The sequence below is a fragment of the Cronobacter condimenti 1330 genome (genome assembly GCF_001277255.1).
GTDB classification, from domain to species: Bacteria; Pseudomonadota; Gammaproteobacteria; order Enterobacterales; family Enterobacteriaceae; genus Cronobacter; species Cronobacter condimenti.
In genome coordinates this window covers 2,931,776-2,988,889 of sequence record NZ_CP012264.1, presented here as the reverse complement: position 1 = coordinate 2,988,889, position 57,114 = coordinate 2,931,776, and the positions used below count along the sequence as shown (strand labels likewise).

Below are 57,114 nucleotides of genomic sequence, written 5' to 3'. Positions count from 1 at the left end.
GAAAAGCAGGATGTGCAGGAGACCTTTACTGACGCACCTTTTGCCGTGCCGACAGATGTCGTCACGCGTACGAACTTTAACCGTCCGCTATTTATCACTAATGCGGCGACCGCCCGTGCCGCTGGCGTCAGTGGCGCAGGTATCAAGGTTGGCGTGGCGGATACGGGGATCCTCGCAACGGCCCCGGGGCTTGCTGGCACAGTGAAAGGCGTCCTGAATTATGTCGACCCTGCCACTAACAATCTCAGCGTCGGCGATGTCCGTGGTCATGGTACGTCGGTCTCGCAGACGCTGGCTGGTCGCCCGACAGGTATTTTTAGTGGCGGAACCGCACCCGGCGTGTCGCTTATCAGCGCGCGCATCATTACCGATGTCGCCAATACCCGCCAGAGCCTGAACTTCAGCAAGATCAATTACGATTTGGCGCGCGCGGGCGCGAAAATTATTAACAACTCCTGGGGCATTGCGGACTGGAACCCGGCCAGTACCGCGACGACCAACTATTACGTCAATGCCTGGAAACCGTTTGTTTCTACGTATAACGGCCTGATCGTCTTTGCGAGCGGTAACGATGGCGCCGCCAACCCGATTGGGATTGCGAAACTGCCGTCACTTGCTCCTGCGGCCGGGCTTGATAAAGGCTGGCTGGTCGCAACGGCGACAGACTCTTTTAACCCGGGTTATATCGCAAGTTACGCCAACCGCTGCGGGGTGATGAAAAACAACTGTCTGGCCGCGCCGGGCAGCGTTTATGTGCCTTATACCGACAGTACCGGCAGACAAGGGTTGCGCATGGTTAGCGGCACCTCATTCGCTGCACCTCAGGTTTCTGGTGCGGCGGCGCTGGTCTGGCAGAAATATCCGTACTTTACCAACGATCTGGTACGTCAGACGCTGCTTGGCACCGCGACCGACATCGGCGCGCCCGGCGTGGATCCGGTATTCGGCTACGGCATGTTAAATGCCGCGAAAGCTATTAACGGCCCGGCGAAATTTAACTGGGGCACCGTAAGCGTCGCGTTTAATGGCTATACCTCCACCTGGAGCAACGCCATCAGCGGCAGCGGCGGGTTGATTAAAAGCGGCACCGGCAAACTGGTGTTGACCCAGGATGCGAGCTATACCGGCACCACGCAGGTGCTGGGCGGCAGTCTCTCATCCGCTAAAAGTCTGGCCTCCGCCGTGACGGTTGGCCGTGCCGGGACGCTTGATGTGCGCACCGTGAAGGGCAACGTCGATAACAGCGGGTATGTGTTAGTGCGCGACGGAAAAACACGTTTTGTACGTAACTATACGCAGCGTACCACCGGCAGCCTGGCGTTTATGCTCGGCTCAACGCTGGATGTCGCCGGACGTGCGACACTTGCGGGCAGGCTTCATCTGCTTGGCGTACCCGCAGGCTATGTAACGCAATCGCGCCAGCCGGTCGTCAACGCGGGCGCAGTCTCGGGTAAATTCAGCCGCTTTACGCAGTCGGCAGGCGTCTTCCTGACCGGCTCGCTGGGCTATAACACGAAGCAGGTGTGGCTTAACATTAAACGTCTGCAGGTGACGCAAACCAAAGTCGCCACGGCTTCCGCAGCGTCGCTCTCAGGGGCTGCGCGCCTTGAGCAGGCGTTCACACAGCTTGATAAACAAGTAGCGAGTGGCGTGGCGGTTCGCGCCAGTTCGTTTGCCGAGGCGGCGGGCGAACTGCAGCGTACCTCCAGCAATCAGTCTGCGCGCGCGGCGCTGGAAAGCCTCTCCGGACAATTGCCAGCCGCCACGGCGGCGCTTACCTGGCAGGCGATTAACGTCAACCAGCGCAGCAGCGCATCGCGCATCGCGGCACTGCTGGACGCGCCGCAAAGCCGTAGCTGGAGCGATACGCTCTCCTGGAACGGCAGCCTGGGGCGTGGCGGTTTCGCGCCGGTAAGTTATTCGATGAAAGGCTGGGTGACCGGGCAGGATCGGTTTATTGACGAACATACGTTTATCGGCACGTCGGTCTCTCGCACTGAAACCTTCAGCGCGCTGAGCAGTGGCGGCGAGCGTAATACCGGCAGTCTGAGCGAAGCGGCGTTGTACGGCGGTAAAGTGTTTGGCAGCTACTACCTGACTGGCCGTCTGGCATCCGGTTACTACGACGGCCGCCAGCACCGTATGCTGTGGCTTGGCAGCAGCGCCGAGCGCGTCAGCAGCCGTCAGAGCGGCAGCTGGATGTCGCTTGGCAGCGAAACGGGGTATCGCTTTAACGTTGACGGTCTGCAGGTGACGCCGTTTATCGATACGCAGTACATCACGCTGAAGCAGGACGCGTTCACAGAGAAGAGCGGTTCAGGTTTCGGTCTGCGTGCGGATAACCAGACCACAACGCGCTGGCAGGCAGGCGCAGGGTTACGTGCAGGGTATGACATTGATCTTAAAACGCACGGACGCCTTAACCTGAGCTTCCAGACGCATCTGCAACACGCGCTGAGTCAGGACGAAGGGCATTATCAGGCGAGCTTCACCGGCGTCAATCAGCCGATAGCGCTGCACGGCGTTACGGCACCGGCGAAAACGCTGACCAGCGCAGTGTCGCTGGGCTGGCAGGCGACGCCTGCGCTTAATCTGAACCTGACAGGCGAACAGGAGACCAGCGATGGTCGCTACAGCAACCGCAGCGTGCTGGCGGGCGTGTCGTTAAGTTTCTGATGCGTGAATGCAGAAAAAAGAAAAGGCGTCGAAAGACGCCTTTTTGCTGTCAGATAACCAGCCAGAGCAGAAGGATCACCAGTACCAGCAGGAACATCGCAAGACCGGGTTTCGCGGAAATCGTCTTCACTGGCTGAGTGAAAAAGGCGATAAGCGGGCTGTAGATGGGCTGAATATGGCGCACTTCGAGCGTTTCAGGCGAGCGTTCAGCGCGGCGTATAAAGACCTGATTAAGTAAATCCTGCACCTGCGGGGTGGTCAGCACCGTTTGCGGCGTGGCCTGGAAACGCTGTTGGGCGTAGTCGCTTATCTCCTGCCATTCGCGCGCTTCCAGCGGCTGGCGCAGCGCAGCCTGAATGCTGTGCAGCGTTGGCGCTGGCTGATCGGCGAGGGTCTGGCGCGCGGCAAGCCAGGTAGACAGCGCGGCAAAATGCTTCGCCGGGATAAGCTCGCCGGTCTTAACGCCGGACAGCTCCAGCATCGACTGCCAGATAAGCTTCGGCGATTCGCCGGTCGCGGCCGCAAGTTTCGTCACCTGTTGGTTGAGCGTGTTGTGCTCAGCAGGCAGCAGCGGACGATCGGTCGCCGGACGCTGTTGCGGCTGAGGAATACTCAACTGCGCGTTTTGCAGCAGCGTCAGCACGCTTTTGAGCTGTTCGCCGGAGAGCTGGTTGAGCGCGGTATGGCCGAACTGCTGGCGAATGTAATCGCTCACCGCCTGGCGGTTGTTGCCAACGCTCAGAAGCTCAGTCAACTGCGACAACACCTGGCGCTGCGTATATGTCTGCTGCGCCTGCCCAAGCCGCTGGTTGAGATTCTGCTCAGCCGCCGGGAAGTGGCGCGAGAGCAGCGGCGCATCGCTCTTTAACCCCAAATCGTGCTTCATGCCGGCCCAGACTTCGGCGCTTTGCTGCTGGGTCAGCGCCACCAGCCGGGTAATAAGCCGTTCCAGCACGGTGCGCTGCTGGGTAGAAAGCGGCTGCTCGCCCACAGAGTTGGGCGAGGTGGGAGGCTCGCCCGCCGGGCGGGGCGTGGCGCCATGAATGGGTTGCATCATCAATAATCCTTAACCTGACCGGACGGTGCCGCGAAACTAACCACGCTGTTAAGTATGCCTGGCGGCGAGATTATGGCACACTTAACGGCTATCTCCCGCACATAAACAGGTAGAGAAACGTGAAAATCCTCGTTGATGAAAATATGCCTTACGCACGCGAGCTGTTCAGCCGTCTTGGCGAGGTAAAAGCCGTGCCTGGACGCCCCATCCCGGTGGCTGAACTGGATGATGCCGACGCGCTGATGGTGCGCTCGGTCACTGCGGTCAACCGCGCTCTGCTGGAAGGCAAAAACGTCAGGTTTGTCGGCACCGCTACGGCGGGCACCGATCACGTTGATGAAGACTATTTACGCGACGCTGGCGTCGCATTTTCCGCCGCGCCCGGCTGTAACGCCATTGCGGTTGTGGAGTATGTGTTTTCCGCGCTGCTGATGCTTGCCGAGCGCGACGGTTTCGCCCTTACCGACCGCACCGTTGGGATCGTCGGCGTGGGTAATGTGGGCCGCCGTTTGCAGGCGCGCCTTGAAGCCCTTGGCGTGCGTACGTTGCTGTGCGATCCGCCGCGTGCCGATCGGGGCGATAGCGGTGATTTCCGCCCGCTTGATGAGCTGGTGCGCGACGCCGACATCCTTACGTTCCACACGCCGCTTTTTAAAGATGGCCCCTATAAAACGCTGCATCTTGCCGACGAGGCCTTGCTCGCACGCCTGAAGCCTGGCGCGATTCTGATTAACGCCTGTCGCGGCCCGGTGGTGGACAACGCCGCGCTGCTGGCGCGCCTTGAAGCAGGGCAGGCGCTTAGTGTAGTGCTGGATGTCTGGGAACCGGAACCTGCGCTTAATGTTGCGCTGTTAAACCGCGTTGATATTGGCACCGCGCATATCGCAGGTTATACGCTGGAAGGCAAAGCTCGCGGCACCACACAGGTGTTTGAGGCCTACAGCCAGTTTCTTGGCCAACAGCAGCAGGTCGCGCTCTCAACGCTTCTGCCGTCACCAGAGTTTGGCCGTGTGACGCTGCATGGGCCGCTCTCTCAGGCGGCGCTAAAAAGGCTGGTACATCTGGTGTATGATGTGCGCCGCGATGACGCCCCGCTCAGACGCGTAGCGGGTGTACCGGGTGAGTTCGACAAGCTGCGCAAGCATTACCAGGAGCGCCGTGAATGGTCGTCCCTCTATGTACAGTGCGATGACGCTGCGGCCGCGGAACTGCTGCAAAAGCTGGGTTTTAACGCGACCCATCATCCAGTTAGTTAATCACTCATTCCCTTATTCCCCGCACAATCGGCGGGGAATACATTTTTATTTTCTGGAGTAAAACCACCATGTCTGAAGGCTGGAATATCGCCATACTGGGCGCGACGGGCGCCGTGGGAGAAGCCCTGCTTGAGCAACTCGCCGAGCGTCAGTTCCCGGTGGGTGAACTTTATGCGCTGGCGCGTAGCGAAAGCGCGGGCGAGACACTGCGTTTCGCCGGAAAAAGCGTACAGGTACAGGACGCCGACGCGTTTGACTGGACGCAGGCGCAACTCGCCTTTTTCGTCGCAGGCCAGGAGGCCAGCGCGCGCTATGTCGACGACGCCACCAACGCCGGTTGCCTGGTCATCGATTCCAGCGGCCTGTTTGCGCTGGAGCCGGACGTGCCGCTGGTCGTGCCGGACGTTAACCCCTATGTGCTCGCTGATTACCGAAACCGCAATGTGGTGGCGGTGGCCGACAGCCTCACCAGCCAGCTGCTGACAGCGCTGCGCCCGTTGATGGAAGCTGGCGGACTGTCGCGTATTCAGGTGACCAATTTATTATCCGTCTCAGCCCAGGGCAAAACCGCCGTGGACGCGCTGGCAGGCCAGAGCGCGAAACTCCTCAACGGCGTGCCCGTCGATGAGGACGATCATTTCGGTCGTCAGCTCGCCTTCAACATGCTGCCGCTGCTGCCGGATCGCGAAGGGAGCGTACGTCAGGACCGCCGTCTGGTGGATGAGGCGCGTAAAATTCTCCAGGACGACGGTCTGATGATTTCTGTCAGCAGCGTGCAGGCACCGGTTTTCTACGGCCATGCCCAGATGGTGAATTTCGAGGCGCTGCGCCCGCTTGCGGCGGAAGAAGCCCGCGACGCGCTGGAGCGTGACCAGGATATCGCGCTTTCTGAAGAGAACGACTACCCGACGCAGGTAGGCGATGCCTCCGGCAGCGTGCATCTTTCTGTCGGCTGCGTGCGTAACGATTACGGTATGCCGGAGCAGATCCAGTTCTGGTCGGTTGCCGACAACGTGCGCTTCGGCGGCGCGCTGATGGCGGTGAAAACGGCAGAGAAACTGCTGCAGGAGTACGTGTACTGATGTCCGACGGTCTGGAAAAGCCGGTTGTGAAGATAGCGCTCGGCATTGAGTATGACGGCAGTAAATATTACGGCTGGCAGCGTCAGCAGGAAGTGCGCAGCATCCAGGAGAAGCTTGAAAAGGCGCTCTCGCAGGTGGCGAATGCGCCGATTAATGTCTTCTGCGCCGGGCGTACCGACGCGGGCGTGCACGCCACAGGCCAGGTGGTGCATTTCGAAACCACCGCAATGCGCAAAGACGCCGCCTGGACGCTGGGTGTAAATGCGAATTTACCTGGTGACATCGCGGTGCGCTGGGTCAAAGATGTGCCCGCGGAGTTTCACGCCCGGTTCAGCGCCACGGCTCGCCGTTACCGCTACGTTATCTTTAATCACCGTTTGCGACCGGCGGTGCTCTCGCAGGGGGTGACGCACTATCATCAGCCGCTGGACGCACAGCGTATGCACCGGGCGGCGCAGTGCCTTATCGGCGAAAACGACTTTACCTCGTTTCGTGCCGTGCAGTGCCAGTCCCGCACGCCCTGGCGCAACCTGATGCATATCAACGTTGAGCGCTTCGGGGCTTACATTGTGGTGGATATCAAGGCAAACGCGTTTGTTCACCATATGGTGCGCAATATCGTTGGCAGCCTGATGGAAATTGGCTGCGGTAACCAGCCGGAGAGTTGGATGGCAGACCTGCTGGCGGCAAAGGACAGAACGCTTGCGGCAGCGACGGCGAAAGCGGAAGGGCTGTATCTGGTGTCGGTGGATTATCCGGCGCATTTCAACCTTCCAACCCCGCCCATGGGCCCACTTTTTTTAGCTGACTGAACGCAGTCGGGGAAGATGAACCAGTATGGACATTATTCGCTTTCTGATTGATTTTATTTTACATATCGACGTGCACCTGGCGGAGCTGGTGGCACAGTACGGCATCTGGGTTTACGCCATTCTGTTCCTTATCCTGTTTTGCGAAACGGGCCTTGTCGTCACGCCGTTCCTGCCGGGCGATTCGCTACTGTTTGTGGCAGGCGCGCTTTCCGCACTGCCGTCTAACGATCTCAACGTGCATCTGATGGTCACGCTGATGGTGATTGCCGCTATTCTTGGTGATGCGGTGAATTACACGATAGGCCGTTTGTTTGGCGCTAAACTTTTCAGCAATCCGGATTCCAAAATCTTCCGGCAGAGCTATCTTGATAAAACGCATGCGTTTTATGAACGCCACGGCGGCAAAACCATTATTCTCGCCCGCTTCGTGCCGATCGTGCGCACCTTCGCGCCGTTCGTCGCCGGGATGGGACATATGTCCTACCGCCATTTTGCCCTGTTTAATGTGATTGGCGCGCTGCTGTGGGTCCTGCTGTTTACCTACGCGGGGTACTTCTTCGGTGCGATGCCATTTATTCAGGACAATCTGAAGCTGTTTATCGTGATGATTATTATCGTCTCCGTTGTACCGGGCGTTTATGAAGTGGTGCGTCACAAACGCGCCGCGGCGCGCCAGGCAAAATAAGCCCTCTGGCGGTTCGACCACTTTTTTATCCAAAGTCGCGGGCCGTTATGGTTTAATGAGCACCATTTATGGTCTGTGGAAGGCAAAAATGGCATTATGCGCCCCCACAGAAAAACTGGCATCGACCAGGTTCAGGCAGAAAGGTTATCAATGAGCTGGATTGAACGAATTCTCAATAAAAGCAATATTACTCCCACTCGCAGGGCAAACATCCCGGAAGGGGTGTGGACCAAGTGCGACAGCTGCGGACAGGTTCTCTACCGCGCCGAACTGGAGCGTAACCTTGAGGTTTGCCCGAAGTGCGATCACCACATGCGCATGGCGGCACGCGACCGTCTGCACAGCCTGTTAGATGAAGGGTCGCTGGTGGAACTGGGCAGTGAGCTTGAGCCGAAAGATGTGCTGAAGTTCAAAGATTCCAAAAAATACAAGGACCGTCTGGCGAGCGCCCAGAAGGAAACCGGCGAGAAAGACGCGCTGATCGTGATGAAAGGCACCCTGCACGGGATGCCGATTGTCGCGGCGGCGTTCGAGTTCGCCTTTATGGGCGGCTCGATGGGGTCCGTCGTCGGTGCGCGTTTCGTGCGCGCGGTAGAGCAGGCGCTGGAAGATAACTGCCCGCTTATCTGCTTCTCCGCCTCAGGTGGCGCGCGTATGCAGGAAGCGCTGATGTCGCTGATGCAGATGGCGAAAACCTCTGCGGCGCTGGCCAAAATGCAGGAGCGCGGTCTTCCTTATATCTCCGTACTGACTGACCCGACCATGGGCGGCGTCTCCGCAAGCTTCGCGATGCTGGGCGATCTCAATATCGCTGAGCCGAAAGCCCTCATCGGCTTTGCCGGCCCGCGCGTCATCGAACAAACCGTACGTGAAAAACTGCCGGCTGGTTTCCAGCGCAGTGAATTCCTGATTGAAAAAGGCGCTATCGATATGATCGTGCGTCGTCCGGAGTTGCGTCTGAAGCTTGCAAGCGTACTGGCGAAGCTGATGAACCTCCCGGCCCCGAGCCCGGACGCGCCGCGCGAAGCGGTCGTCGTGCCGCCGGTGCCAGAACAGGATAACGAGGCCTGATAGTCATGAAGGGCAGGGCCAACAGGCGCTGCCCTTCTTGTTTATGAACCGTAACCAGGATACGGGCATCATGGAAAAGCAACATCTTCCCCAAGCCACGTCGCCTCTGGCCACGTGGCTTTCTTATCTGGAAAACCTGCACGGTAAAACCATCGATATGGGCCTTGAGCGCGTCTCGCGCGTGGCGGCGACGCTTGGCGTCAGCAAACCTGCGCCGTTCGTGTTTACCGTCGCAGGCACCAATGGCAAAGGCACAACCTGCCGGACGCTGGAAGCCGTACTGATGGCTGCAGGCTATCGCGTGGGGGTCTACAGCTCGCCGCATCTGGTACGCTACACCGAGCGAGTACGCATTCAGGGTGAAGAACGTGCCGAAAGCCAACACACCGCTGCGTTTGCAGAAATCGAAGCCGCACGCGGCGACACGTCGCTGACTTATTTCGAATACGGCACGCTCAGCGCGTTGTGGCTGTTTAAACAGGCGCAACTGGATGTTGTTATCCTCGAAGTGGGGCTTGGCGGGCGTCTCGACGCGACAAACCTGGTCGATTGTGATGTCGCCGTGGTCACCAGTATTGCGCTCGACCACACCGACTGGCTGGGGCCGGACCGTGAAAGCATCGGGCGTGAGAAAGCCGGGATTTTCCGTCACGGAAAACCCGCTGTCGTCGGCGAAACTGACATGCCGCAGACCATTGCACAGGTCGCGCAGGAGAAGGGCGCACAACTGCTGCGCGTCAACGACGCCTGGCACTATGACGCAGGCCCTGATGGCTGGCGTTTTCGCGACGGCGGTGGCGAGCTTGATAACCTTCCGCTGCCACAGGTGCCGCAGCCGAATGCCGCTACCGCGCTTGCCGCGCTGCGTGCAAGCGGGCTTGCCATTAGCGAGCAGGCGATCCGTGAAGGTATCGCGCGCGCCACGCTACCGGGGCGTTTTCAGGTAGTGAGCGAGTCGCCCCGCGTGATTCTGGACGTCGCTCATAATCCGCACGCGGCAGGCTATCTGACGCAGCGGCTCAAGCAGGCTCCTTCAACCGGGCGGGTGCTCGCCGTGATCGGCATGTTGCACGATAAAGATATCGCCGGGACGCTCGCCTGTCTGGAGAGGGTCGTGGATAGCTGGTATTGTGCCCCTCTGGACGGGCCGCGCGGTGCCAGCGCAGACGAGCTTGCACAGCATCTGCCGACCTGTGCAGTTTTTGAAAGCGTAGCGCAGGCCTGGCATGCGGCGCTGGCTGACGCACAGCCCGCCGATACGGTGCTGGTGTGCGGGTCGTTTCATACCGTAGCAAAGGTAATGGAAGAGATGGACGCGGGGAGACGAGGTGGCGAGTAAGTTTCAGAACCGATTAGTTGGTACCATTGTGCTGGTGGCGCTGGGGGTTATCGTGCTGCCAGGGCTGCTGGACGGCCAGAAAAAACATTATCAGGACGAATTTGCGGCTATTCCGCTGGTGCCGAAACCTGGCGATCGTGATGAGCCGGATATGCTGCCTGCCGCAACGCAGGCGCTGCCGTCCCAGCCGCCGGAAGGCGCGGCGGAAGAGGTGAGGGCGGGGAACGCGGTGACGTCTTCGATAGACACCACGCGGCTGCCTGCCGATACTGGCGCGGAACTTGATGAAGTGCCGGTGACGCCGACGAAGCCGAAAGCGACAGAGCCTGCAAAACCGCGCACGACCGATAAGCCGCAGAGCAAACCGCAGCGCGATAAAACCGACGAACAGCTGGCGATGGTCAGCGAAGCGCCCGCTCCTGCGCCGGCGAAAACGACACCGCCGGAAAAACCGCAAACGCCGCCTGCGGGCAAAGCGTATGTGGTTCAGCTTGGCGCGCTGAAAAATGCCGATAAGGTTAATGAAATTGTCGGTAAACTGCGCTCGGCGGGCTATCGGGCGTATACGTCGCCGTCCACGCCAGTACAGGGAAAAATCACCCGTATTCTGGTCGGGCCGGAGGCGTCGAAGGATAAGCTCAAATCGTCGCTTGGCGAGCTGAACAGCTTGTCAGGGCTTAACGGCGTGATAATGAATTACAGCGTGAATTAAGCGGTCCGGCGCCTGATAATCAGGCGTGCTGAGAAACCGCATCGCGCCACAGACGGCCCGCAACAGGTGTACTTATAATGCCTGCGGGCATAACGGACGGATGGCGTTGAAGATTTTTTCAACGCCATTTTTTATTAACGCGTGGAAAGGAAATCCCTACGCAAACGTTTTCTTTTTCTGTTAGAATGCGCCCCGAACCGGATGTCAGGGCGTTTTATCGTGGGACATATTCATGGTCTGGATAGATTACGCCATCATTGCAGTAGTGGGTTTTTCGTGCCTGGTCAGCCTTATCCGCGGGTTCGTGAGAGAGGCGCTGTCACTGGTCACCTGGGGCTGCGCTTTCTTTGTGGCCAGTCATTACTACACTTACCTGGCAGTCTGGTTCACCGGCTTTGAAGATGAACTGGTACGTAATGGGATTGCTATCGCGGTGCTGTTTATCGCGACGCTTATCGTCGGTGCGATAGTCAACTATGTGATTGGCGCGCTGGTGGAGAAAACCGGCCTGTCGGGTACAGACAGGGTGTTGGGGATCTGTTTCGGCGCCTTGCGAGGCGTGCTGATTGTCGCCGCCATTCTGTTCTTTCTTGATACCTTCACGGGCCTGTCCAAAAGCGAGGACTGGCAAAAGTCGCAGCTTATCCCGCAGTTCAGTTTCATCATCAGATGGTTCTTTGACTATCTGCAAAGCTCGTCAAGTTTCCTGCCCCGGTAATCGTGCCGGGGGCGGTCTTTGAATTGAGGAAAAGACAACATGTGCGGTATTGTCGGGATCGCCGGTGTTATGCCGGTCAACCAGTCGATTTATGACGCGTTAACGGTGCTTCAGCACCGCGGGCAGGATGCCGCAGGCATCATCACCATCGATGCGAATAATTGCTTCCGTCTGCGTAAAGCAAACGGCCTAGTGAACGATGTGTTCGAAGCCCGCCACATGCAGCGTCTGCAGGGCAATATGGGCATCGGGCACGTACGCTATCCGACGGCAGGCAGCTCCAGCGCCTCCGAAGCCCAGCCGTTCTACGTGAACTCGCCCTACGGCATTACCCTTGCTCATAACGGCAACCTGACAAACGCCCATGAACTGCGCAAAATGCTCTTCGAAGAGAAGCGCCGTCATATCAATACCACCTCAGATTCTGAAATCCTGCTCAATATTTTCGCAAGCGAGCTCGATAATTTCCGTCACTACCCGCTGGAAGCAGACAACATTTTCGCCGCTATCGCTGCCATGAACCGCCTGATCCGCGGCGCATATGCCTGCGTGGCGATGATTATCGGCCACGGCATGGTGGCGTTTCGCGATCCTAACGGTATTCGCCCGCTGGTGCTTGGCAAGCGCGACGCCGGGAATGGCCGCGCCGAATATATGGTTGCCTCCGAAAGCGTGGCGCTCGATACGCTGGGCTTTGAATTCCTGCGTGACGTGGCGCCAGGCGAAGCTGTCTATATCAGCGAAAAAGGCCAGTTGTTCACGCGCCAGTGCGCCGATAACCCGGTCAGCAACCCGTGCCTGTTCGAATATGTCTACTTTGCGCGCCCGGACTCTTTCATCGACAAAATTTCTGTCTACAGCGCCCGCGTTGAGATGGGGAAAAAACTCGGCGAGAAGATTGCGCGCGAGTGGGAAGATTTAGATATCGACGTGGTGATCCCAATCCCGGAAACCTCCTGCGATATCGCGCTGGAAATCGCCCGCATTCTGAACAAACCCTATCGTCAGGGCTTTGTGAAAAACCGCTACGTTGGCCGTACTTTTATCATGCCGGGCCAGCATCTGCGTCGTAAGTCGGTGCGCCGCAAGCTCAACGCTAACCGCGCCGAGTTCCGCGATAAAAACGTACTGCTGGTGGATGATTCTATCGTGCGCGGCACGACGTCTGAGCAGATTATCGAAATGGCCCGCGAAGCAGGCGCGAAGAAAGTCTATCTCGCTTCCGCCGCGCCGGAAATTCGCTTCCCGAACGTCTACGGCATTGATATGCCGAGCGCCAACGAACTTATTGCGCATGGCCGTGAAGTAGATGAAATCCGCCAGATAATCGGCGCTGACGGTCTGATTTTCCAGGATCTCAATGACCTCATCGAGGCGGTACGCGGCGAGAACCCGGACATTCAGCAGTTCGAGTGCTCGGTGTTTAACGGCGTGTACGTGACGAAAGATGTTGATCACCAGTATCTGGAATATCTCGACTCTCTGCGTAACGACGATGCCAAAGCCGTCATGCTTCAGAACGAAGCCGAAAGCCTCGAAATGCACAACGAAGGGTAATCCTTTCGCGCGCACTCGCCCCTCCTGCGCAGGGAGGGGCACAAATCCTCGTTTGCATCTCACCGCGTCTTGCGGCAAAGTCTCGCTCAGTGCTCCTTTTCCAGATAACCCCATGAAAAAAATCATTGTCGGCATCTCCGGCGCCAGCGGCGCAATTTACGGCATCCGTCTGTTGCAGACGCTGCAGGCTGTGCCGGATGTAGAAACGCATCTCATCATGAGCCAGGCGGCGCGCCAGACGCTGGCGCTTGAAACCGACATGAGCGTGCGTGACGTCCAGGCGCTCGCTGATGTCAATCATGACGCGCGCGACATCGCCGCCAGCGTCTCGTCTGGTTCGTTTAAAACAGACGGAATGATTATCCTGCCTTGTTCTATCAAAACGCTCTCCGGCATTGTGAACAGCTATACCGACGGCCTGCTGACCCGCGCCGCGGATGTTGTGCTGAAAGAACGTCGCAGGCTGGTGCTGTGCGTACGTGAAACGCCGCTGCATCTTGGACATCTGCGGCTCATGACCCAGGCGGCGGAGTTGGGTGCCATCATTATGCCGCCGATGCCTGCGTTTTATCACCGCCCGCAGACGCTTGATGATGTGATTAACCAGACGGTAAACCGCGCACTCGATCAGCTCGATATCGCCTTGCCTGCCGATCTCTTTACCCGCTGGCCTGGGGCATAATCCGCGCGGTAATGAGGCAAAGCGTAGCGCGATGCCTCATTTTGGGGCAATTCTGCAAGCGCGATCATATCCTCGACATTTAATCCCGCCTTTTGCGATTTCACGCTCAGCGTCTGCTGCGCGGAGTGCTATCTTTCATTCACACAACTTACTTGCAACCATTTATTAACAAATCGCGCCAGCGTGACCCGCTACGACAACCTGGCATGGGAAGTGCAACATCTGGCTGCAACACACAACACAACAGATAATAAAATCAGCAAACTTGAGGGTAATGTATGAAGAAGAAGGTGCTCGCGTTCTCCTTACTGCTTGGCCTTTCCACCAGCGTCAGCGTATTCGCCGCGCTCCCCCAGACCGTTCGCATTGGTACCGACGCGACTTACGCGCCGTTCTCTTCAAAAGACGCTAAAGGCGATTTTGTCGGGTTCGATATCGATCTCGGCAACGAGATGTGCAAACGCATGCAGGTGAAATGCACCTGGGTAGGCAGTGATTTCGACTCGCTGATCCCGTCGCTGAAAGCGAAAAAAATCGACGCGATTATCTCCTCGCTCTCCATCACTGAAAAACGCCAGAAAGAGATAGCGTTTTCCGAGAAGCTTTACGCGGCGGATTCCCGCCTGATCGCCGCTAAAGGCGCGACCATCCAGCCTACCCTTGACTCACTGAAAGGCAAACATGTCGGCGTGCTGCAAGGCTCTACGCAGGAAGCCTATGCCAACGAAAAATGGCGCAGTAAAGGCGTGGACGTGGTGGCGTACCAGAACCAGGATTTGATCTACTCCGATCTGGCGGCAGGCCGTCTCGATGCTGCGTTACAGGATGAGGTCGCTGCGAGCGAAGGCTTCCTGAAACAGCCTGCCGGGAAAGCGTACGCGTTCGCCGGCCCCTCGGTGAAAGATAAAAATTACTTTGGCGACGGCACCGGCGTTGGCCTGCGTAAAGAGGATGCCGAGCTGAAAGCGGCTTTCGACAAAGCCTTTAACGAGATCCGTAAAGACGGCACGTACGACAAAATGGCGAAAAAATATTTCGACTTTAACGTCTATGGTGACTAACCGCCTGTAAGCCTCCGCCAGCCGGTGTCGCCTTTGTGGTGCACACCCGGCTGGCGTGACGCAAAATGGTGCAAGTTATGCACCAGAATAGGGCGTTGGCGCATTTCTACGCACTAATAATGAAAATAAATCTATCTCAGCACGCATAAAGTTTTGATTACGAGGCGGCAGTAATGGCACGATAAGTGCAGTTTTTCCGCCTGACACTTTATTTTGCGCGTCTGATGAGGATAGTTATGAAAAAAAGGCTGTTAGCACTTTCTCTGGGGCTGGCTCTTTCCAGCATTTCTGGGACTTTCGCAGCAATTCCGCAGCATTTACGTATCGGCACCGATCCGACCTATGCGCCCTTTGAATCGAAAAACGCACAGGGCGAACTGATTGGTTTTGACATCGATCTCGCCAAAGAGCTGTGCAAACGTATCCAGACCCAATGTTCTTTCGTCGAACAACCGCTCGACGCGCTGATCCCGTCTCTGAAAGCGAAGAAAATCGATGCGATCATGTCGTCGCTGTCGATTACCGAGAAGCGCCAGCAGGAAATTGCCTTTACGGACAAGCTGTACGCCGCCGATTCTCGTCTGGTCGTGGCGAAAGGCTCGTCTGTTCAGCCAACGCTTGAAGCGCTTAAAGGCAAACGCGTGGGCGTGCTGCAGGGCACAACGCAGGAAACCTACGGCAACGTTCACTGGGCGCCGGAAGGGGTTGAAATTGTCTCCTATCAGGGCCAGGACAATATCTATTCTGACCTGACAGCCGGGCGTATCGACGCGGCGTTTCAGGATGAAGTGGCCGCGAGCGAAGGCTTTTTGAAGCAACCGGTCGGCAAGGGGTACCAGTTCGGCGGCCCGTCAATCAAAGATGAAAAACTCTTTGGCGTCGGCACCGGCATGGGCATCCGCAAAGATGATAGCGAGCTGCGCGAGGCGCTGAACAAGGCGTTTGCAGAGATGCGCGCTGACGGCACCTACGAGAAGCTTGCTAAAAAGTATTTTGATTTCAACGTTTACGGCGAGTAATCCGCACGCGTAAGCGAGGCGCCCTGCGGGGCGCCGGTTGGTCGTGCGTCCGCCGGGTACAGGATAAGGCACCATGCTGTATGGGTTTTCACAGGTAATACTACAAGGGGCGCTCGTCACCATTGAGCTGGCGTTAAGCGCCGTTATCCTCTCGGTGGCGATTGGTCTGGTGGGGGCAGGGGCGAAGCTCTCGCGCAACCGCCCGCTGGCGTTCATTTTCGAAGCGTACACTACGCTGATTCGCGGCGTGCCCGATCTCGTCCTGATGCTGCTGATTTTTTATGGTTTGCAGATTGCGCTAAACAGCGTGACCGACGCGCTGGGCTTGAACCAGTTTGATATCGACCCGATGGTCGCGGGTATTATTACGCTCGGTTTTATCTATGGCGCTTATTTCACTGAAACCTTCCGTGGCGCGTATCTCGCTGTGCCTAAAGGCCATATTGAGGCGGCAACGGCGTTTGGGTTTACCGGCTCGCAAACCTTCCGTCGTATTCTGTTCCCTTCCATGATGCGTTTCGCGTTGCCTGGCATTGGCAATAACTGGCAGGTGATTTTAAAGGCGACGGCGCTGGTGTCGCTGCTGGGGCTGGAAGATGTGGTGAAAGCGACGCAACTTGCCGGGAAAAGCACCTGGCAGCCTTTCTACTTCGCTATCGTCTGTGGGGTGATTTACCTGGTGTTTACCACGCTCTCCAATGGTGTTTTGCTGCTGCTTGAGCGCCGCTACACCGTAGGCGTGAAGAGGGCTGATCTGTGATAGAGATTATTCAGGAGTACTGGAAATCCCTGCTCTGGACCGATGGCTATCGCTTCACGGGGGTCGCTATCACGCTCTGGTTGCTTATCGCCTCGGTGGTGATGGGCGGCGTGCTGGCGCTCTTTCTCGCCATTGGTCGCGTGTCGGAAAATAAACTGGTCTGGTTCCCCATCTGGCTGTTTACCTATATTTTTCGCGGTACGCCGCTCTACGTGCAACTGCTGGTGTTTTACTCCGGCATGTACACGCTGGAAGTCGTGAAAGGCACACAACTGCTCAATGAGTTCTTTCGAAGCGGCCTGAACTGTACGGTGCTGGCGCTGACGCTTAACACCTGCGCGTATACCACGGAGATTTTCGCGGGCGCCATCCGCGCGGTGCCGCATGGCGAAATCGAGGCCGCACGGGCTTACGGGTTTTCACGCGTGAAAATGTACCGCTGCATCATTTTGCCATCAGCGCTGCGCATCGCGCTGCCTGCGTACAGCAATGAGGTTATTCTGATGCTGCATTCGACGGCGCTGGCCTTTACCGCCACCGTGCCGGATCTGTTGAAAATCGCCCGTGATATTAACTCCGCCACTTACCAGCCGTTTACGGCGTTCGGCATCGCGGCGGTGCTTTATTTAATTATCTCTTATGTGCTGATAAGCCTGTTCCGCAAGGCGGAAAAGCGCTGGCTGCGGCACCTGAAACCAGCTTCAACGCACTGAGTGGCTACGCATGTCTGAAAATAAATTAAACGTTACCGATCTGCACAAGCGCTACGGCGAACATGAAGTGCTAAAAGGCGTGTCGCTTAAAGCGAACGCGGGGGATGTGATAAGCATCATCGGCTCTTCTGGCTCCGGCAAAAGTACGTTCCTGCGCTGCATTAACTTTCTTGAGAAACCGAGCGAAGGCAGCATTGTGGTGAATAACCAGAACATCATGCTGGTACGCGATAAAGACGGACAGCTCAAGGTGGCGGACAAAAACCAGCTGCGACTGCTGCGCACGCGCCTGACGATGGTCTTTCAGCATTTCAATTTGTGGAGCCATATGACGGTGCTCGAAAACGTCATGGAAGCGCCGATTCAGGTGCTGGGATTAAACAAACAGGACGCGCGCGAGCGGGCGATAAAATACCTGGCGAAGGTGGGCATCGACGAGCGTGCGCAGGGAAAATACCCGGTGCATCTCTCCGGTGGTCAGCAGCAGCGTGTGTCTATTGCGCGGGCGCTGGCGATGGAGCCGGATGTCCTGTTATTTGACGAACCGACTTCCGCGCTCGACCCCGAACTGGTAGGCGAAGTGCTGCGCATCATGCAGCAACTCGCCGAAGAGGGCAAAACGATGGTCGTGGTGACGCACGAAATGGAGTTTGCCCGCCACGTTTCGTCACATGTCATTTTCCTGCATCAGGGCAAGATCGAAGAAGAAGGGCCGCCGGATGCGCTCTTTAACAACCCGCAAAGCCCGCGTCTGCAACAGTTCCTGAAAGGCTCGCTGAAATAAACCGCACCATATGATTCACACACCGGCAGGGACGCCGGTTCAGGTGACCAGCACCAGCCCCATCTCATCAGCCAGCCGATAAATCACCTCAAGCGCGCCTTCCGGCAATGGCAGGCTCTCGCGTAATACCAGTGGGATGGCATTCATGCGATCGCCAAAAAGCATCAGCGCCTTGCCGCCGTGCTGGCGCGATGCCCAACTGATGCCATGAACCTGTGGATTCGCAGCGTGGATAGCGCGCGCCCACAGGCGGGTCTGCGGGTAGCACAGCGGAGAGCTTGCCGTCAGCGCGGCCTGGGTGACGCCCCAGCGGCGCAGTAGCGTAGGGGTAAGATTGACAAGAGAAAGGGGACGTCCCGGCATCAGAGTACTGATATAAAGCCCGGCGGCCTTGTGCAAATCGAAACTTGCGCCAAGCGAGCCGACGGGCACATCGTGAAACAGTGTCTCCATGAGCACGACTTCTGCCTCAATGCCGCCATAAAGCGTGGGGATGGCGTGACCATTTGCATGGAACAGCGGGCTGAAGCGCGCGTTGCCGAGGCCGGGGTTGAATGCATCACCTGAAAACTGACGGCTGTGCACGCGAAGTATCCGCTTCCCTGCGGGCCATACCGTCACGCGCGGCACCTGCATATCGGCAGGTGGCGCAGGCAGGCAGTCTTCCGTGAAATCAACCATGCACCGGCCCCTGAGATTCCGCCTGCGCGGCGCGCAGCACCGCCTGCGGATCGGCTTTCAGGCGGTCTTTGGGTTTTTCGCCCTCAAGCCAGGCGTTCGGTGAGTGAAACCAAAGCGCGATGGCCCAGGGGGTTTTCTCACCAAAAAGCGCGAGAATGGACTTTAGCGAGGGCAGCGGCTGACCGCCTTCATCAAACGCCCAGGCCGGGTAGCGATCTTTACCGTTGACTGGCAGGGCGAACACTTTCCCTGCCTGCTTCCAGCGGTTCGCCGTTGCGCTCGGATTTTTCAGCGCCGCGCCCGCGGCCATACTGACTTCACCTGCGGATAGCCAGCGGCCTTCGTCAAGCACCGTCTGGCGCAGCGCGTCGAGCCGCTGCTGATTACGGGCCTGCAATGGCGCTACCTGCGCCGACGGCGTGCTGTGAACAGCGCGCTTCATCTGCGACACCGCAGTGACAGCGCTGACAATCGCCAGCCGGATGTCGTTATCCAGCGCCTCTTCATCAACATCGTCAGGCATTTTCAGCATCAGATACCGCCCGGCGTCTTCGCCTGCAATATCGGAAAGCTGAATGCGCCCCCACGGCGCGGGTGTCTCCTGGCGCGCGGTCACCAGATGCCCGACATCGACAAACTCGACGCTTACCTCCGGCGGATACTCTTTACGCTTTGCGTGATGTATACGGGAACTCATAGCGCCCTCTCGTGATATAAATGATATTCGTGATATTGATTATAACGTAACCAGTGCAGGGAATGCCAGCGGGAAGGGCAGGGAGTGTGATATGAGAGGACGGTGACGCGGGCAGAAAGCCTGCCCGCTATGAAAAAGGGTTTTACCGCGCGCTGGCGACAATATTGGTCAGTGCCTCATCCAGTTCAAAAAAGCGGAAACCGAACCCCGATTCTTCAAGCCGTTTAGGCAACGCCCGCTGGCCGCCCAGCACCAGCACGGCGGATTCGCCCATCAGCAGACGCACGGCCGTCGCGCGCGCGCGCATAAAGGCCGGGCGATGCAGCGCATGACCGAGCGCATGCGCGAAACGCTCGTTGCGCACCGGATAGGGCGCGACCATATTAAACGGCCCGCGCACATCGTTATCCAGCAGCCAGATAATCGCGTTCACCATATCGTCGATATGGATCCAGGCGAGGTACTGCCGACCAGAGCCGATAGGCCCGCCGAGCCCGACGCGAAACAGCGGCAGCAGCTTACCCATCATACCGCCGTCGGGTGCCAGCACCGCGCCGGTGCGTAGCAGGCAGACGCGGGTATGCTCGCTCTGCGCGCCTTCGGCTATCTGCTCCCAGCGGGCGCAGAGTTTATGCGTGAACTCGCTGTGCGGCGGTTCCTCTTCCGTGACGACCACTTCGCCGAGGTCGCCGTAATAGCCTACGGCGGAGCCGGAAAGAAAGACGGCAGGCGGGTTACTGCCCGCCCCCATAAGCGTCACCAGTTGCTGTGTTATCTGCCAGCGGCTCTGACACAGGCGCTCTTTCTGCGCCTGCGTCCAGCGTTTATCCGCAATGGGTTCGCCCGCCAGGTTAATGACCGCGTCGAAGGCATCCAGGTCCTGGTAGAGATCCAGCCCCGGGACAAGCGTCACGTCCGCGTCGAGCCGCTTACGGGCGCTCTGCGGATTGCGGGTCACGACCGTGACATGATGCCCGAGTGCCACCAGGCGCGACGTTAGCGGGCGGCCAATCAGGCCTGTGCCACCGGTTACCAGAATCTGCATAAGAGCCTCCTGCGTGCGTTTAGCGTCGCCAGCTCAGGGTGATGGACACCGAATCGGCATAGCGGAGCGCGTGAAGTTTATCGGTTTCTACTTCAGCATAGGTGACCCAGCGATGCTCGCACGCGATGTTGAGCACATCCTGCGTTAATTTTTCCAGTAAAGAGAAGCGGTTATTCTCTACGTGCTGAATGATGGCTTTCGTGATGGTGCGATAATTCAGTGCGTCGTTGATATCTTCGCTCTGGCGCGCTTTGTCTGCGGGATAATGAATGGCGACATTAATTAGGATGTCCTGCCGGTTGGCGATCTCTTCGTCCTTAATACCGATATAAGTACGCAGGCGCAGGTTTTTTATACGAATGATGGCGTCTGGGTGATGTGACATTGCCGGGGTCCTCTGTGTATCCGTCTGCGGCGTATGATACACGAGGCGCCCGGTGCTGCGTCACTGTCAGAGTGGATTCGCGAGCTGGTAAGCGCGCTCTGTCGCCGGGCGGTTTTTAATGCGTTCATACCAGTTACTGACTGCCGGGAAGTTATCGAGATCGATGCGCTGGCGCTCATGCGACACGACCCACGGATAGGTGGCGATATCGGCGATACTGTAGCGCTCGCCGCCAAGCCACGGGCATTTTTCCAGCCGTTTATTCAGCACCCCGTAAAGACGCTGCGTCTCTACCTGATAACGCTCAATGGCATAGGGCACGGCTTGCGGCGCAAAGTGGTTAAAATGGTGGTTCTGCCCAAGCATCGGTCCAAACCCGGCGACCTGCCAGAAGAGCCACTGCAGGGCAACCTGACGCTCGCGCAGTTCACCACTTAGCAACTTGCCGCTCTTTTCCGCGAGATAAAGCAGAATCGCACCAGACTCAAACACACTCAGCGGCGCGCCGCCGTCAGCAGGTTCATGGTCGATGATGGCAGGAATTTTATTGTTCGGCGCGATGGCGAGAAACTCCGGTTTAAACTGCTCGCCTTTGCTGATGTCTACGCGATGAAGGCGATATCTAAGACCGGCTTCTTCAAGGAACAGCGTGACTTTGTGCCCGTTCGGCGTGGGGGCGTAGTAGAGATCCAGCATGACAACGTCCTTTTGATGGGGGGAGCGGCGTGCTCAAAGTATAGGCGGTTTGATGAAAAATGCGGCTATCCCCGATTATCGGTGGCATGACAGAAAACGCTTTACGGTATAGTTTTAGCTATCCGCCATCTTAAGATGAGAGTGCTTATGTCTCAGCCCGCCATTACGCTTTGGTCCGACGCCAGTTTCTTTAGCCCGTACGTCATGTCTGTCTGGGTGGGGTTACAGGAAAAAGGTCTGCAGTTTCAACTGCAAACCCGCGACTTAGCGCGCGGTGAACAGTTGCAGGCTGACTGGCAAGGTTTCGCATTGACGCGCCGGGTGCCGATGCTGGTTATCGACGATTTTGCGTTAAGTGAATCCTCCGCCATTACGGAGTATCTGGAAGAGCGCTTTGCACCGCCGGTCTGGGAGCGCCTTTACCCGCATGACACAGAAAAACGCGCCCGCGCGCGGCAGGTGCAGGCGTGGTTGCGAAGCGACCTCGGCGCGCTGAGAGCCGAACGCCCGACCGATGTTATCTTCGGCGGCGCGCGCTACGCGCCCTTAAGCCCTGACGGGCAGGATGCGGCACGCAAGCTTATCGACTGCGCGCAGACGCTGCTGGCTCACGGCCAGCAAAATCTCTTTGGTGAATGGTCAATCGCGGATACCGATTTGGCGCTGATGATTAACCGTCTGGTCATGCACGCCGATCCGGTGCCGGAAGCGCTTGCCGACTACGCGGCATTCCAGTGGCAGCGCGCCTCGGTACAGCGTTATATCGCACTTTCTGCCAGGCGTTCGGGCTGATAAGCGTGGCGCGATCCGTTATTATGCGTGCACCACAATTTTCATTCGGAAGGTGAGTAATGAAGCTGATGTTTGCTTCGGATATTCACGGCTCGCTGCCCGCCACGGAGCTTCTGCTGGCGCGCTTTGCCGACAGCGACGCCCGCTGGCTGGTATTGCTGGGGGATTTTTTAAATCACGGGCCGCGTAACCCGCTGCCGGACGGTTATCAACCGGGCGAAGTGGCGAAACGGCTTAATACGGTGAGCGATCGTATTATCGCGGTGCGCGGTAACTGCGACAGCGAAGTGGATCAAATGCTGCTGGAGTTCCCTGTGACCGCCCCCTGGCAGCAAATATTGCTGGCGAAACACCGCCTCTTTTTGACCCACGGTCATCTCTATAGCCCTGATAATCTGCCGCCGCTGGCCGCAGGCGACGTGCTGGTTTATGGTCATACGCATATCCCGGTCGCTGCGCGCAACGGCGAGCAAATTCATTTTAATCCCGGTTCTGTCAGCATGCCGAAAGGCGGCTATCCTGCAAGCTATGGTTTCCTGAACGGCGAGACGCTCAGCGTCATTACGCTTGAGACTTCGCAGGTTATTGCACAGATCGCGATTTCCCCTTAATTTACCGAACAACCAGAACGCGCCGTAAGAGCGCTTATTAAAGAAGGTTTCCTGATGGTGGAGCAGAATCATTTGGCAGACATGGAGTGGGTGGACATTGTCAGCGAAGACAATGAGGTGATTGCGCAGTCCAGTCGGGCGCAGATGCGCGCCGAACGCCTGCGTCACCGTGCGACCTATATTGTGGTGCATGACGGTATGGGCAAAATCCTGGTGCAGCGTCGTACTGACATCAAAGACTTTATGCCGGGGATGCTCGACGCCACTGCAGGCGGCGTTGTGCAGGCGGGCGAAGGCCTTCTGGAGAGCGCGCGTCGCGAGGCGGAAGAAGAGCTTGGCATCGCGGGTGTGCCTTTCGCCGAGCACGGACAATTTTACTTTGAAGATGAACATTGCCGCGTCTGGGGTGGGCTGTTCAGCTGTGTCTCCCACGGCCCGTTCGCGCTTCAGGAGAGCGAAATCAGCGAAGTATGCTGGATGGCACCGGACGAAATCACTGCGCGCTGTGATGAGTTTACGCCAGATACGTTAAAAGCGCTGTCGCTCTGGCTGAGCCGTAACGCAGGCCAGGAGAGCAGCAAAGAGAAAGAGCACGAAGAGAACAACACCACGCTCAGTTAAGCCTGGTAGCCCCGCAACGTTCAGGCGAGCGGGGCTTAATTGCTTTATTCTCAGGCGCTGGCGCTGCTACACAGCGCGCGCCACAATGTATCAAACCCTACCGCTTTAAATTCATCCGAACGCGCCGGTTCACGGGTAGCGAAATCCATCGTCGTCTGCGCCAGGGCAAAGAAAATCTCATCGCCGAAGGCGCGAAATTCGGGTGAGCGAAATATTGGCGAAATACATTTCTCGCACAAATCGTGCAGTTCCGGATAGATATCAGTCACGAGCTTTTCGCTCTCTTCTGTTATTCGGCTGCTTACCTCTAGTTTGCGCGCGGCCAGATTGGCCTTGGGGTTCGACAATCCCCAGTCGATAAAACTGTTCCAGACGTGACGGGTGTTTTCTTTATGATCGCCGTTGATATCAAGCTTGCCTATCATCGTGCGACAAAAGCCCTGTTTCAGATGCACATAGAGCGCGTTATACAGATCGTCCTTAGAGGCGAAATAGCGAAACAAAGTGCCTTCGGCTACGCCTGCTTTGCGGGCTATCAGCGCGGTAGAGGCGCCAAGACCCGCCTCGGCTATCGCCTCGGTCGCGGCTTCCAGAATCGCCATTCTTTTATCTTCACTGCGGGGACGCGCCACGGGCTTTTCTCTCCTGTCAAAAGGGCAGATTGAATCACGACTCGCCGATCCGCTGCAAGGCCCCGGATCAGACGGTAAAAACGGGGTTGACGAATCAACCCGCATTCCTATAATGAGTGTTTACTCACTCATTATCAAGTTGTGCTGGCCCGTTTTTCGGTGCGGCGAACAGGCTCCGTGCGCCTGAAAATGAGGGGTGCGCTCATACGAGCCGGGATTCAGGGCAGGCGAACGCCTGAAATATCATTGCGAATACCACTACTGGAGGGATTCTATGGAACTTCCCGCTCAGGTTATTGAAACGCTGACTGACTGGATTGACGACAATCTTCATAAGCCGTTGCGCATTGATGACATTGCACGTCATGCGGGCTATTCCAAATGGCATTTGCAGCGGCTTTTCCATCACCACAAAGGGGAGAGTATCGGGCGTTATATCCGGGAGAAAAAACTGCGACTTGCCGCGCAGGATCTGCGTGCGACCAACGATCGCGTGCTGGATATTTCTATGAAATATGGCTTTGATTCCCAGCAAACCTTTACCCGATTATTTACCCGTAAATTTCAGATGTCGCCGGGGACCTGGCGCAAACAGGGCGATACCAGGGCGAACCACTGCTGAGGCGCGGTTTGCATAGCGCGTTAAATTCCCTGACAATGCGCTTTTAAACAGACCAAAAGCCTCTCATGAAGCATCCTCTTGAAACGCTGATCACCGCTGGTGGCATTTTGTTGCTGGCGTTTCTCTCCTGCCTGTTGTTGCCGGCACCGAGACTGACGCTGTCACTGGCGCAAAACCTGATGACCATGTTCCATCTGGTGGATCTTAACCAGCTCTATACCCTTATTTTTTGCATCTGGTTTTTACTGCTCGGTACGGTGGAATATTACGTGATTCGCTTTGTGTGGCGGCGCTGGTTTTCGCTGGAACGCGAATAGGAAAGGGCGTGATGCTCGCCGAAATACCAATAAAAAAGGCCGCATCGCGCGGCCTTTTTGTTTCAGCAATGATGCATTACTGCTGAGAAGCCTGAATCGCCGTCAGGGCGATGGTGTAGACGATATCGTCAACCAGCGCGCCGCGGGAGAGGTCGTTAACCGGTTTACGCATACCCTGCAGCATCGGCCCGATGGAGATCAGGTCGGCAGAGCGCTGTACCGCTTTGTACGTGGTGTTACCGGTGTTCAGATCCGGGAAGATGAACACGGTCGCACGGCCAGCGACCGGTGAGTTCGGTGCTTTGGATTTCGCAACGTCAGCCATGACTGCAGCGTCATATTGCAGCGGGCCGTCGATAACCAGATCCGGGCGTTTTTCCTGCGCCAGTTTGGTGGCTTCACGCACTTTTTCTACATCGCTACCCGCGCCGGAATTACCGGTAGAGTAGGAGAGCATCGCGACACGCGGCTCGATGCCAAAAGCGGCGGCGGAATCGGCAGACTGAATCGCGATTTCGGCCAGTTGCTCGGCGGTCGGGTCCGGGTTGATGGCGCAGTCGCCGTAAACGTAAACCTGTTCCGGCAGCAGCATGAAGAACACCGACGAAACCAGTGAGCTGTTCGGCGCAGTTTTGATGATTTGCAGCGGCGGACGAATGGTGTTGGCGGTGGTGTGAACCGCGCCAGAAACCAGACCGTCAACTTCATCTTGCTCAAGCATCAGGGTGCCGAGCACTACGTTGTCTTCCAGTTGCTCGCGGGCGACCGCTTCGGTCATACCTTTGTTTTTACGCAGCTCAACCAGACGTGCGACATAGCTTTCACGTACCACTTCCGGATCGACAATTTCGATGCCTGCGCCAAGTTCAACGCCCTGGGCTGCTGCAACGCGGCTGATTTCATCCGGGTTGCCCAGCAGAATACAGGTCGCGATGCCGCGCTCGGCGCAGATAGCCGCCGCTTTAACGGTACGCGGTTCATCGCCTTCTGGCAGAACAACACGTTTGCCTGCTTTACGAGCAAGCTCGGTCAGCTGGTAGCGGAAGGCCGGCGGAGAGAGACGGCGGCTGCGCTCGGAAGTCGCAGTCAGGGAATCGATCCACTCGGCACTGACATGGCTTGCCACGTATTCCTGCACTTTTTCGATACGCTCGTGGTCGTCTGCCGGAACTTCAAGATTGAAGCTCTGCAGGCTGAGCGAGGTCTGCCAGGTGTTAGTGTTGACCATAAATACCGGCAGGCCGGTTGCGAAAGCACGTTCGCACAGCTTGTTGATGCGCTCGTCCATTTCATAACCGCCGGTCAGCAGGATAGCGCCGATTTCCACACCATTCATCGCGGCAAGGCATGCAGCCACTAACACGTCCGGGCGATCCGCAGAGGTCACCAGCAGAGAACCCGGGCGGAAATGTTCCAGCATATGCGGGATGCTGCGCGCGCAGAACGTCACAGATTTCACGCGGCGGGTTTTGATATCACCTTCGTTAACGATAGTGGCGTTCAGGTGGTGAGCCATGTCGATGGCGCGCGTGGCAATCAGATCAAAGCTCCACGGCACCGCACCCAGTACAGGCAGCGGGCTTACTGCCTGCAGCTGCTGCGCGTCGATGTTGACGATTTTGGCTTTGGTGGAGTCATCAAAAATCTCAGAGAGATCCGGGCGCGTACGGCCTTGCTCATCCACTGGCGCGTTCAGTTTGTTCACGATAACGCCGGTGATATTCGCGTTTTTGCTGCCGCCGAAGCTGCTGCGGGTCAGCTCAATACGCTCTTTCAGCTGTTCCGGATTATCAGTGCCCTGAGACATGACGAACACGATTTCCGCGTTCAGGGTCTTGGCAATTTCATAGTTCAGCGACTGGGCGAACTGATGCTTACGGGTCGGCACCAGGCCTTCCACCAGCACCACTTCGGCATCTTTGGTGTTTTCATGGAAGCGAGCAATGATCTCTTCCATCAGCACATCTTTCTGGTTGCTGGAGAGCAGCGACTCGACGTGGCTCATGCGCAGCGGTTCAGCCGCCGGCAGGTTGCTGTTGGCACGCACGATAGTCGTGGTCTGGTCCGGAGTATCGCCGCCGGTGCGCGGTTGGGCGATAGGTTTGAAGACGCTCAGACGAACGCCTTTACGTTCCATAGCGCGGATCACGCCAAGGCTGACGCTGGTCAGGCCGACGCTGGTTCCGGTAGGAATAAGCATAATGATACGGGACACGGTTTATCCTCTTCTTGTTGCAGCCAGCCGCGGGCTGGCACCACATAAAACAACACCGCCAGCGCAGGCTGGCGGTGAGGGATCAGGCGGTCAGGCGGCAGGCGTCCTGCGCGATAACCAGTTCTTCGTTGGTCGGAATGACCATCGCGAGGGTGGTGCCTTCTTTGTTGATGTAGCCGGATTTGCCGAAACGCGCGGCCAGGTTGCGCTCGTGGTCAACCTCGAAGCCCAGCACGCCCAGCTTGCCAAGGGAGATCTCGCGAACCATCGCCGCGTTCTCGCCGATGCCGCCGGTAAACACGACCGCATCCAGACGGCCTTCCATCAGCGCCGTGTAGGAGCCGATGTATTTCGCCAGACGGTGGCAATACACGTCCATGGCGCGCTTCGCATCTTCTTTGGTCGCGTAGTTGTCTTCAACGTAGCGGCAGTCGCTGGTGACTTCGGTCAGGCCCAGCAGGCCGGATTCTTTGGTCAGCAGTTTGTTGATGTCATCAACGCTCATGCCCAGGGCATCGTGCAGATGGAAGATGATAGCCGGGTCGATGTCGCCAGAGCGGGTGCCCATGACCAGACCTTCCAGCGGGGTCAGACCCATAGAGGTATCAACGCATTTGCCGTTGCGGATAGCAGAAACGGAACCGCCGTTGCCCAGGTGGCAAGTGATGATGTTCACTTCTTCCACCGGCTTGTTCAGCATTTTCGCGGCTTCCTGCGTCACGTAAAAGTGGCTGGTACCGTGTGCGCCGTAACGACGGATGCCATGTTCTTTATACAGTTTGTACGGCAGGGCGTAGAGGTAAGATTCTTCCGGCATGGTCTGATGGAACGCGGTATCGAAGACGGCCACGTTTTTATCTGCCAGATGCGGGAAGGATTTCAGCGCTTCAGCGATACCGATCAGATGAGCCGGGTTGTGCAGCGGCGCAAAAGAGGCGGAATCTTTGATGCCCTGAATAACAGACTCATCAATGACCACGGAACTGGTATACTTCTCGCCACCGTGCACGATACGATGACCAATCGCGGTCAGCTGTGCAGACAGCTCCGGTTTTTGTGCCAGAATAGTATTAACGATGAAGTTCAGCGCTTCGCTGTGAGCCGCACCGGCGCCAAGCGCCGCTTCTTGTTTGCCGCCGTCCATTTTCCATTTAATACGCGCTTCAGGAAGATGGAAACATTCGGCCAGACCGGACAGGTACTCGTCACCGTTGAGAGCATCGATGATGGCAAATTTCAGTGAGGAGCTACCGCAGTTGAGAACCAGTACTAACTTACTCGACATGGAAGTACCTATTAGTGATACGTGGCTAAAAAAACGTCAGTGAGTCTCTCAGCGTAGCGTAAGATGACGCCGACATTTATGATTAACGTCATAGCGAAGAGTGATTCTGCTGTGACGAAGAAATAAACAGAGTTTACGTCATTCTACGCAAATTTCCGGCGCGAATGGCGACCTTAAAGATTTGACAGCGCGGGCTTTGCCTTCTACGCCATCGCAGGCGGGCACAGGATAACTGATTGCGACTGGCATTGACAAAATATTTTGAACGTTGTCATAGAGAGTTGTTATCTTGCAGGAAAATTTTATTTTTTATTAATGAAGTTGAGGTAAGGCCATGTCGACACCTGAAAATCGCCCCGTGAGCTTTTTTAGCCTGTTTCGTCGTGGGCAACACTATGCGAAGACCTGGCCGATTGATAAACGCCTGGCACCGGTCTTTGTGGAAAACCGTGTTATCCGCGCTACCCGCTTCGCGATTCGCATAATGCCGCCCGTTGCGGTTTTTACGCTGTGCTGGCAAATCGCGCTTGGCGGCCAGCTTGGGCCTGCCGTCGCCACGGCATTGTTTGCGCTCAGTATGCCGATGCAGGGCCTGTGGTGGCTTGGAAAGCGTTCCGTCACGCCGCTACCGCCAGGCACGCTGAGCTGGTTTTATGAAGTTCGTACTAAATTGCAGGAGGCGGGGCAAGCGCTCGCGCCAGTCGAAGGCAAGCCTGATTATCAGGCGCTGGCTGACACGCTAAAACGTGCGTTTAAGCAACTTGATAAAACTTTTCTTGATGACTTGTAATTGATCAAAAGACGTATGGGCAAAAGCAGGCAGAGTAGGGAGCAATATCCCACTTTGATCGGGCTTCGCCTGTAACAGGAGTACACCATGGAAATGACCCATGCCCAGCGTCTTATTCTCTCCAACCAGTATAAAATGATGACCTTGCTCGATCCGGATAATGGCGAGCGTTATCGCCGCCTGCAGACGATTATTGAGCGCGGCTACGGTTTACAAATGCGCGAGCTCGACCGTGATTTCGGCGAGCTGAGCGAAGAAACCTGCCGCACCGTCATTGATGTTATGGAGATGTATCACGCCCTTCAGGTCTCCAGAACCAATATGAAAGACAATCACACGATTGATGAACGCCGCGTGACCTTCCTCGGCTTCGACGCGGCTACCGAAGCGCGTTTTCTCGGCTACGTGCGGTTTCTGGTCAATACCGAAGGGCGCTATACCCATTTCGACGCCGGTACGCACGGCTTTAACGCGCAAACGCCGATGTGGGAAAAATATCAGCGGATGCTGAAAGTGTGGCAAGCCTGCCCGCGTCAGTATCATCTGTGCGCGAACGAAATTATGCAGATTATTAACGCCTGACGGGAGAAGGCTGTGGAATGTAAAGGGTTTTTGTTCGATCTTGACGGTACGCTGGTGGACTCGCTGCCCGCTGTTGAACGCGCCTGGTGTCACTGGGCCGATCGCTTTGGCATCGCGCATGACGAGGTGCTGGGCTTTATTCACGGCAAACAGGCGATCACGTCGTTGCGCCACTTTATGAAAGGGCACAGCGAAGATGAGATCATGCAGGAGTTCCACCGCCTGGAAGAGATAGAAGCAAGCGATACGGAAGGTATCGTTGCGCTGCCGGGGGCGCTTGCGCTCCTGAACCAGTTGAACGAAGCCCGTATTCCCTGGGCGATTGTCACCTCAGGCTCTATGCCGGTCGCCTCAGCGCGGCGCGACGCGACGGGCCTGCCGGAGCCGGAAGTGTTCGTGACTGCCGAGCGCGTGAAACGCGGTAAGCCGGAGCCGGATGCCTACCTGGTGGGCGCTAAATTGCTGGGCCTGGCGCCTCATGAGTGCGTGGTAGTAGAAGACGCGCCGGCGGGCATTCTTTCCGGCCTCGCCGCTGGGTGTCCGGTCATTGCCGCAAATCCTCCAGCCGGTACGCCGCGTCTGGATGAGGCGGCACTGGTCATTAATACCCTTGATGAACTGGTGCTGGAAAAAGGGGCCGATGGCTGGGTTACTGTGACGCAGCAGCCGTAACGGTTCGCCGCACTATGACGCAGTGGCGTCTTCTTGTTGTGACGGCGGGTTTCCCGCCGTTTTCGTTTCGCTTACACCGTAATGACAACAGAAGGATTCGTTGTGAATGGTGAATTAATAGGGGTGTTAGCGCTGCTTGGCGTAGCGGTGCTGCTGTTCGCCACCGGTAAAATCCGTATGGATGCCGTGGCGCTATTGGTTATTGTGGTGTTCATCCTGAGCGGCACCTTGACCATCAATGAGGCGTTTGCAGGGTTCAGCGATCCGAATGTCATTCTTATCGCTGCCCTGTTCGTCATCGGCGATGGCCTGGTGCGTACCGGTGTGGCCACCAAACTGGGCGCGTGGCTGGTACAGATGGCTGGCAGCAGCGAAACCCGAATGCTGGTGCTGTTGATGCTAACTGTTGCCGGGCTTGGCGCGTTTATGAGTTCCACGGGCGTGGTGGCGATTTTTATTCCCGTAGTGATAAGTGTCTGCGCGCGCATGAAAATCGCCCCGTCACGCCTGATGATGCCGCTCAGCTTCGCTGGGCTTATCAGCGGTATGATGACGCTTGTCGCCACGCCGCCGAACCTGGTTGTTAACAGCGAACTGTTGCGCGAAGGTCATGCGGGATTCGACTTTTTCAGCGTAACGCCTGTGGGGCTGGCGGTATTGTTGCTCGGCATTCTTTATATGCTGCTGATGCGCTTTATGCTCGGCACCAGCGGCGGCCACGAAAAACCACAAGCATGGAGCCGCCGCACTTTTCGCGATTTTATCCACGATTATCATCTCACTGGCCGGGCGCGTCGCCTGGCGATTCGCCCTGGCTCGCCGCTTATCGGACATCGACTCGATGACTTAAAGCTACGCGAGCGCTACGGCGCTAACGTCATCGGCGTTGAGCGCTGGCGCCATTTTCGCCGCGTCATTGTCGATGTAAACGGCGTGACGGAATTTCGTGCGCGCGATGTCTTGCTGCTAGACATTTCTGCCGCCGATATCGATTTGCGGCAGTTTTGCAGCGAACAACAGCTGGAGCCGATGATCCTGCGCGGTGATTATTTTTCCGACCAGGCGCTGGATGTCGGCATGGCCGAACTGACGCTTACGCCGGAAGGGGAAATGGTCGGCAAAACTGTTCGCGAGATGAATTTTCGCACCCGCTACGGGCTGAACGTCGTCGGTCTTAAACGGGAAGGCAAAGCGCTGCCAGGCGTAGTCGTGGACGAGCCGCTGCAGCTTGGCGACCTGCTTCTGGTCGTCGGCACCTGGAAGCTTATCAGCCAGCTTGGGCAAAAAAGCCGCGATGTGGTGGTGCTGAATTTGCCGGTCGAAGAAAGTGACGCATCGCCCGCGCACAGCCAGGCGCCGCACGCGATCTTTTGTCTCGCGCTAATGGTGGCGATGATGTTGACCGGGGAGATCCCCAACCCGGTTGCCGCAATCATCGCCTGTCTCCTGATGGGTAAATTTCGCTGTATCAACCCCGAAAGCGCCTGGAAAGCGATTCACTGGCCGAGCATTATTCTTATCGTCGGCATGATGCCGTTTGCACAGGCGCTACAAAAAACCGGCGGGGTAGCGCTGATTGTTGAGGGGCTGATGCGCGTCGGCGGCGATTATGGTCCGCATATGATGCTGGGCTGTCTGTTCGTGATGTGCGCGGCGATTGGGTTGTTTATCTCTAATACCGCAACAGCAGTGCTGATGGCGCCCATTGCGCTGGCAGCAGCCGACACGATGGGCGTGTCGCCATACCCATTCGCCATGGGCGTAGCGATGGCGGCATCGGCCGCCTTTATGACGCCGGTTTCGTCCCCGGTGAATACGCTCGTACTGGGACCGGGGAATTATCGCTTCAGTGATTTTGTGAAAACGGGCGTGCCGTTTACGCTGATGGTCATGGTGGTCTGCGTGTTTTTAATTCCCGTTCTGTTCCCGTTCTGATGCATCAGAGCGGGGAGTCCTGACTTATCTCATCTAACGAAAGATGAAAGCTCGGCACGAAAATCTGCATAAAGTAATCCATCTCAGGGCTGTGCCGCTGCGCCAGCGTTTTTTCCAGACGGCTTTTGGCGAGTAAAAATTCATTATTGCCCGCTGAAAGCTCTTCGAGGCATTTCAGGTAAGCGCAAAGCGCATCCGCCTGCTTTACCAGTGAACGCTCATCTTCTGTGTAGTGATGTTCATCCAGTAACGGCGCAAAGATATCCTGCAACTCGTCTGGCACCATGTCGATGAGTTTCTGCTGGGCAATTTTCTCAATGGCTTTATATTCGTGGGCAATCTGGGAGTTGAAGTATTTCACCGGCGTTGGCAGGTCGCCCGTCAGTACTTCGCTGGCGTCGTGGTACATCGCCAGCAGAGCGATACGCTCGGCATTGACGCTGCCCGCAAATTTACGGTTTTTAATCACCGCAAGTGCATGAGCGACCATTGCGACCTGCAGACTGTGTTCAGAGACATTTTCAGTACGCACGTTGCGCATTAGCGGCCAGCGATTAATTAACTTCAGGCGGGAAAGATAGGCGAAAAAATGACTCTGACTCATATAGATCCCTTGTCTGTAACAGCGACAAAAAACCATTGTGAGGGGAGTAGGGGGAAGATGCAAATCTCCCCCCGCAAGGATTACTGGTGATAACCGGAAAGGAAGCGGCCCAGTTTGTTAATAGCGAGATCGAGTTCATCAATACGGGGCAGCGTCACGATGCGCACGTGGTCCGGCCACGGCCAGTTAAACGCGGTACCCTGCACCAGCAAGACTTTCTCCTGCAGCAGGAAATCGAGCACCATTTTCTGGTCGTCGTGAATATTAAAGCGTTTCGCGTCGATCTTCGGGAACATGTAGAGCGCGCCGCGAGGTTTGACGCAGCTGACGCCTGGAATTTCATTAATTAATTCCCAGGCGCGGTTGCGCTGCTCATAAAGCCGTCCGCCTGGCACAATGAATTCGCTGATGCTCTGATAACCACCCAGCGCAGTCTGAATAGCGTGTTGCGCCGGTACGTTAGCGCACAGGCGCATCGACGCAAGCATTTCCAGACCTTCGATATAGCCTTTCGCGTGTTTCTTCGGGCCGTTCAGGACCATCCAGCCCTGACGGAAACCGGCGACGCGGTAGGTTTTAGACAGACCGTTAAACGTGACGGTCAGCAGATCCGGCGCCAGTGCGGCGATCGAGTGGTGCTCTGCCTCGTCATAGAGGATCTTGTCGTAGATTTCGTCGGCAAAAATGATCAGGTTATGCTGGCGGGCTATTTCCACGATATCCAGCAGCAGCTCTTTTGAGTAGACCGCACCGGTGGGGTTATTCGGGTTGATTATCACGATCCCACGGGTACGCGGTGTGATTTTGGCGCGGATATCGTCGAGATCCGGGAACCAGTCCGACGACTCGTCGCAAAGGTAATGTACCGCTTTGCCGCCAGAAAGCGACACGGCCGCCGTCCAGAGAGGGTAATCCGGCGCAGGCACCAGCATTTCGTCACCGGTATTTAACAGCGCCTGCATCGCCTGCACGATAAGTTCAGAAACACCGTTGCCAATATAAATATCTTCGACCGTAACGTCGCGCATATCGCGTGCCTGATAGTGCTGCATGATAGCTTTACGCGCGGAGTAAAGGCCCTTGGAATCACAATAACCCTGGGCGGTGGGCAGATTGCGAATGACGTCGACCAGGATTTCATCGGGTGCGTCAAAACCGAACGGAGCCGGATTGCCGATGTTCAGCTTAAGAACTTTTTGACCTTCTTCTTCAAGGCGTTTGGCCTCTTTCAGCACCGGGCCGCGGATGTCATAACAGACATTGTCGAGTTTACTGGATTTTTCAATAGGTGACATAACGTCAGGACCTTACTTGTTTTGCGCTTCCTGCCATGGAAGCCGATGGCGGACAATTTACTCCTCCCGTCCACGCTTTTAAACCCTTACCCCGACTCCAGCGATGCGCACTAGCAGGCATCGCTGTGGTGTTATGTTCCTTATACTTAAGATATTTTTTTATAAAATATTGTAAAATAGGATGAGTTGTATTTTTCGTGCTGGTATAAGATTTAACTATGGTCGATGCCACCATGGCATGAAAGCTTCAATCTTAGCCAGTTAATTAATTCAGACGATATGAAATTTCCCTCATAAAATATCAAAGCATTCTTCGTCCGGTTATTGCGAGAGAATGAGGGAGAATTAACGAAGTTTTGTAACAAGCTTGTTATATGAACAGGCCGTAGAATAATGAATTATTAAATAATATTAATTATTGGTTCTGCCGATGTCTGTAATAGAGTTACGAAAATTTAGAAATTCGCTATCACGTATAAGTAAAATCGCATTGAGTCTTAAAAAAAGAACAGATTTGCGATATTATAAGCCGCCTGGCGCGAGACGTTTCGCCAGCAAAGCCATGCCTGGAGGCACTTTCCCGGCAACTGGTTGTTTCTAGAGTCATTCAGGACATAAGTCAGGCATAGTTATATACTCTTCTTTTTCTTTTGTCAGAGTATGTTAAGGTCGCAGAGTCGTTGCTTTTCGCCTTAGCCAACCTAGCCAGATTTTTAATTCAAATCACGGGTTCGATGTGCAAAATATTTGAAGTTAAGGCACAACGGTAGCAGAAAAAAGAGCCCTTTTACTGTTTTAATAACCAGGGGTTTGAATTAGAAAAGCGCATGGCGGTCTTCCGACGCGGGTTGTGTTAGCCCGGAAGCATGCTTCAAAAGGAATTGCTTTCTTTCCTTTACACATAGCAACAGACGGTGTCCGCTCCGTGCGGTTACCTGAAAGTGATAACAATATGATTAACGCAAATCGTCCGATCTTAAACCTCGACCTCGATCTGCTGAGAACGTTTGTCGCAGTCGCCGATCTCAATACGTTTGCCGCCGCGGCAGCAGCGGTATGCCGTACACAGTCGGCCGTCAGCCAGCAGATGCAGCGCCTGGAGCAGCTGGTCGGTAAAGAGCTGTTCGCTCGTCATGGGCGTAATAAGCTTTTAACCGAACACGGCATCCAGTTGCTGGGTTACGCACGAAAAATTTTGCGCTTCAATGATGAAGCATGCACTTCGCTAATGTATAGCAATCTACAGGGCGTCCTGACCATTGGCGCTTCTGACGAATCGGCAGATACTATCCTGCCGTATCTCCTCAATCGTATTAGCTCGGTTTATCCAAAACTGGCTATTGATGTGCGAGTAAAACGTAATCCATACATTATTGAAATGCTCAATCAGCAGGAGATAGACCTGGTCGTTACGACGCGTCAGCCAGAGAATCTGGATTCACTGGTTCTGCGTACCTCGCCCACGCTGTGGTATTGCGCCGCGGATTACACGCTTCAGAAAAATGAAGCTGTACCGCTGGTAATGCTGGATGAACCAAGCCCGCATCGCGATGTGGTTATCGAACAGCTCAACGCGGCGAATGTGCCGTGGCGTGTTTCTTACGTCGCGTCTACCTTGCCAGCAGTGCGTGCAGCTGTTAAAGCGGGGCTTGGGGTAACCGCGCGCCCGGTTGAAATGATGAGTCCGGAACTGCGTGTACTGGGTAGCTCTGACGGCTTACCTGCGCTGCCGGAAACGCAATATATGCTGTGCCGCAACGCCAGCAGTAAAAATGAAATGGCGGAAATCATTTTCCAGGCCATGGAAAGCCACTATCAACCATGGCGTTATACCGCCGCCGTGGAAGGGGGTGACGATACTATGCTGGTGCAAGGCGACCTTGAGTAAACATTGCCGTTAATGTTTCAATAGTGTTAATAAAGCCTCTGTGGTTTTTTCCTTCCCCAGAGGCTTTTTTTATACATTTTTCCTGCATAAGTCTCTGTAATTAACCAAAATCAAAACTGCATTTCATAATCATTTCTTACCTGTAGCTCCCCGCTCGGCTCTCATATCGCAGCAGAAAATTTCACTTTTGATGTTAAAAAGTGAGCAGTTTTGTTGCTGTTTTTTGGGGTGAATTAACAAAAGCGTGTCTCAGATCAAGAAAATACTCCCGACGAGGGGGAGGAATAGTTGAGATTTCCTGCCAAAATAAGGGGTGTTTATGTCTCCCCACTTTTAACGGACACGATTCACCCGCCGGGCGCCGTAGTCTCATACGTGGCTCACAGGACGCTAAAAGCATCAAATGTTAATGGGGTTGGGGGGATGTAAACTAATGTTAGGTTTCTTTTGTTAAAGTTGACAAAAGGTTATAGAAAGGAGTAAAAAACCCCATCAATTTGCTGCCTAAGTAATAATACCGGCAGTTATTGTACGGTTGATTGTTCCTCCCCTTGAATCGATGTGGCGTTCATCTGCCAGCAAGAGCAGAGGCTTTAGCGCCACTTTTGATGAGTAAGCAATGAGTATGTCAACATCCACTGAAGTTATCGCTCATCACTGGGCGTTCGGTATCTTTCTTATTGTTGCCATTGGCCTGTGTTGTCTGATGCTGGCTGGCGCCTGGTTCCTCGGCGGTCGCGCCCGCGCCAGATACAAAAACACCCCGTTTGAATCGGGGATCGACTCGGTTGGCACCGCCCGCTTACGACTTTCCGCGAAGTTTTATCTGGTAGCGATGTTTTTCGTCATCTTCGACGTGGAAGCCCTCTATCTCTTCGCCTGGTCAACGTCAATCCGTGAAGTCGGCTGGCTCGGCTTTATCGAGGCCACAATTTTCATTTTAGTGCTACTGGCTGGTCTGGTTTATCTGGTGCGCATCGGCGCGCTGGAGTGGACGCCGTCGCGTTCTCGTCGCGAGCGTTTGAATACCGAAGAAGCTGGCAGTCTCACTAATCGTCATACGCAGTAACAGCGAGGCAATAAGATGGACTATACGCTCACCCGCATAGATCCCGACGGTGAGAATGACCGTTACCCCCTGCAAAAACAGGAGATTGTGACTGATCCTCTGGAACAGCATGTACACCGCAGCGTCTACATGGGCAAGCTTGAGCATGCCCTGCATGACATGGTGAACTGGGGGCGTAAAAACTCCCTCTGGCCTTACAACTTTGGCCTTTCCTGCTGCTACGTGGAGATGGTGACCTCGTTCACCGCGGTCCATGACGTCGCACGTTTTGGTGCGGAAGTTCTGCGTGCCTCTCCGCGTCAGGCGGATTTCATGGTGGTCGCCGGTACGCCTTTTACCAAAATGGCCCCGGTCATTCAGCGTTTGTATGACCAGATGCTGGAGCCGAAATGGGTCATTTCTATGGGCGCCTGTGCGAACTCTGGCGGTATGTACGATATTTATTCCGTTGTGCAGGGCGTGGATAAGTTCTTGCCCGTGGATGTTTACATCCCAGGCTGCCCGCCGCGCCCGGAAGCGTACATGCAGGCGCTGATGCTGTTGCAAGAGTCGATTGGCAAAGAGCGTCGTCCACTCTCGTGGGTGGTTGGCGATCAGGGCGTTTATCGCGCCAACATGCAATCAGAGCGTGAGCGTAAACGCGGCGAACGTATCGCAGTCACTAACCTGCGTACACCGGACGAAATTTAATTTGCGCCTGCGGGAGGTCGCTTCTCACGTATACCAATAAACGACAGCGAGAAGCCGCCGCCCGACAGTCATCACAGACCATTGGCAATGGTGAACAATATGACCGATTTAACTGCGCAAGAAGCCGTTTTGCCTGAGTGGCAAACCAGGGAGCACCTCGACGACCCGGTTATTGGCGAATTGCGTGACCGTTTTGGGCCGGATGCCTTTACTGTTCAGGCCACCCGTACCGGCATGCCGGTAGTCTGGGTTAAGCGTGAGCAATTACTGGAAGTTGGCGATTTTTTACGAAAGCTGCCTAAACCCTACGTCATGCTGTTTGACCTGCATGGCATGGACGAGCGCCTTCGCACCCACCGCAACGGTTTACCGGCTGCGGATTTTTCCGTTTTCTACCACCTGCTTTCTATCGATCGCAACCGCGATATCATGCTGAAAGTGGCGTTAAGCGAAAACGATCTGAACGTGCCGACCTTTACCAAACTCTTCCCGAACGCCAACTGGTATGAGCGTGAAACCTGGGAGATGTTTGGCATTACCTTTACCGGTCACCCGAACCTGCGCCGCATCATGATGCCGCCGACCTGGGAAGGGCATCCGCTGCGTAAAGATTACCCGGCGCGCGCAACTGAATTCGATCCGTTTACGCTCACGAAGCAAAAAGAAGAGCTGGAAATGGAAGCGCTGACCTTCAAGCCCGAAGAGTGGGGCATGAAGCGCGGCAACGACACTGAAGATTTCATGTTCCTGAACCTCGGCCCGAACCACCCGTCGGCGCATGGTGCGTTCCGTATTATCCTGCAGCTGGACGGCGAAGAGATTGTCGACTGCGTGCCGGATATCGGTTACCACCATCGTGGCGCGGAGAAAATGGGTGAGCGTCAGTCCTGGCACAGCTACATTCCTTACACGGACCGTATTGAGTATCTCGGCGGTTGCGTGAATGAAATGCCGTATGTGCTGGCCGTAGAAAAACTGGCAGGCATTAAGGTGCCGGAACGCGTCGACGTTATTCGCGTCATGCTCTCTGAGCTGTTCCGTATCAATAGCCATCTGCTCTATATCTCTACGTTTATTCAGGACGTCGGTGCAATGACGCCGGTCTTCTTCGCATTTACCGACCGTCAGAAAATCTACGATCTGGTGGAAGCGATTACTGGTTTCCGTATGCACCCAGCCTGGTTCCGTATTGGCGGCGTCGCGCACGACCTGCCGCGCGGCTGGGATCGTCTGTTGAAGGAGTTCCTCGAGTGGATGCCAAAGCGTCTCGACTCTTACGTAAAAGCCGCACTGAAGAACACCATCCTTAAAGGTCGTTCTCAGGGCGTTGCTGCGTATGACGCCAAAGAAGCGCTGGCATGGGGCACCACCGGTGCGGGCCTGCGCGCCACCGGTATTGATTTCGACTTGCGAAAAGCGCGTCCGTACTCCGGCTACCAGAACTTCGAGTTCGAAGTGCCGGTCGGCGGCGGCATCAGCGACTGCTATACGCGCGTGATGTTGAAAGTCGAAGAAGTGCGCCAGTCGCTGCGTATTCTTGAGCAGTGCCTGAAAAACATGCCGGAAGGCCCGTTCAAAGCGGATCATCCGCTGACCACGCCGCCGCCGAAAGAGCGCACGCTGCAACATATCGAAACCCTGATTACTCACTTCTTGCAGGTTTCCTGGGGCCCGGTTATGCCGGCCAACGAATCCTTCCAGATGATTGAGGCAACCAAGGGGATTAACAGTTACTACCTGACCAGCGACGGCAGCACGATGAGCTACCGCACCCGTGTGCGTACGCCGAGCTTCCCGCATCTCCAGCAAATCCCTTCGGTGATTCGCGGCAGCCTGGTTTCCGACCTGATCGTTTATCTGGGTAGTATCGATTTTGTAATGTCTGATGTGGATCGCTAACTATGCACGAGAATCAACAACCACAGAACGAGGCTTTTGAGCTGAGTGCGGCAGAGCGTGAGGCGATTGAGCACGAGAAGCACCACTACGAAGACCCGCGTGCGGCGTCCATTGAAGCGCTGAAAATCGTTCAGAAACAGCGTGGCTGGGTGCCGGACGGCGCTATCTATGCGATAGCTGACGTGCTCGACATTCCGGCGAGCGACGTTGAAGGGGTCGCAACCTTCTACAGCCAAATCTTCCGCCAGCCGGTAGGCCGTCACGTGATCCGCTATTGCGACAGCGTGGTGTGCCACATTACGGGCTATCAGGGGATTCAGTCCGCGATTGAAAAACATCTGAGCATCAAACCGGGCCAGACCACGTTTGACGGACGTTTTACCCTGCTGCCGACCTGCTGCCTTGGCAACTGCGATAAAGGGCCGACTATGATGATTGATGAGGACACTCACAGTTATCTTACGCCGGAAGGGATCCCTGAGCTTCTGGAGCAGTACAAATGAAACAGATTATTCGTACTGCCGAAACGCATCCGCTGACATGGCGCATGCGCGATGACAAACAGCCAGTATGGCTCGAAGAATATCGCAGCAAAAACGGCTATGAAGGCGCGCGCAAAGCGATTACCGGCATGGCGCCGGATGAAATCGTCAACGCGGTAAAAGATGCAGGCCTGAAAGGGCGCGGCGGCGCAGGCTTTTCCACGGGTCTGAAGTGGAGCCTGATGCCGAAAGACGAATCCATGAACATCCGTTACCTGCTATGTAACGCCGATGAGATGGAACCAGGCACATATAAAGACCGCTTGTTGATGGAGCAGCTGCCGCACCTGTTGGTGGAAGGCATGCTAATCTCCGCGTTCGCGCTGAAAGCCTATCGCGGCTACATCTTCCTGCGCGGCGAATACATCGAGGCTGCCGATCGTCTGCGTCGTGCTATCGCCGAAGCAACAGAAGCGGGATTGCTGGGCAAAAACATTCTCGGTTCGGGGTTTGATTTCGAGCTTTTCGTACACACCGGCGCAGGCCGTTACATCTGTGGCGAAGAAACGGCACTGATTAACTCGCTGGAAGGCCGTCGCGCTAACCCGCGTTCTAAACCGCCATTCCCTGCATCCAGCGGTGTATGGGGCAAACCGACCTGCGTTAACAACGTCGAAACCCTGTGTAACGTACCGGCTATTCTTGCGAATGGCGTGGAGTGGTATCAGGGCCTGTCGACCAGCGAAGACAAAGGCACCAAGTTAATGGGCTTCTCCGGTCGCGTGAAAAACCCTGGCGTCTGGGAGCTGCCGTTTGGCACCACCGCGCGTGAAATTCTCGAAGAATACGCGGGCGGCATGCGAGATGGCCTGAAATTTAAAGCCTGGCAGCCAGGCGGCGCAGGCACAGACTTCCTGACCGACGCGCATCTCGATCTGCCGATGGAATTCGCGAGCATCGGTAAAGCGGGCAGTCGTCTTGGTACCGCGCTTGCAATGGCCGTCGACCACGAAATTAATATGGTTTCACTGGTGCGTAACCTCGAAGAGTTCTTCGCGCGCGAGTCTTGCGGTTGGTGTACGCCGTGCCGTGACGGCCTGCCGTGGAGCGTTAAAATCCTGCGTGCGCTGGAGCGTGGCGAAGGGCAGCCGGGGGATATCGAAACCCTGGAGCAGCTCTGCCGCTTCCTGGGGCCAGGTAAAACGTTCTGCGCCCATGCGCCAGGTGCCGTAGAGCCACTTCAGAGCGCCATAAAATATTTCCGTGACGAATTCGAAGCGGGCATTAAGCAGAGCCCAGGCAACACCCGTGCCATTAATGGTATTCAGCCGAACCTGCTCAAGACGCGCTGGTAAAAGCATTTTGATTAACGCCTGGCTCGCGCCAGGCCAACTGGAAGCATGCTGACTATGGCTACGATTCATGTAGACGGCAAAGAATACGAGGTAGACGGTGCGGACAACCTGCTGCAGGCATGTCTGTCGCTCGGCCTTGATATTCCTTATTTTTGCTGGCATCCGGCGCTGGGAAGCGTGGGAGCCTGCCGCCAGTGCGCGGTAAAGCAATATCAGAACGCGGAAGATACCCGTGGTCGCCTGGTGATGTCCTGTATGACGCCGGCATCCGATGGCACCTTTATCTCCATTGACGATGAAGAAGCGAAACAGTTCCGCGAAAGCGTAGTGGAGTGGCTGATGACCAACCACCCGCACGACTGCCCGGTCTGTGAAGAGGGCGGCAACTGCCACCTGCAGGATATGACCGTGATGACCGGTCATAGCTTCCGTCGCTACCGCTTTACCAAACGTACTCACCGCAACCAGGATCTGGGGCCGTTCATCAATCATGAAATGAACCGCTGCATCGCCTGCTACCGCTGCGTGCGTTACTACAAAGACTATGCTGACGGCACCGATCTTGGCGTTTACGGCGCGCATGACAACGTCTATTTCGGACGTCCGGAAGATGGCGTGCTGGAGAGCGAATTCTCCGGGAACCTGGTAGAGATCTGCCCGACCGGCGTCTTCACCGATAAAACGCACTCCGAGCGCTACAACCGTAAATGGGATATGCAGTTCGCGCCGAGCATTTGCCAGCAGTGTTCACTGGGTTGTAACACAAGCCCGGGCGAGCGTTACGGTGAACTGCGTCGTATCGAGAACCGTTATAACGGTACCGTTAACCACTATTTCCTGTGCGATCGCGGTCGTTTCGGTTATGGCTACGTCAACCTGAAAGATCGTCCACGGCATCCGGTACAGCGTCGCGGTGATGATCTCATCACCCTGAATGCCGATCAGGCAATGCAGGGCGCGGCAGATATTCTGCGCCAGTCGAAAAAAGTCATCGGTATCGGTTCCCCGCGCGCGAGCGTCGAGAGCAACTTCGCGCTGCGTGAACTCGTCGGGGCTGAAAACTTCTATACCGGTATCGCATCGGGCGAGCAGGAACGTCTGCAATTAATGTTGAAAGTGCTGCGTGACAGCGGCATCCATACTCCGGCGCTGCGTGAGATTGAATCTTACGATGCTGTGCTGGTGCTGGGTGAAGACATTACGCAGACCGGCGCTCGTGCGGCACTGGCGGTTCGCCAGGCGGTGAAAGGCAAAGCGCGTGAAATGGCGGCGGCACAGAAAGTAGCCGACTGGCAGATTGCGGCAATCCTGAACATCGGCCAGCGCGCCAAACATCCGCTGTTTGTCACCAATGTCGACAGCACGCGACTGGATGATATCGCCGCGTGGACGTATCGCGCACCGGTCGAAGATCAGGCGCGTCTGGGCTTTGCCATCGCCAACGCGCTGGATGCCTCGTCTCCTGCGGTTGAAGGGCTGGATCGCGACCTGCAAAACAAAGTCGACGTGATTGTTCAGGCGCTGGCAGGGGCGAAAAAGCCGCTGATTATTTCCGGCACGAACGCCGGTAGCGTGGAGATGATTCAGGCGGCGGCAAACGTCGCGAAAGCGCTGAAAGGCCGAGGAGCCGATGTCGGCATCACGATGATTGCGCGTGCAGTAAACAGCGTAGGTCTCGGCATGATTGGCGGCGGTTCGCTTGATGACGCGCTGAATGAGCTCGAAACCGGGAGCGCTGATGCGGTGATTGTGCTGGAAAACGATCTGCATCGTCACGCCTCCGCAGCTCGTGTTGACGCCGCGCTTGCCAAAGCACCGCTGGTGCTGGTTATCGACCATCAGCGCACCGCGATCATGGACCACGCGCATCTGGTGCTTTCTACCGCGAGCTTCGCCGAAAGCGACGGTACGGTTATCAACAACGAAGGCCGCGCGCAGCGCTTCTTCCAGGTTTATGACCCGTCTTACTACGACAATACGGTGACGATGCTGGAAAGCTGGCGCTGGCTGCATTCACTGCACAGCACCCTGCAAAACCGCCACCCGGACTGGACGCAGCTCGATCATGTGATTGACGCCTGTATCGAGAAACTGCCGCACCTGGCAGGCATTAAAAACGCCGCGCCGGACGCGACATTCCGTATTCGTGGTCAGAAACTGGCGCGTGAACCGCATCGCTATAGTGGTCGCACCGCGATGCGCGCGAACATCAGCGTCCATGAGCCGCGTCAGCCGCAAGATAAAGACACCATGTTCTCCTTCTCTATGGAAGGGAACAACCATCCGGACGCGCCGCGTTCTCAGGTGCCGTTCGCCTGGGCACCGGGCTGGAACTCCCCGCAGGCCTGGAACAAATTCCAGGACGAAGTGGGCGGCCACCTGCGTCATGGCGATCCGGGCGTACGCCTTATCGAAGCCGGTGAGGGCGCTATCGATTACTTCACTACCGTGCCGCAGCGTTTCGCGCCGCAGGATGGTCAGTGGCGTATCGCGCCTTACTATCACCTGTTCGGCAGCGACGAGCTGTCGCAGCGTTCTCCGGTTTTCCAGAGCCGCATGCCGCAACCGTATATTCGCCTGAATCCGGCCGACGCCGCGAAGCTTGGCGTGAATGCGGGCGCGAAGGTCTCCTTTAATTATGAAGGCCAGACCATCACGCTGCCGCTGGAACTGTCGGAAGGCCTGACGGAAGGGCAGGTTGGTCTGCCGATGGGGATGCCGGGCATCGCGCCTGTCATGGCTGGCGCTCGTCTTGAAAATCTGCAGGAGGCTGCGCAATGAGTTGGTTGACACCGGATGTTATCGAGATCCTGCTCAGCATCCTGAAAGCGGTTGTCATTCTGCTGGTGGTCGTGAGCTGCGGCGCGTTCATGAGTTTTGGGGAGCGCCGTTTGCTTGGCCTCTTCCAGAACCGTTACGGGCCAAACCGCGTAGGTTGGGGCGGTTCGCTCCAGCTGGTGGCGGACATGATCAAGATGTTCTTCAAAGAAGACTGGATCCCGCGCTTCTCTGACCGCGTTATTTTTACCCTGGCACCGATGATCGCGTTTACCTCGCTGCTGCTGGCGTTCGCGATTGTACCGGTCAGCCCGACCTGGGTGGTTGCGGATCTCAACATCGGGATCCTTTTCTTCCTCATGATGGCCGGTCTTGGTGTCTACGCGGTGCTGTTTGCGGGCTGGTCGAGCAACAACAAATACTCACTGCTGGGTGCTATGCGCGCCTCTGCGCAGACACTGAGCTATGAAGTGTTTCTTGGCCTCTCCCTGATGGGGGTTGTTGCTCAGGCCGGGTCATTCAACATGACCGATATCGTGAACAATCAGGCGGATATCTGGAACGTTATCCCGCAGTTCTTCGGCTTTATTACTTTCGCTATCGCCGGCGTTGCGGTGTGTCACCGTCACCCGTTTGACCAGCCGGAAGCCGAGCAGGAACTTGCTGATGGTTATCACATCGAATACTCCGGTATGAAGTTCGGTCTGTTCTTTGTGGGCGAATATATCGGGATTGTGACGGTTTCCGCTCTGATCGTGACGCTGTTCTTTGGTGGCTGGCAAGGCCCCTGGTTACCGCCTTTCATCTGGTTTGCGCTGAAAACAGCGTTCTTCATGATGATGTTTATTTTGATTCGCGCCGCATTACCGCGTCCTCGCTATGACCAGGTAATGTCCTTCGGCTGGAAAGTTTGCCTGCCGCTGACGCTTATCAACTTGCTGGTAACGGCGGCTGTCATTCTTATTCAGACGCCATAAGGGGTGGTAAAACCATGACATTGAAAGAATTAGTGGTTGGTTTCGGCACCCAACTACGCAGTATCTGGATGATTGGCCTGCACGCGTTTTCCAAACGCGAAACGCGCATGTATCCAGAAGAGCCGGTTTATCTGCCGCCGCGCTACCGTGGACGTATCGTGCTGACGCGCGATCCGGACGGCCAGGAACGCTGCGTGGCCTGTAACCTGTGTGCGGTTGCGTGCCCGGTCGGCTGTATCTCTTTGCAAAAAGCCGAGACGAAAGATGGCCGCTGGTATCCGGAATTTTTCCGCATCAACTTCTCACGCTGCATTTTCTGCGGCATGTGCGAAGAGGCCTGTCCGACCACGGCTATCCAGCTGACGCCGGATTTCGAACTGGGCGAGTTCAAGCGCCAGGATCTGGTGTATGAAAAAGAGGACCTGCTGATTTCCGGTCCGGGCAAATACCCGGAATATAACTTCTACCGGATGGCAGGTATGGCAATCGACGGCAAAGATAAGGGTGAGGCGGAAAACGAAGCCAAACCTATCGACGTCAAAGGCCTGTTACCTTAAGGAGTCAGGAATGGAATTCGCTTTTTATATCTGCGCCCTCGTGGCGGTCCTGACCACCGCCCGGGTGATCACTCACAGCAACCCGGTACATGCGTTGCTGTACCTGATTATTTCGCTGCTGGCGATCGCCGGGGTCTTTTTCTCCCTCGGCGCGTACTTCGCCGGTGCGCTGGAAATCATCGTTTACGCCGGCGCGATTATGGTGCTCTTCGTATTCGTGGTCATGATGCTTAACCTCGGAGATTCCGTGGTGCGTCAGGAGCGTGAATGGCTCAAACCCCAGATTTGGATTGGCCCGGGTATTCTCTCGGCAGTCCTGTTGGTGGTAATTGTTTACGGCATTCTGGGCGTTAACGATCAGGGCATTGAAGGCAACCCGATTAGCGCGAAAGCAATTGGTACCGACCTGTTCAAGTCCTACGTTCTGGCGGTCGAGCTTGCTTCTATGCTGCTGCTGGCGGGCCTGGTGGTAGCGTTCCATCTTGGCCGTGAAGAGAAAGCGGGCGATGTGGTAAGCGTGCGCGGCGGTGCTCCGTCGGACGCGTCGAAAAGAAAATCGGAGGAGCGCGCATGATCCCGTTACAACATGGGCTGATCCTGGCGGCTATCCTGTTCGTCCTGGGTCTGACGGGTCTGGTTATCCGTCGTAATCTGCTGTTTATGCTGATTGGGCTTGAAATCATGATTAACGCCGCCGCGCTTGCCTTCGTGGTTGCGGGTAGCTATTGGGGCCAGACTGATGGCCAGATAATGTATATCCTGGCGATTAGCTTAGCCGCGGCGGAAGCGAGTATTGGCCTCGCACTTCTGCTGCAACTCCATCGTCGTCGCCAGAACCTGAATATCGATTCAGTAAGTGAGATGCGTGGATGAACCTGCTCGCATTAACCATTATTTTGCCATTGATTGGCTATGTACTGCTCGCCTTCTCCCGTGGTCGCTGGTCGGAAAACCTCTCTGCGACAGTAGGCGTGGGCTCGGTGGGGCTGGCTGCGCTGGTGACCGCCTACGCAGGTATTGATTTCCTTAATAACGGCAAGCAGGCCTTTTCGCTGCCGCTGTGGACCTGGATGTCAGTGGGTGATTTCAACATCGGGGTTAACCTGGTGCTGGATGGTCTGTCACTGACCATGCTTTCTGTGGTCACCGGCGTTGGCTTCCTAATCCACATGTTCGCCTCCTGGTATATGCGCGGTGAAGAAGGGTATTCCCGCTTTTTCGCTTATACCAACTTATTTATCGCGAGCATGGTTGTGCTGGTGCTCTCCGATAACCTGCTGCTGATGTACCTCGGTTGGGAAGGCGTAGGTCTGTGCTCTTATCTGCTGATCGGCTTCTACTACACCGATCCGAAGAATGGCGCGGCCGCGATGAAAGCGTTTGTCGTGACGCGTGTCGGTGACGTCTTCCTCGCGTTTGCGTTGTTTATTCTCTACAACGAGCTTGGCACGCTGAACTTCCGCGAAATGGTGGAGCTAGCGCCGCAGCACTTTGCTAACGGCAATGAGATGCTGCGCTGGGCGACATTGATGCTGCTCGGCGGTGCCGTTGGTAAGTCTGCTCAGCTTCCGCTGCAAACCTGGCTTGCGGACGCGATGGCGGGCCCGACACCTGTTTCCGCGCTTATCCACGCGGCGACCATGGTAACTGCGGGCGTTTACCTGATTGCCCGGACGCACGGCCTGTTCCTGTTGACGCCGGATGTGCTGCATCTGGTCGGGATCGTTGGTGCAATTACGCTGGTGCTGGCAGGTTTCGCAGCGCTGGTACAGACCGACATCAAACGTGTACTCGCTTACTCCACCATGAGCCAGATTGGCTATATGTTCCTGGCGCTTGGCGTTCAGGCATGGGATGCGGCGATTTTCCACCTCATGACCCACGCATTCTTTAAAGCGTTGCTGTTCCTCTCGTCCGGTTCCGTCATCCTGGCGTGCCATCACGAGCAGAACATCTTTAAAATGGGCGGCCTGCGTAAATCTATTCCTCTGGTTTACGCGTGCTTCCTGGTGGGTGGTGCGGCGCTGGCAGCATTGCCGGTGGTTACGGCGGGCTTCTACAGTAAAGATGAAATTCTGTGGGGCGCGGCTGCAAACGGTCATCACTACTTAATGCTGGCGGGTCTGGTTGGCGCATTCCTGACGTCCATTTATACCTTCCGTATGATTTTCATCGTGTTTCATGGCGAAGAAAAAATTCACGCGCACGCAGGGAAGGGGATCACCCACCATCTGCCGCTTATCGTTCTGCTGGTGCTTTCAACTTTTGTCGGCGCGCTGATTACCCCGCCGCTGGCAGGCGTTTTGCCGGAAAGCAACTTCGGTCACGAAGGCAAGATGACACTGGAAATCACCTCGGGTGTGGTAGCGATTGTCGGCATTCTGATTGCCGCCTGGCTGTGGCTCGGCAAGCGTACGCTGGTCACTTCCGTCGCCAAAAGCGCACCGGGCCGTTTCTTCGGTACCTGGTGGTATCACGCCTGGGGCTTCGACTGGCTGTATGACAAAGTGTTCGTCAAGCCTTTCCTGGGTATCGCCTGGCTGCTGCAACGCGATCCGCTTAACGCGCTGATGAACATTCCGGCTATTCTTTCCCGCTATGCAGGCCGCGGTCTGCTGCTGAGCGAGAACGGCTATCTGCGCTGGTATGTGGCCTCAATGAGCATTGGCGCTGTGGTCGTGCTGGTATTGCTGATGGTGTTGCGGTGATTTGAGTCTGCGGTTTGGCCCGGTGGTGTGCTACCCGCCGGGCCTGATAAATCGAAGTTGGGTCCGTATCAGTATGGCCTGACGCAAACCGCAGTCCGACGTGAATTTTAATCAAGTTCGTTGAAAATCAGGTCCCGACGGGACTTTAACAAGGAATAAAGATCGCCATGTTACTACCCTGGCTAATATTAATTCCCTTTATCGGCGGCTTCCTGTGCTGGCAGACCGAACGCTTCGGCGTCAAGGTGCCACGCTGGATAGCGCTGATTACGATGGGGCTGACGTTGGCGCTTTCTCTGCAACTCTGGTTGCAGGGCGGCTACTCTCTGAGTCAATCCGGCGAGTTTCCGAAGTGGCAGGATCAATTCATTCTCGACTGGATCCCGCGTTTCGGTATTACCATCCATTTAGCCATCGACGGTCTGTCGCTGCTGATGGTGGTACTGACCGGTCTGCTCGGCGTGCTGGCGGTACTCTGCTCCTGGAATGAAATCGAAAAATATCAGGGCTTTTTCCATCTCAACCTGATGTGGATCCTGGGCGGCGTTATCGGCGTGTTTCTGGCCATCGACATGTTCCTGTTCTTCTTCTTCTGGGAAATGATGCTGGTGCCGATGTACTTCCTGATAGCCTTGTGGGGCCATAAGGCATCGGACGGTAAAACACGTATTACCGCGGCAACCAAGTTTTTCATTTATACCCAGGCGAGCGGTCTGGTGATGTTGATTGCTATTCTGGCGCTGGTGTTCGTTCACTTTAATGCGACCGGCGAGTGGTCTTTCAACTACGAACAGCTCCTGAAAACCCCGATGTCCCACGGCGTGGAATATCTGCTGATGCTGGGCTTCTTCATTGCATTTGCAGTGAAAATGCCAGTGGTGCCGCTGCACGGCTGGCTGCCAGATGCGCACTCACAGGCTCCGACGGCGGGTTCTGTGGACCTTGCGGGTATTCTGCTGAAAACCGCTGCTTATGGTCTGCTGCGCTTCGCGCTGCCGCTGTTCCCGAACGCCTCCGCTGAATTCGCGCCAATTGCCATGTGGCTTGGCGTTATCGGTATTTTCTATGGCGCGTGGATGGCCTTTACGCAGTACGACATCAAACGTCTTATCGCGTACACCTCCGTTTCCCACATGGGCTTCGTACTGATTGCCATCTATACCGGCAGCCAGCTTGCTTATCAGGGTGCGGTTATTCAGATGATTGCCCACGGTCTTTCCGCGGCAGGTCTGTTTATTCTGTGCGGTCAGCTCTATGAGCGTCTGCATACTCGCGATATGCGCCAGATGGGCGGGCTGTGGAGCAAAATTAGATGGCTCCCGGCGCTGTCGATGTTCTTTGCTGTGGCGACGCTTGGCATGCCAGGCACCGGTAACTTCGTTGGCGAATTCATGATCCTGTTCGGCAGCTTCCAGGTAGTGCCGGTGATTACCGTTATCTCAACGTTTGGCCTGGTATTCGCCTCCGTTTACTCACTGGCGATGCTGCATCGCGCTTATTTCGGTCAGCCGAAGAGCGAAGCGGCGCGTCAGGAAATTCGCGGTCTGTCGCCGCGCGAGCTGTTTATGATCCTGCTGCTGGTGGTGCTTCTGGTACTGCTGGGCTTTTATCCCCAGCCAATTCTGGATACATCCCATTCGGCGATGAGCAATATTCAGCAGTGGTTTACCGATTCTGTTTCAACTACAAGGCCGTAATTCGCCATGACAATAACTACTCAACAATTGATCGCGCTGCTACCGCTGCTGATCGTCGGATTGACGGTGGTAGTTGTGATGCTCTCCATTGCGTGGCGACGTAACCACTTCCTGAATGCCACGCTGTCAGTCGTTGGTCTTAACGCCGCGCTGCTGTCGCTGTGGTTTGTGGGCCAGGCGGGAGCAATGGATGTCACGCCGCTGATGCGTGTGGATGGTTACGCCATGCTGTATACCGGCCTGGTGCTGCTGGCGAGCCTCGCAACCTGTACCTTCGCTTATCCGTGGTTACAGGGTTACAACGATAACAAAGAAGAGTTCTACCTGCTGGTGCTGATTGCCGCCATGGGTGGGATTCTTCTTGCGAACGCCAATCATCTGGCCTCGCTGTTCCTGGGTATTGAGCTGATCTCGCTGCCGCTGTTTGGCCTGGTGGGCTACGCCTTTCGTCAAAAGCGCTCGCTGGAAGCCGCCATTAAGTACACCATTCTGTCCGCTGCCGCCTCGTCGTTCCTGCTGTTTGGTATGGCGCTGGTGTACGCGCAGTCTGGCAGCCTGTCGTTCGTGGCGCTCGGTAAGAGCCTCGCGGACAACATGCTGCACGAGCCGCTGCTGCTGGCCGGTCTGGGTCTTATGATTGTTGGCCTTGGCTTTAAACTTTCTCTGGTGCCTTTCCATCTCTGGACGCCGGACGTTTACCAGGGCGCGCCTGCGCCAGTCTCGACCTTCCTGGCAACCGCAAGCAAAATCGCTATTTTCGGCGTCGTGATGCGTCTGTTCCTCTATGCACCGATCGGTGAAAGTGAAGCGGTGCGCGTAGTGTTAGGCGTACTGGCGTTCGCCTCCATCATCTTCGGTAACCTGATGGCGCTGACCCAGACCAACATCAAACGTCTGCTCGGTTACTCTTCCATCTCGCATCTGGGTTATCTGCTGGTGGCGTTGATTGCCCTGAAAAGCGACAACATGTCGATGGAAACCGTTGGCGTGTACCTGGCAGGCTATTTGTTCAGCAGCCTGGGCGCGTTCGGTGTCGTGAGCCTGATGTCCAGCCCGTACCGTGGCCCGGATGCTGATTCGCTCTACTCCTACCGCGGCTTGTTCTGGCACCGTCCGATCCTGTCCGCTGTAATGACGGTGATGATGCTGTCGCTTGCGGGTATCCCGATGACGCTGGGCTTTATCGGTAAATTTTATGTGCTGGCCGTCGGTGTTCAGTCGAACCTGTGGTGGCTGACGGGTGCTGTGGTCGTGGGATCTGCGATTGGTCTCTACTACTATCTGCGCGTGGCGGTAAGTCTGTATCTCAACGCACCGCAGCAGCTGAACCGTGATGTGCCGTCCAACTGGGCGTACAGCGCAGGTGGCGTGGTGGTACTGATTTCCGCGCTTCTGGTGCTGGTGCTCGGTGTATGGCCGCAGCCGCTGATTAGTCTGGTACGTCTGGCAACGCCATATATGTAAGCGACAATCGGTCTTCAATAAAAACCGCCTTCACCGGCGGTTTTTTTATGGGCCTTACACGGTGAGCGTCAGGAAATCTTCCGCCAGTTCGCTTGCCGGGAAAATAGACTGACACTCTGCCAACAGCCGCTGGCAATCGGCTGCGCTATAGCGGGAGCTGAAATGCGTCATTACCAGACGTTTCGCGCCCGCATCGCGGGCAAGCGCGGCTGCCTGGTGGGTTGTGGAGTGGCCGCGGCTATTGGCTTTTTCTGCCATCGCTGCTTCAAGAGTGGTTTCATGCACCATGAGGTCCACATCGCGCGCCAGCGCCTCGGCCTGCGCTGTCGGGCCGGTGTCGCCAAAAATTGCCACTTTTTTGCCCGGGCGCGGCGCGCTCAGGTAATCCGCACCGCACAGCTTTCGCCCGTCTTCAAGCGTTACGGTCTCACCGCGTTTAAGTTGCTGAAACAGCGGTCCTGGCGTCACGCCTGCTGCTTTTAGTGCTGCCGCGTCCAGCGTACCCGGCTTCTCGTGCTCTTCAATGCGATAGCCATAACACACGACAGGATGTGTGAGTGGGTATGCGGTGACGATAAGCTCGCCATCGTCAATAACCTGTCCTTCGGTAATCTCATGTATGTGGAGCGGGTAGCTGGTCCAGGATCCGCTCAGACGCAGCGCGGTCTCAATAAACTCCGCGATGCCCGCCGGACCGTAAACCTCAAGCGGCGTCTCGCAGCCGGCCATCGAACGGCTGCACAGCAAGCCCGGCAGCCCAAAAATATGGTCGCCATGCAGATGCGTGATAAAGATTTTCTCGATCTTGCCAGGATTGGCGCTGGCGCGCAGCATCTGATGCTGCGTGGCTTCGCCGCAGTCGAAAAGCCAAAGTCCCGTCTGATTATTTTGCGGGTTCAGCACAATGGCCGTTACATTACGCGTTGTCGAGGGCAACCCGGCGCTGGTGCCTAAAAATGTCAGTTCCATGAGGAATTTACTCTGCACGAATCAATGAAAGCTTTTAGTATAACGGGGAACGCCGCACATTCTGGAGCCTAATATGATCGACTGGCAGGACAAACATCATACTGAACTGGATATCCCCACGCTGTACGCACTGCTAAAGCTGCGCTGTGAAGTGTTTGTTGTTGAGCAAACGTGCCCTTACCTGGATGTGGACGGTGAAGATCTGGCAGGCGAGAACCGTCATTTGCTCGGCTGGCGCGATAATCAGCTGATTGCTTATGCGAGGATTCTGAAAAGTAACGATGCGGATGCCCCCGTCGCGATAGGGCGGGTTATTGTTTCAGGCCTGGCTCGGGGCGAAAAACTGGGTGTTGAACTCATGAAGCGTGCGGTCGCCAGCTGCGAACGCAACTGGCCGCAAAGCCCGCTATACCTGAGCGCACAGGCGCATCTTCAGGCTTTTTACGGGCAATTTGGCTTTATGCCCGCAACAGAAATCTACGACGAAGACGGCATCCCTCACATCGGAATGCGGCGCGAACCGCTGCCAGGCAAAAAAGCCTGATCGTGTCTATAGTTAGCAAACCGGTAACTTGTTAACACGGAGACCAGTTATGCCTTTATCTTCACAACCTTATGAAACACGTGTAGACGATGACCTGACCCTGCTGAGCGATACCCTGGAAGAGATTTTGCGCTCGTCCGGCGACCCGGCAGATCAAAAATATGTCGAGCTGAAAGCACGAGCCGAGCAGGCACTGCATGACGTGAAAAACCGCGTCAGCACCGCGTCCGATAATTACTACTTCCGCGCCAAACAGGCGGTTTATCGTGCTGATGACTATGTGCATGAAAAACCGTGGCAGGGCGTGGGTATCGGCGCCGCTGCGGGCCTGGTACTGGGCCTGCTGTTAGCCCGCCGTTAAGCCCGGCATATCGCACGCAGGCGCATCCTTTCGGGTGCGCCATTTTTTTTGCCTGAAAAACCTCGTAGAATTCAGGGTTTTTAAGGCAAAGGAAAGGATACCTGTGAACACATTCGCCGCCGCCCTGGCGCAGGCGGAAGAGGCGCTGAACGATGCGCCCGATTCTCCCGGAGTGTACCGCCGCGCTTTCGCATTCTGCGCATATGACCACGATTTTCTTGCCTGGCTCAGCGCGCAGGCCGCTTTCCCACAGTTTTACTGGCGTTCCCGGGATGGCGACGAAGAAGTTGCGGCGCTCGGTGCCGCGCAGGCGTTCGCAAGTCTTGACGAGGCGCAGGCTTTTTTACGCCAGCACGAGGATGAGCCTGATCTGCGGGCCTGCGGGCTTAATGCCTTCGACCCGGCACACGGGTTTCTCTTCCTGCCGCGCCTGGCGCTGCACCGCGAAGGCGAAAGGGCCTCGCTTGTAGTGACTCTCTTTAGTGAACACTCACGACGGCAGGCAGCAGAAGCGCTACAGCGTAATCTTCGCTCGCTGCAAACGCCGCGGTTACTGCCGCCTGGCGCGCCGCCGCTGGTCAGCCGCTGTGATTGCCCACAAGCGAAGGCGTGGACACGGCTGGTAGCGCGCGCATCAGAGGCCATTGCCCGTGGTGATATCGCCAAAGTGGTGCTGGCGCGCGCGACCGATTTACGTTTTGCCTCGCCACCGGATGCCGCAGCGCTCATGGCCGCAAGCCGTGAGGCTAACCACTATTGTTACCATTTTTACCTGGCGTTTAGCGCACGTGACGTGTTTCTGGGCTCGACACCTGAGCGGCTGTGGCGGCGAGAAGGCTGCGCGCTTGCTACCGAGGCGCTGGCGGGCACTGTGGAAAATCATCCGGACGATGCACAGGCCAGCGCGCGTGCCGCCTGGCTGCAGGATGACGATAAAAATCGTCGCGAAAACGCGCTGGTGGTAGATGACATCTGCGCGCGGCTACAGGCCATTGCCCGTGACGTGCACATTCAGGTGGCGCAGGTTGTGCGACTGCGCCGGGTACAACATCTGAAGCGCGTCATTTTCGGGCGACTTCTGCGCGCGGACGACGCTGCGTGTTTGCGGCAATTGCAACCTACCGCTGCCGTGGCGGGCCTGCCCCGCGAAGCGGCACGGCGCTTTATTACCGATAACGAGCCTTTCGACCGGGCCTGGTATGCGGGCTCCGCGGGATATCTCTCAAAAGAGAAAACGGAGTTTTGTGTGAGTTTGCGCGCGGCGCGTATTACCGATGACACGGTGCGGCTATATGCGGGAGCAGGCCTGGTTGCAGGCTCCGAGGCCGCGCTGGAATGGCAGGAAATTGAGAACAAAGCGGCGGCGTTGCTCAGTCTGCTGACAGGCTGAACCAGACCACAACCCCGACCCATATCAAAATTCGATTCCGACGAGGCTTTATAATAAACCGGCTAAATTGATACCGGACAAGCTTATGTCGACAAGCACTTTCAACCGCCGCTGGGCCGCGGTGATCCTCGAAGCGTTGAGCCGCCACGGTGTACGCCATTTGTGCATCGCGCCGGGCTCGCGCTCCACACCACTTACTCTCGCCGCCGCGCAAAATCCGACGTTTACGCCACACACGCATTTTGATGAGCGCGGTCTTGGCCATCTTGCGCTGGGGCTTGCTAAAGCGAGCGGCGAGCCGGTGGCGGTGATTGTCACATCCGGCACGGCAGTGGCGAACCTGTATCCGGCAGTCATTGAAGCGGGCCTGACCGGTGAAAAACTGGTCGTCATCACCGCCGACCGGCCGCCCGAGTTAATCGACTGCGGCGCCAATCAGGCGATTCGTCAGCAGGCGATTTTCGCCACGCATCCTGCCGCCACGCTCGACCTGCCTCGTCCTACCCCTTCAGTACCGGCCGCCTGGCTTATCAGCGCTATCGACGAAAAAATGGGCGGCCTGACGGCGGGCGCATTGCATATCAACTGCCCGTTTGCCGAACCGCTATATGGTGAGCTGGATGACACAGGCCTTGCCTGGCAGCAGGCACCAGGCGAATGGTGGCAGAGTGCTAAACCCTGGCTGCGGTTTGAGCAGACTCGCGCGGTCAGCGTGCAGCCGGACTGGGCTTTCTGGCGCGAACAGCGCGGTGTGGTGCTGGCGGGCAGGCTTGAGGCTCAGGACGGTATTGCCGTTGCGCAGTGGGCGCAACGTATCGGCTGGCCGCTTATTGGCGATGTCCTCTCGCAAACCGGTCAACCGCTGCCGTGCGCCGACCTCTGGCTGTCGCATCCGCAAGCGGTGCATATGCTGACACAGGCGCAAATCGTCGTGCAGTTCGGTGGCAGCCTGACCGGCAAGCGTGTGCTGCAGTGGCAGAGTGAGTGTCAGCCGCAGGAATACTGGATTGTTGATTCACTGCCGGGACGCCTTGATCCGGCCCACCATGCCGGGCGTCGGCTGGTGGCAGATATCACTGACTGGCTTGCGCACCACCCGGCACAGGCGACAATGCCGTGGGCAGAGGCGCTGCAAGGGCTCGCCGCACAGACACAGCGCGTGGTAGCGCGCGAACTTACCGGCTGGGGCGAAGCGCAGGTTGCGCACCGTCTGCCGGAGCTGCTCGCGCCGCAGGGGCAATTGTTTCTTGGCAATAGTCTGACGGTGCGGCTGGTAGACGCGCTGGCGCAGTTGCCTGCCGGGTATCCGGTGTATGGCAACCGCGGCGCGAGCGGCATTGACGGGCTTATCTCCACCGCCGCCGGTGTACAGCGCGCCAACGGGCGGCCCACGCTCGCCGTAGTAGGTGATCTCTCCGCGCTTTATGACATCAATGCGCTGTCGCTGTTGCGCGAGGCACCCGCGCCTTTCGTGCTTATCGTGGTTAACAATAACGGTGGGCAGATTTTCTCAATGCTGCCGACGCCCGCCAGTGAGCGTGAGAAGTTTTACTGTATGCCGCAAAACGTCAGCTTCGCGCCCGCCGCCGCGATGTTCTCGCTCCATTACGAGACCCCGGATAGCATGGCGGCGTTGCAGGAAGCCGTGACACGCGCCTGGCGCTCACCGGTCGCAACGCTGATAGAGCTGCGCGTGCCAGAGACGGCGGGCGCGCAGGCGTTGACGCAGCTTATCAAAACGGTATGCGCCTGATGCCGCTTGCCGCACAGTTTCAGACCGCCATGAGCGCCTCGCGCGGCGTGATCGTATGGCTGCATGGCTTTC

General features: G+C 56.4%; 56 protein-coding genes (2 of these 56 only partly in view). 44 read left to right on the top strand and 12 right to left on the bottom strand.

Annotated elements, in window-relative coordinates:
- Window positions 1-2,676, top strand: the 3' portion of a protein-coding gene (locus AFK62_RS13600) for an autotransporter serine protease (protein ID WP_007665769.1). It extends 99 nt beyond the left edge of the window; the window shows 2,676 of its 2,775 coding nt (coding positions 100-2,775); its start codon lies beyond the left edge, outside the window; it ends in the stop codon at window positions 2,674-2,676.
- A gap of 49 nt (window positions 2,677-2,725) precedes the next feature.
- On the opposite strand, the gene flk is transcribed toward AFK62_RS13600, so the two are convergent.
- On the bottom strand, window positions 2,726-3,733 hold the full coding sequence (gene flk, locus AFK62_RS13595) for a flagella biosynthesis regulator Flk (protein WP_007665767.1): 1,008 nt from the start codon (window positions 3,731-3,733) through the stop codon (window positions 2,726-2,728).
- A gap of 119 nt (window positions 3,734-3,852) precedes the next feature.
- On the opposite strand from flk, the gene pdxB reads away from it, so the two are divergent.
- The 15 genes from pdxB (at window position 3,853) to hisP (ending at window position 17,984) form a co-directional block, all read left to right on the top strand.
- Window positions 3,853-4,989, top strand: a complete 1,137-nt coding sequence (gene pdxB / locus AFK62_RS13590) for a 4-phosphoerythronate dehydrogenase PdxB (protein ID WP_007665764.1) — start codon at window positions 3,853-3,855, stop codon at window positions 4,987-4,989.
- A 68-nt stretch (window positions 4,990-5,057) separates the two neighbouring features.
- On the top strand, window positions 5,058-6,071 hold the full coding sequence (locus tag AFK62_RS13585; RefSeq protein ID WP_007665763.1) for an aspartate-semialdehyde dehydrogenase: 1,014 nt from the start codon (window positions 5,058-5,060) through the stop codon (window positions 6,069-6,071).
- The gene (gene truA, locus AFK62_RS13580) at window positions 6,071-6,883 is read left to right on the top strand and encodes a tRNA pseudouridine(38-40) synthase TruA (RefSeq protein ID WP_007665760.1); all 813 of its coding nucleotides are present in this window, start codon (window positions 6,071-6,073) and stop codon (window positions 6,881-6,883) included. The genes AFK62_RS13585 and truA overlap by 1 nt, the downstream gene beginning before the upstream one ends.
- Window positions 6,884-6,908: 25 nt before the next feature.
- Window positions 6,909-7,568 carry a DedA family protein gene (locus AFK62_RS13575; protein WP_007665758.1) on the top strand — a complete coding sequence of 220 codons (660 nt, stop codon included), beginning with the start codon at window positions 6,909-6,911 and terminating at the stop codon, window positions 7,566-7,568.
- A gap of 150 nt (window positions 7,569-7,718) precedes the next feature.
- Complete coding sequence (gene accD, locus AFK62_RS13570; protein WP_193352464.1) at window positions 7,719-8,639, top strand: acetyl-CoA carboxylase, carboxyltransferase subunit beta; 921 nt, start codon at window positions 7,719-7,721, stop codon at window positions 8,637-8,639.
- Window positions 8,640-8,709: 70 nt separating this feature from the next.
- Window positions 8,710-9,978, top strand: coding sequence for a bifunctional tetrahydrofolate synthase/dihydrofolate synthase (gene folC / locus AFK62_RS13565; protein ID WP_032984003.1), 1,269 nt, complete (start codon window positions 8,710-8,712; stop codon window positions 9,976-9,978).
- Window positions 9,968-10,690 carry a cell division protein DedD gene (gene dedD / locus AFK62_RS13560; RefSeq protein WP_032983995.1) on the top strand — a complete coding sequence of 241 codons (723 nt, stop codon included), beginning with the start codon at window positions 9,968-9,970 and terminating at the stop codon, window positions 10,688-10,690. Before folC ends, dedD begins: the two co-directional genes overlap by 11 nt.
- A 232-nt stretch (window positions 10,691-10,922) precedes the next feature.
- The gene (cvpA, locus tag AFK62_RS13555) at window positions 10,923-11,408 is read left to right on the top strand and encodes a colicin V production protein (RefSeq protein WP_004386645.1); all 486 of its coding nucleotides are present in this window, start codon (window positions 10,923-10,925) and stop codon (window positions 11,406-11,408) included.
- Between the two features lie 39 nt (window positions 11,409-11,447).
- Window positions 11,448-12,965: an amidophosphoribosyltransferase gene (gene purF, locus AFK62_RS13550; protein WP_007665746.1), complete on the top strand. Its 1,518-nt coding sequence runs from the start codon at window positions 11,448-11,450 to the stop codon at window positions 12,963-12,965.
- A 112-nt stretch (window positions 12,966-13,077) separates the two neighbouring features.
- Window positions 13,078-13,647: a UbiX family flavin prenyltransferase gene (locus AFK62_RS13545; protein ID WP_007665744.1), complete on the top strand. Its 570-nt coding sequence runs from the start codon at window positions 13,078-13,080 to the stop codon at window positions 13,645-13,647.
- 278 nt (window positions 13,648-13,925) lie between these two features.
- Window positions 13,926-14,708, top strand: coding sequence for a lysine/arginine/ornithine ABC transporter substrate-binding protein ArgT (gene argT / locus AFK62_RS13540; protein ID WP_007665742.1), 783 nt, complete (start codon window positions 13,926-13,928; stop codon window positions 14,706-14,708).
- Window positions 14,709-14,944: 236 nt separating this feature from the next.
- Window positions 14,945-15,727, top strand: a complete 783-nt coding sequence (hisJ, locus tag AFK62_RS13535; RefSeq protein WP_032983992.1) for a histidine ABC transporter substrate-binding protein HisJ — start codon at window positions 14,945-14,947, stop codon at window positions 15,725-15,727.
- A gap of 73 nt (window positions 15,728-15,800) precedes the next feature.
- The gene (locus tag AFK62_RS13530) at window positions 15,801-16,487 is read left to right on the top strand and encodes a histidine ABC transporter permease HisQ (protein ID WP_007665736.1); all 687 of its coding nucleotides are present in this window, start codon (window positions 15,801-15,803) and stop codon (window positions 16,485-16,487) included.
- Entirely contained in the window at window positions 16,484-17,200 is a 717-nt protein-coding gene (locus AFK62_RS13525) for an ABC transporter permease (protein WP_053531961.1), read from the top strand. Before AFK62_RS13530 ends, AFK62_RS13525 begins: the two co-directional genes overlap by 4 nt.
- A gap of 10 nt (window positions 17,201-17,210) precedes the next feature.
- Window positions 17,211-17,984 (top strand): histidine ABC transporter ATP-binding protein HisP, encoded by a 774-nt coding sequence (hisP, locus tag AFK62_RS13520; protein ID WP_007665732.1) that lies wholly within the window; start codon window positions 17,211-17,213, stop codon window positions 17,982-17,984.
- A 39-nt stretch (window positions 17,985-18,023) separates the two neighbouring features.
- Here the strand turns inward: hisP and AFK62_RS13515 are convergent, their stop codons facing one another.
- From AFK62_RS13515 to yfcG, 5 genes are all read right to left on the bottom strand, one after another.
- The gene (locus tag AFK62_RS13515; RefSeq protein WP_007665731.1) at window positions 18,024-18,665 is read right to left on the bottom strand and encodes an RES family NAD+ phosphorylase; all 642 of its coding nucleotides are present in this window, start codon (window positions 18,663-18,665) and stop codon (window positions 18,024-18,026) included.
- Complete coding sequence (locus AFK62_RS13510) at window positions 18,658-19,362, bottom strand: antitoxin Xre/MbcA/ParS toxin-binding domain-containing protein (RefSeq protein ID WP_007665728.1); 705 nt, start codon at window positions 19,360-19,362, stop codon at window positions 18,658-18,660. The genes AFK62_RS13515 and AFK62_RS13510 overlap by 8 nt, the downstream gene beginning before the upstream one ends.
- A gap of 142 nt (window positions 19,363-19,504) precedes the next feature.
- Window positions 19,505-20,407 (bottom strand): TIGR01777 family oxidoreductase, encoded by a 903-nt coding sequence (locus tag AFK62_RS13505; RefSeq protein WP_007665726.1) that lies wholly within the window; start codon window positions 20,405-20,407, stop codon window positions 19,505-19,507.
- Between the two features lie 19 nt (window positions 20,408-20,426).
- The gene (folX, locus tag AFK62_RS13500; protein WP_007665724.1) at window positions 20,427-20,792 is read right to left on the bottom strand and encodes a dihydroneopterin triphosphate 2'-epimerase; all 366 of its coding nucleotides are present in this window, start codon (window positions 20,790-20,792) and stop codon (window positions 20,427-20,429) included.
- A gap of 66 nt (window positions 20,793-20,858) precedes the next feature.
- On the bottom strand, window positions 20,859-21,488 hold the full coding sequence (gene yfcG / locus AFK62_RS13495) for a GSH-dependent disulfide bond oxidoreductase (protein WP_007665721.1): 630 nt from the start codon (window positions 21,486-21,488) through the stop codon (window positions 20,859-20,861).
- A 147-nt stretch (window positions 21,489-21,635) separates the two neighbouring features.
- On the opposite strand from yfcG, the gene yfcF reads away from it, so the two are divergent.
- From yfcF to yfcD, 3 genes are read left to right on the top strand one after another with little or no spacing between them, the layout of a single operon-like run.
- Complete coding sequence (gene yfcF, locus AFK62_RS13490) at window positions 21,636-22,280, top strand: glutathione transferase (protein WP_007665719.1); 645 nt, start codon at window positions 21,636-21,638, stop codon at window positions 22,278-22,280.
- Between the two features lie 59 nt (window positions 22,281-22,339).
- Window positions 22,340-22,891 carry a phosphodiesterase gene (yfcE, locus tag AFK62_RS13485; protein WP_007665717.1) on the top strand — a complete coding sequence of 184 codons (552 nt, stop codon included), beginning with the start codon at window positions 22,340-22,342 and terminating at the stop codon, window positions 22,889-22,891.
- A gap of 54 nt (window positions 22,892-22,945) precedes the next feature.
- Window positions 22,946-23,512, top strand: a complete 567-nt coding sequence (yfcD, locus tag AFK62_RS13480; RefSeq protein WP_007665715.1) for an NUDIX hydrolase YfcD — start codon at window positions 22,946-22,948, stop codon at window positions 23,510-23,512.
- 50 nt (window positions 23,513-23,562) lie between these two features.
- Here yfcD and AFK62_RS13475 read toward each other — a convergent pair whose 3' ends face one another.
- The gene (locus AFK62_RS13475) at window positions 23,563-24,144 is read right to left on the bottom strand and encodes a TetR/AcrR family transcriptional regulator (protein ID WP_007665713.1); all 582 of its coding nucleotides are present in this window, start codon (window positions 24,142-24,144) and stop codon (window positions 23,563-23,565) included.
- A 274-nt stretch (window positions 24,145-24,418) separates the two neighbouring features.
- On the opposite strand from AFK62_RS13475, the gene AFK62_RS13470 reads away from it, so the two are divergent.
- Together AFK62_RS13470 and AFK62_RS13465 are read left to right on the top strand one after the other, a co-directional pair.
- Window positions 24,419-24,766 (top strand): RamA family antibiotic efflux transcriptional regulator, encoded by a 348-nt coding sequence (locus AFK62_RS13470; protein WP_007665712.1) that lies wholly within the window; start codon window positions 24,419-24,421, stop codon window positions 24,764-24,766.
- Window positions 24,767-24,831: 65 nt separating this feature from the next.
- On the top strand, window positions 24,832-25,083 hold the full coding sequence (locus tag AFK62_RS13465; RefSeq protein ID WP_007665710.1) for a DUF1158 domain-containing protein: 252 nt from the start codon (window positions 24,832-24,834) through the stop codon (window positions 25,081-25,083).
- Between the two features lie 76 nt (window positions 25,084-25,159).
- Here AFK62_RS13465 and pta read toward each other — a convergent pair whose 3' ends face one another.
- Together pta and ackA are read right to left on the bottom strand one after the other, a co-directional pair.
- The gene (gene pta / locus AFK62_RS13460) at window positions 25,160-27,298 is read right to left on the bottom strand and encodes a phosphate acetyltransferase (RefSeq protein WP_007665709.1); all 2,139 of its coding nucleotides are present in this window, start codon (window positions 27,296-27,298) and stop codon (window positions 25,160-25,162) included.
- A gap of 82 nt (window positions 27,299-27,380) precedes the next feature.
- On the bottom strand, window positions 27,381-28,583 hold the full coding sequence (ackA, locus tag AFK62_RS13455; RefSeq protein ID WP_053531960.1) for an acetate kinase: 1,203 nt from the start codon (window positions 28,581-28,583) through the stop codon (window positions 27,381-27,383).
- A gap of 334 nt (window positions 28,584-28,917) precedes the next feature.
- On the opposite strand from ackA, the gene yfbV reads away from it, so the two are divergent.
- The 4 genes from yfbV (at window position 28,918) to AFK62_RS13435 (ending at window position 32,562) form a co-directional block, all read left to right on the top strand.
- A complete protein-coding gene (gene yfbV / locus AFK62_RS13450) occupies window positions 28,918-29,373 on the top strand; it encodes a terminus macrodomain insulation protein YfbV (RefSeq protein ID WP_007665707.1) in 456 nt (151 codons plus the stop codon).
- An 87-nt stretch (window positions 29,374-29,460) separates the two neighbouring features.
- The gene (locus AFK62_RS13445; protein ID WP_032983989.1) at window positions 29,461-29,955 is read left to right on the top strand and encodes a YfbU family protein; all 495 of its coding nucleotides are present in this window, start codon (window positions 29,461-29,463) and stop codon (window positions 29,953-29,955) included.
- Window positions 29,956-29,967: 12 nt separating this feature from the next.
- Complete coding sequence (locus AFK62_RS13440; protein ID WP_007665704.1) at window positions 29,968-30,627, top strand: sugar phosphatase; 660 nt, start codon at window positions 29,968-29,970, stop codon at window positions 30,625-30,627.
- Between the two features lie 102 nt (window positions 30,628-30,729).
- Window positions 30,730-32,562: an SLC13 family permease gene (locus AFK62_RS13435; protein ID WP_007665696.1), complete on the top strand. Its 1,833-nt coding sequence runs from the start codon at window positions 30,730-30,732 to the stop codon at window positions 32,560-32,562.
- A 4-nt stretch (window positions 32,563-32,566) separates the two neighbouring features.
- Here the strand turns inward: AFK62_RS13435 and yfbR are convergent, their stop codons facing one another.
- Both yfbR and alaA read right to left on the bottom strand, forming a co-directional pair.
- Complete coding sequence (gene yfbR, locus AFK62_RS13430; protein WP_007665694.1) at window positions 32,567-33,166, bottom strand: 5'-deoxynucleotidase; 600 nt, start codon at window positions 33,164-33,166, stop codon at window positions 32,567-32,569.
- An 80-nt stretch (window positions 33,167-33,246) separates the two neighbouring features.
- Complete coding sequence (gene alaA / locus AFK62_RS13425) at window positions 33,247-34,461, bottom strand: alanine transaminase AlaA (protein WP_007665692.1); 1,215 nt, start codon at window positions 34,459-34,461, stop codon at window positions 33,247-33,249.
- Window positions 34,462-35,413: 952 nt separating this feature from the next.
- Here alaA and lrhA point away from each other — a divergent pair.
- The 14 genes from lrhA to nuoN all read left to right on the top strand — a co-directional run bounded on the left by lrhA (window position 35,414) and on the right by nuoN (window position 52,025).
- Window positions 35,414-36,349, top strand: coding sequence for a transcriptional regulator LrhA (lrhA, locus tag AFK62_RS13420; RefSeq protein WP_032983987.1), 936 nt, complete (start codon window positions 35,414-35,416; stop codon window positions 36,347-36,349).
- 619 nt (window positions 36,350-36,968) lie between these two features.
- Window positions 36,969-37,418: an NADH-quinone oxidoreductase subunit NuoA gene (nuoA, locus tag AFK62_RS13415; protein ID WP_007665680.1), complete on the top strand. Its 450-nt coding sequence runs from the start codon at window positions 36,969-36,971 to the stop codon at window positions 37,416-37,418.
- A 15-nt stretch (window positions 37,419-37,433) separates the two neighbouring features.
- Window positions 37,434-38,108 (top strand): NuoB/complex I 20 kDa subunit family protein, encoded by a 675-nt coding sequence (locus AFK62_RS13410; protein ID WP_004388648.1) that lies wholly within the window; start codon window positions 37,434-37,436, stop codon window positions 38,106-38,108.
- Between the two features lie 87 nt (window positions 38,109-38,195).
- Window positions 38,196-40,007 (top strand): NADH-quinone oxidoreductase subunit C/D, encoded by a 1,812-nt coding sequence (nuoC, locus tag AFK62_RS13405; protein WP_085960952.1) that lies wholly within the window; start codon window positions 38,196-38,198, stop codon window positions 40,005-40,007.
- 2 nt (window positions 40,008-40,009) lie between these two features.
- Window positions 40,010-40,510, top strand: coding sequence for an NADH-quinone oxidoreductase subunit NuoE (gene nuoE / locus AFK62_RS13400; protein ID WP_007665675.1), 501 nt, complete (start codon window positions 40,010-40,012; stop codon window positions 40,508-40,510).
- Window positions 40,507-41,844: an NADH-quinone oxidoreductase subunit NuoF gene (nuoF, locus tag AFK62_RS13395; RefSeq protein WP_007665673.1), complete on the top strand. Its 1,338-nt coding sequence runs from the start codon at window positions 40,507-40,509 to the stop codon at window positions 41,842-41,844. Before nuoE ends, nuoF begins: the two co-directional genes overlap by 4 nt.
- Window positions 41,845-41,898: 54 nt before the next feature.
- Window positions 41,899-44,625: an NADH-quinone oxidoreductase subunit NuoG gene (gene nuoG, locus AFK62_RS13390; protein ID WP_032984001.1), complete on the top strand. Its 2,727-nt coding sequence runs from the start codon at window positions 41,899-41,901 to the stop codon at window positions 44,623-44,625.
- On the top strand, window positions 44,622-45,599 hold the full coding sequence (nuoH, locus tag AFK62_RS13385) for an NADH-quinone oxidoreductase subunit NuoH (RefSeq protein WP_007665669.1): 978 nt from the start codon (window positions 44,622-44,624) through the stop codon (window positions 45,597-45,599). Before nuoG ends, nuoH begins: the two co-directional genes overlap by 4 nt.
- Before the next feature lie 14 nt (window positions 45,600-45,613).
- Window positions 45,614-46,156 carry an NADH-quinone oxidoreductase subunit NuoI gene (gene nuoI / locus AFK62_RS13380; protein WP_007665668.1) on the top strand — a complete coding sequence of 181 codons (543 nt, stop codon included), beginning with the start codon at window positions 45,614-45,616 and terminating at the stop codon, window positions 46,154-46,156.
- Window positions 46,157-46,166: 10 nt separating this feature from the next.
- Window positions 46,167-46,730: an NADH-quinone oxidoreductase subunit J gene (gene nuoJ / locus AFK62_RS13375; RefSeq protein ID WP_007665667.1), complete on the top strand. Its 564-nt coding sequence runs from the start codon at window positions 46,167-46,169 to the stop codon at window positions 46,728-46,730.
- Window positions 46,727-47,029 (top strand): NADH-quinone oxidoreductase subunit NuoK, encoded by a 303-nt coding sequence (nuoK, locus tag AFK62_RS13370; RefSeq protein ID WP_004388260.1) that lies wholly within the window; start codon window positions 46,727-46,729, stop codon window positions 47,027-47,029. Before nuoJ ends, nuoK begins: the two co-directional genes overlap by 4 nt.
- Window positions 47,026-48,864, top strand: coding sequence for an NADH-quinone oxidoreductase subunit L (nuoL, locus tag AFK62_RS13365; protein WP_007665660.1), 1,839 nt, complete (start codon window positions 47,026-47,028; stop codon window positions 48,862-48,864). The genes nuoK and nuoL overlap by 4 nt, the downstream gene beginning before the upstream one ends.
- 167 nt (window positions 48,865-49,031) lie before the next feature.
- Complete coding sequence (gene nuoM / locus AFK62_RS13360) at window positions 49,032-50,561, top strand: NADH-quinone oxidoreductase subunit M (RefSeq protein ID WP_007665659.1); 1,530 nt, start codon at window positions 49,032-49,034, stop codon at window positions 50,559-50,561.
- A gap of 6 nt (window positions 50,562-50,567) precedes the next feature.
- Window positions 50,568-52,025, top strand: coding sequence for an NADH-quinone oxidoreductase subunit NuoN (gene nuoN, locus AFK62_RS13355; protein ID WP_007665658.1), 1,458 nt, complete (start codon window positions 50,568-50,570; stop codon window positions 52,023-52,025).
- A gap of 54 nt (window positions 52,026-52,079) precedes the next feature.
- Here nuoN and rnz read toward each other — a convergent pair whose 3' ends face one another.
- Window positions 52,080-52,994, bottom strand: coding sequence for a ribonuclease Z (gene rnz / locus AFK62_RS13350; protein WP_007665657.1), 915 nt, complete (start codon window positions 52,992-52,994; stop codon window positions 52,080-52,082).
- 73 nt (window positions 52,995-53,067) lie between these two features.
- Between rnz and AFK62_RS13345 the strand changes: the two genes are divergently transcribed.
- The 5 genes from AFK62_RS13345 to menH all read left to right on the top strand — a co-directional run.
- The gene (locus AFK62_RS13345) at window positions 53,068-53,538 is read left to right on the top strand and encodes a GNAT family N-acetyltransferase (RefSeq protein ID WP_007665656.1); all 471 of its coding nucleotides are present in this window, start codon (window positions 53,068-53,070) and stop codon (window positions 53,536-53,538) included.
- A gap of 49 nt (window positions 53,539-53,587) precedes the next feature.
- The gene (gene elaB, locus AFK62_RS13340; RefSeq protein ID WP_004388266.1) at window positions 53,588-53,899 is read left to right on the top strand and encodes a stress response protein ElaB; all 312 of its coding nucleotides are present in this window, start codon (window positions 53,588-53,590) and stop codon (window positions 53,897-53,899) included.
- A 103-nt stretch (window positions 53,900-54,002) separates the two neighbouring features.
- The gene (gene menF / locus AFK62_RS13335; protein WP_007665647.1) at window positions 54,003-55,289 is read left to right on the top strand and encodes an isochorismate synthase MenF; all 1,287 of its coding nucleotides are present in this window, start codon (window positions 54,003-54,005) and stop codon (window positions 55,287-55,289) included.
- An 85-nt stretch (window positions 55,290-55,374) separates the two neighbouring features.
- Window positions 55,375-57,042 (top strand): 2-succinyl-5-enolpyruvyl-6-hydroxy-3-cyclohexene-1-carboxylic-acid synthase, encoded by a 1,668-nt coding sequence (menD, locus tag AFK62_RS13330; RefSeq protein WP_007665646.1) that lies wholly within the window; start codon window positions 55,375-55,377, stop codon window positions 57,040-57,042.
- Window positions 57,042-57,114, top strand: partial view of a 2-succinyl-6-hydroxy-2,4-cyclohexadiene-1-carboxylate synthase gene (gene menH, locus AFK62_RS13325; protein WP_007665643.1) — the beginning only. Its footprint extends 719 nt past the window's final position; 73 of the gene's 792 nt are visible here — the first part of the coding sequence; it begins with the start codon at window positions 57,042-57,044; its stop codon lies off the right edge, out of view. The genes menD and menH overlap by 1 nt, the downstream gene beginning before the upstream one ends.

Coding starts and splice junctions, on each gene's coding strand:
- flk (WP_007665767.1), bottom strand. CDS start 3,733: ATGATGCAACCCATTCATGGCGCCACGCCCCGCCCGGCGGGCGAGCCT.
- AFK62_RS13585 (WP_007665763.1), top strand. CDS start 5,058: ATGTCTGAAGGCTGGAATATCGCCATACTGGGCGCGACGGGCGCCGTG.
- truA (WP_007665760.1), top strand. CDS start 6,071: ATGTCCGACGGTCTGGAAAAGCCGGTTGTGAAGATAGCGCTCGGCATT.
- AFK62_RS13575 (WP_007665758.1), top strand. CDS start 6,909: ATGGACATTATTCGCTTTCTGATTGATTTTATTTTACATATCGACGTG.
- accD (WP_193352464.1), top strand. CDS start 7,719: ATGAGCTGGATTGAACGAATTCTCAATAAAAGCAATATTACTCCCACT.
- folC (WP_032984003.1), top strand. CDS start 8,710: ATGGAAAAGCAACATCTTCCCCAAGCCACGTCGCCTCTGGCCACGTGG.
- cvpA (WP_004386645.1), top strand. CDS start 10,923: ATGGTCTGGATAGATTACGCCATCATTGCAGTAGTGGGTTTTTCGTGC.
- purF (WP_007665746.1), top strand. CDS start 11,448: ATGTGCGGTATTGTCGGGATCGCCGGTGTTATGCCGGTCAACCAGTCG.
- AFK62_RS13545 (WP_007665744.1), top strand. CDS start 13,078: ATGAAAAAAATCATTGTCGGCATCTCCGGCGCCAGCGGCGCAATTTAC.
- argT (WP_007665742.1), top strand. CDS start 13,926: ATGAAGAAGAAGGTGCTCGCGTTCTCCTTACTGCTTGGCCTTTCCACC.
- hisJ (WP_032983992.1), top strand. CDS start 14,945: ATGAAAAAAAGGCTGTTAGCACTTTCTCTGGGGCTGGCTCTTTCCAGC.
- AFK62_RS13530 (WP_007665736.1), top strand. CDS start 15,801: ATGCTGTATGGGTTTTCACAGGTAATACTACAAGGGGCGCTCGTCACC.
- hisP (WP_007665732.1), top strand. CDS start 17,211: ATGTCTGAAAATAAATTAAACGTTACCGATCTGCACAAGCGCTACGGC.
- AFK62_RS13515 (WP_007665731.1), bottom strand. CDS start 18,665: ATGGTTGATTTCACGGAAGACTGCCTGCCTGCGCCACCTGCCGATATG.
- AFK62_RS13510 (WP_007665728.1), bottom strand. CDS start 19,362: ATGAGTTCCCGTATACATCACGCAAAGCGTAAAGAGTATCCGCCGGAG.
- AFK62_RS13505 (WP_007665726.1), bottom strand. CDS start 20,407: ATGCAGATTCTGGTAACCGGTGGCACAGGCCTGATTGGCCGCCCGCTA.
- folX (WP_007665724.1), bottom strand. CDS start 20,792: ATGTCACATCACCCAGACGCCATCATTCGTATAAAAAACCTGCGCCTG.
- yfcG (WP_007665721.1), bottom strand. CDS start 21,488: ATGCTGGATCTCTACTACGCCCCCACGCCGAACGGGCACAAAGTCACG.
- yfcF (WP_007665719.1), top strand. CDS start 21,636: ATGTCTCAGCCCGCCATTACGCTTTGGTCCGACGCCAGTTTCTTTAGC.
- yfcE (WP_007665717.1), top strand. CDS start 22,340: ATGAAGCTGATGTTTGCTTCGGATATTCACGGCTCGCTGCCCGCCACG.
- yfcD (WP_007665715.1), top strand. CDS start 22,946: ATGGTGGAGCAGAATCATTTGGCAGACATGGAGTGGGTGGACATTGTC.
- AFK62_RS13470 (WP_007665712.1), top strand. CDS start 24,419: ATGGAACTTCCCGCTCAGGTTATTGAAACGCTGACTGACTGGATTGAC.
- AFK62_RS13465 (WP_007665710.1), top strand. CDS start 24,832: ATGAAGCATCCTCTTGAAACGCTGATCACCGCTGGTGGCATTTTGTTG.
- ackA (WP_053531960.1), bottom strand. CDS start 28,583: ATGTCGAGTAAGTTAGTACTGGTTCTCAACTGCGGTAGCTCCTCACTG.
- yfbV (WP_007665707.1), top strand. CDS start 28,918: ATGTCGACACCTGAAAATCGCCCCGTGAGCTTTTTTAGCCTGTTTCGT.
- AFK62_RS13445 (WP_032983989.1), top strand. CDS start 29,461: ATGGAAATGACCCATGCCCAGCGTCTTATTCTCTCCAACCAGTATAAA.
- yfbR (WP_007665694.1), bottom strand. CDS start 33,166: ATGAGTCAGAGTCATTTTTTCGCCTATCTTTCCCGCCTGAAGTTAATT.
- alaA (WP_007665692.1), bottom strand. CDS start 34,461: ATGTCACCTATTGAAAAATCCAGTAAACTCGACAATGTCTGTTATGAC.
- lrhA (WP_032983987.1), top strand. CDS start 35,414: ATGATTAACGCAAATCGTCCGATCTTAAACCTCGACCTCGATCTGCTG.
- nuoA (WP_007665680.1), top strand. CDS start 36,969: ATGAGTATGTCAACATCCACTGAAGTTATCGCTCATCACTGGGCGTTC.
- AFK62_RS13410 (WP_004388648.1), top strand. CDS start 37,434: ATGGACTATACGCTCACCCGCATAGATCCCGACGGTGAGAATGACCGT.
- nuoC (WP_085960952.1), top strand. CDS start 38,196: ATGGTGAACAATATGACCGATTTAACTGCGCAAGAAGCCGTTTTGCCT.
- nuoE (WP_007665675.1), top strand. CDS start 40,010: ATGCACGAGAATCAACAACCACAGAACGAGGCTTTTGAGCTGAGTGCG.
- nuoF (WP_007665673.1), top strand. CDS start 40,507: ATGAAACAGATTATTCGTACTGCCGAAACGCATCCGCTGACATGGCGC.
- nuoG (WP_032984001.1), top strand. CDS start 41,899: ATGGCTACGATTCATGTAGACGGCAAAGAATACGAGGTAGACGGTGCG.
- nuoH (WP_007665669.1), top strand. CDS start 44,622: ATGAGTTGGTTGACACCGGATGTTATCGAGATCCTGCTCAGCATCCTG.
- nuoI (WP_007665668.1), top strand. CDS start 45,614: ATGACATTGAAAGAATTAGTGGTTGGTTTCGGCACCCAACTACGCAGT.
- nuoJ (WP_007665667.1), top strand. CDS start 46,167: ATGGAATTCGCTTTTTATATCTGCGCCCTCGTGGCGGTCCTGACCACC.
- nuoK (WP_004388260.1), top strand. CDS start 46,727: ATGATCCCGTTACAACATGGGCTGATCCTGGCGGCTATCCTGTTCGTC.
- nuoL (WP_007665660.1), top strand. CDS start 47,026: ATGAACCTGCTCGCATTAACCATTATTTTGCCATTGATTGGCTATGTA.
- nuoM (WP_007665659.1), top strand. CDS start 49,032: ATGTTACTACCCTGGCTAATATTAATTCCCTTTATCGGCGGCTTCCTG.
- nuoN (WP_007665658.1), top strand. CDS start 50,568: ATGACAATAACTACTCAACAATTGATCGCGCTGCTACCGCTGCTGATC.
- rnz (WP_007665657.1), bottom strand. CDS start 52,994: ATGGAACTGACATTTTTAGGCACCAGCGCCGGGTTGCCCTCGACAACG.
- AFK62_RS13345 (WP_007665656.1), top strand. CDS start 53,068: ATGATCGACTGGCAGGACAAACATCATACTGAACTGGATATCCCCACG.
- elaB (WP_004388266.1), top strand. CDS start 53,588: ATGCCTTTATCTTCACAACCTTATGAAACACGTGTAGACGATGACCTG.
- menD (WP_007665646.1), top strand. CDS start 55,375: ATGTCGACAAGCACTTTCAACCGCCGCTGGGCCGCGGTGATCCTCGAA.